Source organism: Hymenobacter radiodurans (assembly GCF_004355185.1).
Lineage (GTDB): Bacteria > Bacteroidota > Bacteroidia > Cytophagales > Hymenobacteraceae > Hymenobacter > Hymenobacter radiodurans.
Genome location: NZ_CP037922.1, coordinates 343,357 through 399,846 on the forward strand (window position 1 = coordinate 343,357; position 56,490 = coordinate 399,846).

57 protein-coding genes and 1 pseudogene (2 of these 58 cut by a window edge) are annotated in these 56,490 nt (G+C 54.5%); 34 read left to right on the plus strand and 24 right to left on the minus strand.

The annotated features are described in order from the left end of the window. Both EPD59_RS02525 and ytxJ read left to right on the plus strand, forming a co-directional pair. Positions 1-229, plus strand: partial view of a hypothetical protein gene (locus EPD59_RS02525; RefSeq protein ID WP_133271414.1) — the 3' portion only. Its footprint begins 107 nt before the window's first position; the window shows 229 of its 336 coding nt (coding positions 108-336); its start codon lies off the left edge, out of view; it ends in the stop codon at positions 227-229. Continuing rightward, the gene (gene ytxJ / locus EPD59_RS02530) at positions 226-570 is read left to right on the plus strand and encodes a bacillithiol system redox-active protein YtxJ (RefSeq protein ID WP_205703467.1); all 345 of its coding nucleotides are present in this window, start codon (positions 226-228) and stop codon (positions 568-570) included. Before EPD59_RS02525 ends, ytxJ begins: the two co-directional genes overlap by 4 nt. 77 nt (positions 571-647) lie before the next feature. Here ytxJ and EPD59_RS02535 read toward each other — a convergent pair whose 3' ends face one another. Continuing rightward, on the minus strand, positions 648-1,052 hold the full coding sequence (locus EPD59_RS02535) for an OsmC family protein (protein ID WP_133271415.1): 405 nt from the start codon (positions 1,050-1,052) through the stop codon (positions 648-650). A gap of 107 nt (positions 1,053-1,159) precedes the next feature. On the opposite strand from EPD59_RS02535, the gene EPD59_RS02540 reads away from it, so the two are divergent. The 3 genes from EPD59_RS02540 (at position 1,160) to EPD59_RS02550 (ending at position 3,554) form a co-directional block, all read left to right on the plus strand. Continuing rightward, the gene (locus EPD59_RS02540; protein WP_133271416.1) at positions 1,160-1,954 is read left to right on the plus strand and encodes a hypothetical protein; all 795 of its coding nucleotides are present in this window, start codon (positions 1,160-1,162) and stop codon (positions 1,952-1,954) included. 172 nt (positions 1,955-2,126) lie between these two features. Continuing rightward, complete coding sequence (gene lipA, locus EPD59_RS02545) at positions 2,127-3,020, plus strand: lipoyl synthase (protein ID WP_394347235.1); 894 nt, start codon at positions 2,127-2,129, stop codon at positions 3,018-3,020. 156 nt (positions 3,021-3,176) lie between these two features. Beyond that, on the plus strand, positions 3,177-3,554 hold the full coding sequence (locus EPD59_RS02550; RefSeq protein ID WP_133271417.1) for a DUF805 domain-containing protein: 378 nt from the start codon (positions 3,177-3,179) through the stop codon (positions 3,552-3,554). A 60-nt stretch (positions 3,555-3,614) separates the two neighbouring features. On the opposite strand, the gene EPD59_RS02555 is transcribed toward EPD59_RS02550, so the two are convergent. Continuing rightward, complete coding sequence (locus EPD59_RS02555) at positions 3,615-4,220, minus strand: DUF4136 domain-containing protein (RefSeq protein WP_133271418.1); 606 nt, start codon at positions 4,218-4,220, stop codon at positions 3,615-3,617. Positions 4,221-4,440: 220 nt separating this feature from the next. Between EPD59_RS02555 and EPD59_RS02560 the strand changes: the two genes are divergently transcribed. Then, positions 4,441-4,740 carry a hypothetical protein gene (locus EPD59_RS02560; protein WP_133271419.1) on the plus strand — a complete coding sequence of 100 codons (300 nt, stop codon included), beginning with the start codon at positions 4,441-4,443 and terminating at the stop codon, positions 4,738-4,740. 72 nt (positions 4,741-4,812) lie between these two features. On the opposite strand, the pseudogene gcvP reads toward EPD59_RS02560, so the two are convergent. After that, positions 4,813-7,730, minus strand: a pseudogene (gene gcvP, locus EPD59_RS02565) (aminomethyl-transferring glycine dehydrogenase). A 177-nt stretch (positions 7,731-7,907) separates the two neighbouring features. On the opposite strand from gcvP, the gene EPD59_RS02570 reads away from it, so the two are divergent. Further along, positions 7,908-9,122 (plus strand): NAD(P)-dependent oxidoreductase, encoded by a 1,215-nt coding sequence (locus tag EPD59_RS02570; RefSeq protein ID WP_133271420.1) that lies wholly within the window; start codon positions 7,908-7,910, stop codon positions 9,120-9,122. 117 nt (positions 9,123-9,239) lie between these two features. On the opposite strand, the gene EPD59_RS02575 is transcribed toward EPD59_RS02570, so the two are convergent. From EPD59_RS02575 to EPD59_RS22145, 7 genes are all read right to left on the minus strand, one after another. Beyond that, positions 9,240-10,124, minus strand: a complete 885-nt coding sequence (locus EPD59_RS02575; RefSeq protein WP_205703468.1) for a DUF1206 domain-containing protein — start codon at positions 10,122-10,124, stop codon at positions 9,240-9,242. 2 nt (positions 10,125-10,126) lie between these two features. Next, entirely contained in the window at positions 10,127-10,708 is a 582-nt protein-coding gene (locus tag EPD59_RS02580; RefSeq protein ID WP_133271421.1) for a DNA-binding protein, read from the minus strand. A 144-nt stretch (positions 10,709-10,852) separates the two neighbouring features. Beyond that, the gene (locus tag EPD59_RS02585; RefSeq protein WP_133271422.1) at positions 10,853-11,056 is read right to left on the minus strand and encodes a CsbD family protein; all 204 of its coding nucleotides are present in this window, start codon (positions 11,054-11,056) and stop codon (positions 10,853-10,855) included. 80 nt (positions 11,057-11,136) lie between these two features. Next, positions 11,137-11,745, minus strand: coding sequence for a hypothetical protein (locus tag EPD59_RS02590; RefSeq protein WP_133271423.1), 609 nt, complete (start codon positions 11,743-11,745; stop codon positions 11,137-11,139). A gap of 45 nt (positions 11,746-11,790) precedes the next feature. Further along, positions 11,791-12,354 (minus strand): hypothetical protein, encoded by a 564-nt coding sequence (locus tag EPD59_RS02595; protein ID WP_133271424.1) that lies wholly within the window; start codon positions 12,352-12,354, stop codon positions 11,791-11,793. 89 nt (positions 12,355-12,443) lie between these two features. After that, positions 12,444-12,905 carry a hypothetical protein gene (locus EPD59_RS22140; RefSeq protein ID WP_240731588.1) on the minus strand — a complete coding sequence of 154 codons (462 nt, stop codon included), beginning with the start codon at positions 12,903-12,905 and terminating at the stop codon, positions 12,444-12,446. Continuing rightward, positions 12,905-13,195 (minus strand): hypothetical protein, encoded by a 291-nt coding sequence (locus EPD59_RS22145; RefSeq protein WP_240731589.1) that lies wholly within the window; start codon positions 13,193-13,195, stop codon positions 12,905-12,907. Before EPD59_RS22145 ends, EPD59_RS22140 begins: the two co-directional genes overlap by 1 nt. A 200-nt stretch (positions 13,196-13,395) precedes the next feature. Here EPD59_RS22145 and EPD59_RS02605 point away from each other — a divergent pair, with 200 nt between their 5' ends. Further along, positions 13,396-14,949 (plus strand): hypothetical protein, encoded by a 1,554-nt coding sequence (locus tag EPD59_RS02605; protein WP_133271425.1) that lies wholly within the window; start codon positions 13,396-13,398, stop codon positions 14,947-14,949. A gap of 59 nt (positions 14,950-15,008) precedes the next feature. Here EPD59_RS02605 and EPD59_RS02610 read toward each other — a convergent pair whose 3' ends face one another. Next, positions 15,009-15,293: a hypothetical protein gene (locus EPD59_RS02610; protein WP_205703469.1), complete on the minus strand. Its 285-nt coding sequence runs from the start codon at positions 15,291-15,293 to the stop codon at positions 15,009-15,011. A gap of 228 nt (positions 15,294-15,521) precedes the next feature. On the opposite strand from EPD59_RS02610, the gene EPD59_RS02615 reads away from it, so the two are divergent. After that, positions 15,522-15,923, plus strand: a complete 402-nt coding sequence (locus tag EPD59_RS02615; protein WP_133271426.1) for a hypothetical protein — start codon at positions 15,522-15,524, stop codon at positions 15,921-15,923. Positions 15,924-16,076: 153 nt separating this feature from the next. Next, the gene (locus EPD59_RS02620; RefSeq protein ID WP_133271427.1) at positions 16,077-17,093 is read left to right on the plus strand and encodes a hypothetical protein; all 1,017 of its coding nucleotides are present in this window, start codon (positions 16,077-16,079) and stop codon (positions 17,091-17,093) included. A gap of 34 nt (positions 17,094-17,127) precedes the next feature. On the opposite strand, the gene EPD59_RS02625 is transcribed toward EPD59_RS02620, so the two are convergent. Then, positions 17,128-17,646, minus strand: coding sequence for an RlpA-like double-psi beta-barrel domain-containing protein (locus EPD59_RS02625; RefSeq protein ID WP_133271428.1), 519 nt, complete (start codon positions 17,644-17,646; stop codon positions 17,128-17,130). A 406-nt stretch (positions 17,647-18,052) separates the two neighbouring features. On the opposite strand from EPD59_RS02625, the gene EPD59_RS02630 reads away from it, so the two are divergent. From EPD59_RS02630 to odhB, 3 genes are all read left to right on the plus strand, one after another. Then, positions 18,053-19,243, plus strand: coding sequence for an L-dopachrome tautomerase-related protein (locus EPD59_RS02630; RefSeq protein WP_133271429.1), 1,191 nt, complete (start codon positions 18,053-18,055; stop codon positions 19,241-19,243). A 217-nt stretch (positions 19,244-19,460) separates the two neighbouring features. Next, positions 19,461-22,316 (plus strand): 2-oxoglutarate dehydrogenase E1 component, encoded by a 2,856-nt coding sequence (locus tag EPD59_RS02635; protein ID WP_133271430.1) that lies wholly within the window; start codon positions 19,461-19,463, stop codon positions 22,314-22,316. Between the two features lie 165 nt (positions 22,317-22,481). After that, on the plus strand, positions 22,482-24,269 hold the full coding sequence (odhB, locus tag EPD59_RS02640) for a 2-oxoglutarate dehydrogenase complex dihydrolipoyllysine-residue succinyltransferase (protein WP_133271431.1): 1,788 nt from the start codon (positions 22,482-22,484) through the stop codon (positions 24,267-24,269). A 102-nt stretch (positions 24,270-24,371) separates the two neighbouring features. On the opposite strand, the gene EPD59_RS02645 is transcribed toward odhB, so the two are convergent. Together EPD59_RS02645 and EPD59_RS02650 are read right to left on the minus strand one after the other, a co-directional pair. After that, positions 24,372-24,725 (minus strand): group III truncated hemoglobin, encoded by a 354-nt coding sequence (locus EPD59_RS02645; protein WP_133271432.1) that lies wholly within the window; start codon positions 24,723-24,725, stop codon positions 24,372-24,374. 193 nt (positions 24,726-24,918) lie between these two features. After that, entirely contained in the window at positions 24,919-25,998 is a 1,080-nt protein-coding gene (locus EPD59_RS02650; RefSeq protein WP_133271433.1) for an EamA family transporter, read from the minus strand. Positions 25,999-26,017: 19 nt separating this feature from the next. On the opposite strand from EPD59_RS02650, the gene EPD59_RS02655 reads away from it, so the two are divergent. The 4 genes from EPD59_RS02655 (at position 26,018) to EPD59_RS02670 (ending at position 30,575) form a co-directional block, all read left to right on the plus strand. Beyond that, entirely contained in the window at positions 26,018-27,679 is a 1,662-nt protein-coding gene (locus EPD59_RS02655; RefSeq protein ID WP_133271434.1) for a M1 family metallopeptidase, read from the plus strand. A 141-nt stretch (positions 27,680-27,820) separates the two neighbouring features. Next, the gene (locus tag EPD59_RS02660) at positions 27,821-28,171 is read left to right on the plus strand and encodes a GIY-YIG nuclease family protein (RefSeq protein WP_317128443.1); all 351 of its coding nucleotides are present in this window, start codon (positions 27,821-27,823) and stop codon (positions 28,169-28,171) included. 103 nt (positions 28,172-28,274) lie between these two features. Continuing rightward, positions 28,275-29,681, plus strand: coding sequence for a dihydrolipoyl dehydrogenase (gene lpdA / locus EPD59_RS02665; protein WP_133271436.1), 1,407 nt, complete (start codon positions 28,275-28,277; stop codon positions 29,679-29,681). 246 nt (positions 29,682-29,927) lie between these two features. Beyond that, positions 29,928-30,575, plus strand: a complete 648-nt coding sequence (locus tag EPD59_RS02670; RefSeq protein ID WP_165963455.1) for a hypothetical protein — start codon at positions 29,928-29,930, stop codon at positions 30,573-30,575. A gap of 87 nt (positions 30,576-30,662) precedes the next feature. Here EPD59_RS02670 and uraH read toward each other — a convergent pair whose 3' ends face one another. Continuing rightward, complete coding sequence (gene uraH / locus EPD59_RS02675; RefSeq protein WP_133271438.1) at positions 30,663-31,079, minus strand: hydroxyisourate hydrolase; 417 nt, start codon at positions 31,077-31,079, stop codon at positions 30,663-30,665. 163 nt (positions 31,080-31,242) lie between these two features. On the opposite strand from uraH, the gene EPD59_RS02680 reads away from it, so the two are divergent. Further along, positions 31,243-31,782: a DUF1697 domain-containing protein gene (locus EPD59_RS02680; RefSeq protein WP_133271439.1), complete on the plus strand. Its 540-nt coding sequence runs from the start codon at positions 31,243-31,245 to the stop codon at positions 31,780-31,782. Between the two features lie 147 nt (positions 31,783-31,929). Next, the gene (locus tag EPD59_RS02685; RefSeq protein WP_133271440.1) at positions 31,930-33,060 is read left to right on the plus strand and encodes a putative sensor domain DACNV-containing protein; all 1,131 of its coding nucleotides are present in this window, start codon (positions 31,930-31,932) and stop codon (positions 33,058-33,060) included. Between the two features lie 76 nt (positions 33,061-33,136). On the opposite strand, the gene EPD59_RS02690 is transcribed toward EPD59_RS02685, so the two are convergent. After that, the gene (locus EPD59_RS02690; RefSeq protein ID WP_133271441.1) at positions 33,137-33,988 is read right to left on the minus strand and encodes a hypothetical protein; all 852 of its coding nucleotides are present in this window, start codon (positions 33,986-33,988) and stop codon (positions 33,137-33,139) included. A gap of 439 nt (positions 33,989-34,427) precedes the next feature. Between EPD59_RS02690 and EPD59_RS23105 the strand changes: the two genes are divergently transcribed. Both EPD59_RS23105 and EPD59_RS23110 read left to right on the plus strand, forming a co-directional pair. Continuing rightward, positions 34,428-35,126 carry a PQQ-dependent sugar dehydrogenase gene (locus tag EPD59_RS23105; RefSeq protein ID WP_133271442.1) on the plus strand — a complete coding sequence of 233 codons (699 nt, stop codon included), beginning with the start codon at positions 34,428-34,430 and terminating at the stop codon, positions 35,124-35,126. A gap of 8 nt (positions 35,127-35,134) precedes the next feature. Further along, on the plus strand, positions 35,135-35,713 hold the full coding sequence (locus EPD59_RS23110) for a PQQ-dependent sugar dehydrogenase (RefSeq protein WP_262712925.1): 579 nt from the start codon (positions 35,135-35,137) through the stop codon (positions 35,711-35,713). A 124-nt stretch (positions 35,714-35,837) separates the two neighbouring features. Here EPD59_RS23110 and EPD59_RS02705 read toward each other — a convergent pair whose 3' ends face one another. The 4 genes from EPD59_RS02705 to EPD59_RS02720 form a co-directional block, all read right to left on the minus strand. After that, the gene (locus EPD59_RS02705) at positions 35,838-36,407 is read right to left on the minus strand and encodes a hypothetical protein (RefSeq protein WP_133271444.1); all 570 of its coding nucleotides are present in this window, start codon (positions 36,405-36,407) and stop codon (positions 35,838-35,840) included. Between the two features lie 122 nt (positions 36,408-36,529). After that, positions 36,530-37,612 (minus strand): 23S rRNA (adenine(1618)-N(6))-methyltransferase RlmF, encoded by a 1,083-nt coding sequence (gene rlmF / locus EPD59_RS02710; RefSeq protein ID WP_133271445.1) that lies wholly within the window; start codon positions 37,610-37,612, stop codon positions 36,530-36,532. 248 nt (positions 37,613-37,860) lie between these two features. Continuing rightward, on the minus strand, positions 37,861-38,319 hold the full coding sequence (locus EPD59_RS02715; protein ID WP_133271446.1) for a cold-shock protein: 459 nt from the start codon (positions 38,317-38,319) through the stop codon (positions 37,861-37,863). Between the two features lie 190 nt (positions 38,320-38,509). Beyond that, positions 38,510-39,106 carry a pseudouridine synthase gene (locus EPD59_RS02720; protein ID WP_133271447.1) on the minus strand — a complete coding sequence of 199 codons (597 nt, stop codon included), beginning with the start codon at positions 39,104-39,106 and terminating at the stop codon, positions 38,510-38,512. A gap of 288 nt (positions 39,107-39,394) precedes the next feature. Here EPD59_RS02720 and EPD59_RS02725 point away from each other — a divergent pair, with 288 nt between their 5' ends. Further along, positions 39,395-40,057, plus strand: a complete 663-nt coding sequence (locus tag EPD59_RS02725; protein WP_133271448.1) for a T-complex 10 C-terminal domain-containing protein — start codon at positions 39,395-39,397, stop codon at positions 40,055-40,057. 67 nt (positions 40,058-40,124) lie between these two features. Here EPD59_RS02725 and EPD59_RS02730 read toward each other — a convergent pair whose 3' ends face one another. Next, entirely contained in the window at positions 40,125-40,445 is a 321-nt protein-coding gene (locus tag EPD59_RS02730) for a hypothetical protein (protein ID WP_165963456.1), read from the minus strand. After that, positions 40,442-41,248: a hypothetical protein gene (locus tag EPD59_RS02735; protein ID WP_133271450.1), complete on the minus strand. Its 807-nt coding sequence runs from the start codon at positions 41,246-41,248 to the stop codon at positions 40,442-40,444. The genes EPD59_RS02730 and EPD59_RS02735 overlap by 4 nt, the downstream gene beginning before the upstream one ends. A 174-nt stretch (positions 41,249-41,422) precedes the next feature. Here EPD59_RS02735 and EPD59_RS02740 point away from each other — a divergent pair, with 174 nt between their 5' ends. The 12 genes from EPD59_RS02740 to EPD59_RS02795 all read left to right on the plus strand — a co-directional run bounded on the left by EPD59_RS02740 (position 41,423) and on the right by EPD59_RS02795 (position 55,214). Then, the gene (locus EPD59_RS02740) at positions 41,423-42,286 is read left to right on the plus strand and encodes an SDR family oxidoreductase (protein WP_133271451.1); all 864 of its coding nucleotides are present in this window, start codon (positions 41,423-41,425) and stop codon (positions 42,284-42,286) included. Positions 42,287-42,578: 292 nt separating this feature from the next. After that, positions 42,579-44,033: an aldehyde dehydrogenase family protein gene (locus EPD59_RS02745; protein ID WP_133271452.1), complete on the plus strand. Its 1,455-nt coding sequence runs from the start codon at positions 42,579-42,581 to the stop codon at positions 44,031-44,033. 360 nt (positions 44,034-44,393) lie between these two features. Next, positions 44,394-46,439: an FAD-dependent oxidoreductase gene (locus EPD59_RS02750; protein ID WP_133271453.1), complete on the plus strand. Its 2,046-nt coding sequence runs from the start codon at positions 44,394-44,396 to the stop codon at positions 46,437-46,439. A 102-nt stretch (positions 46,440-46,541) separates the two neighbouring features. Continuing rightward, positions 46,542-46,979, plus strand: a complete 438-nt coding sequence (locus EPD59_RS02755) for a hypothetical protein (protein WP_133271454.1) — start codon at positions 46,542-46,544, stop codon at positions 46,977-46,979. A 410-nt stretch (positions 46,980-47,389) separates the two neighbouring features. Beyond that, positions 47,390-48,106 carry an ABC transporter ATP-binding protein gene (locus EPD59_RS02760; RefSeq protein WP_133271455.1) on the plus strand — a complete coding sequence of 239 codons (717 nt, stop codon included), beginning with the start codon at positions 47,390-47,392 and terminating at the stop codon, positions 48,104-48,106. Between the two features lie 97 nt (positions 48,107-48,203). Further along, positions 48,204-48,725, plus strand: coding sequence for a hypothetical protein (locus EPD59_RS02765; RefSeq protein WP_133271456.1), 522 nt, complete (start codon positions 48,204-48,206; stop codon positions 48,723-48,725). 93 nt (positions 48,726-48,818) lie between these two features. Next, positions 48,819-50,060 carry an ABC transporter permease gene (locus tag EPD59_RS02770; RefSeq protein ID WP_133271457.1) on the plus strand — a complete coding sequence of 414 codons (1,242 nt, stop codon included), beginning with the start codon at positions 48,819-48,821 and terminating at the stop codon, positions 50,058-50,060. Positions 50,061-50,318: 258 nt separating this feature from the next. Beyond that, a complete protein-coding gene (locus EPD59_RS02775) occupies positions 50,319-51,560 on the plus strand; it encodes an ABC transporter permease (RefSeq protein WP_133271458.1) in 1,242 nt (413 codons plus the stop codon). A 43-nt stretch (positions 51,561-51,603) separates the two neighbouring features. Next, positions 51,604-52,719 (plus strand): efflux RND transporter periplasmic adaptor subunit, encoded by a 1,116-nt coding sequence (locus tag EPD59_RS02780; protein WP_133271459.1) that lies wholly within the window; start codon positions 51,604-51,606, stop codon positions 52,717-52,719. A gap of 102 nt (positions 52,720-52,821) precedes the next feature. Further along, positions 52,822-53,958 (plus strand): DUF3616 domain-containing protein, encoded by a 1,137-nt coding sequence (locus tag EPD59_RS02785; protein WP_133271460.1) that lies wholly within the window; start codon positions 52,822-52,824, stop codon positions 53,956-53,958. Positions 53,959-54,014: 56 nt separating this feature from the next. After that, on the plus strand, positions 54,015-54,548 hold the full coding sequence (locus tag EPD59_RS02790) for an acyl-CoA thioesterase (RefSeq protein ID WP_133271461.1): 534 nt from the start codon (positions 54,015-54,017) through the stop codon (positions 54,546-54,548). A 96-nt stretch (positions 54,549-54,644) separates the two neighbouring features. Next, positions 54,645-55,214 (plus strand): type 1 glutamine amidotransferase domain-containing protein, encoded by a 570-nt coding sequence (locus EPD59_RS02795; protein ID WP_133274576.1) that lies wholly within the window; start codon positions 54,645-54,647, stop codon positions 55,212-55,214. A gap of 72 nt (positions 55,215-55,286) precedes the next feature. Here EPD59_RS02795 and EPD59_RS02800 read toward each other — a convergent pair whose 3' ends face one another. Together EPD59_RS02800 and EPD59_RS02805 are read right to left on the minus strand one after the other, a co-directional pair. Next, on the minus strand, positions 55,287-55,841 hold the full coding sequence (locus EPD59_RS02800) for a DUF6992 family protein (RefSeq protein ID WP_133271462.1): 555 nt from the start codon (positions 55,839-55,841) through the stop codon (positions 55,287-55,289). A gap of 53 nt (positions 55,842-55,894) precedes the next feature. After that, positions 55,895-56,490: the 3' portion of a porin family protein gene (locus EPD59_RS02805; protein WP_133271463.1), read on the minus strand. It continues 85 nt past the right edge of the window; the window shows 596 of its 681 coding nt (coding positions 86-681); its start codon lies off the right edge, out of view; its stop codon occupies positions 55,895-55,897.

Below are 56,490 nucleotides of genomic sequence, written 5' to 3' on the forward strand. Positions count from 1 at the left end.
TCGCAAAGCTTTACGTGAAGCCCGCAAGTATAAGTCCGAGTATAAAGAGTCGCATCTGGCCGTGAATCGGGACGACTTGCACCGCAGTCAGCCCCGGGCACTTCCGCAGGATGGCCGGGGCCGATTGCAATTCGATCATACCGGTACGGCGAAAGTAAGCGAACCATCCCGCGTGAATCTGCGTCTAGGAAAGAAGAAAAAACTCATTCAACCTTCCTCCGAATTATGATTCCTTGGCAACAGCTCACCCAAGCAGACCAACTGACTGACATTGCCCGCGAGTCGCACGAGCAGCCAGTTCTCATTTTCAAGCACAGTACTACCTGCTCTATCAGCGCGGCAGCGAAAAGCAAGCTAGAGCGTCAATGGGCCGATGCTGGCCTGGGTGATGCTAAAATTTATTACTTGGACTTGTTGCGCTTTCGCCCCATTTCCGGCGCCATCGCCGAAACGTTTGGTGTACGCCACGAGTCTCCTCAACTCCTGCTTATTCAGGATGGCGAGTGTAGCTACAATGCATCCCACATGGGTATTCGCCTCAGCGAGGTGAAAAGCCTACTCAGCGCCTAAGTTTACGAACCTAGTAACACAGTGCAGCCCGGCCGAAGCATTGCTTCGGCCGGGCTGCACTGTTTTGGGGGGCTTTTCTACTCGTAAGAGAAGTGAACCTGCTGGCGAATTTCCGGGTTCAGACTGAGCGCCACGGGGCAAGTACGCGCTGCGTTTTCGAGCACTGCACGGTCTTTCGCCGAAAGCGTAGCGGGCATCTGAAAATGAACATCGATCTGAGCTATACGGCGGGGCTCGCTCGCCATGTGCTTGGTTACGGAGAAGGTTGTGGAAGTGAGGTCGAGGCCGCTGCGGTCAGCCACAATTCCCATGATGGTCATCATGCAGCTGCCAAGCGCCGTGCTTACCAAATCGGTGGGTGAAAACCCCTCGCCCCGACCGTGGTTATCTAGGGGAGCATCAGTGAAAATAACGTTGCTGGAAGCACTGTGCGTGGCTTCGGTGCGTAATTGACCCGTATAGCGGGCGGTGGCGGTGCTCATAGTCAGATAGTAAGAAAGAGTGCAATACTTTGAGCGCAAATTTACGTACTTTCGGTGGGGCCGCTGTCAGGAGGCCAATTTCGTTTGAATTTCTCAGTTGTATAGCTGTGTTGCTACCCATACGACCTCTGTTTTTTTTCGGCATTGCCCTGCTGCTGTTGGGAGCTGGATCGGCTGCCCAGGCCCAGGATGCCACCCCCAACGAGACGCCTTCCTATCGGAAGGAGTTTACGTATGGTGTAAACTTTAACACCAGAGGCGGCCTGATTGGGGGCGTTAACGTGCGCTCTACCCGCGTGCTGAACGACAAATGGTCGCGCTTCTGGAGTATTGAGGGCGTAGAGGTAAAGCACCCCAAAGAGCAGCGCGTCGGCAACCAGTTTACGGGCGGAACTTATGTGCTGAACAAGTCGAACTACATGTTCGTGCTGCGGCCATCCTTTGGTGCTCAGCGCGTTATCTTTCGTAAAGCACCGGAGTCGGGTGTGCAGGTAAATGCGCTGGTTGGGGGCGGCCCATCGGTGGCTTTGCTGATGCCGTACAATATTTACTACGACTACACCGAGCGCGTTGGCGGCCGGCCCGCTGGGGCCGAGGACATTCGGACCGAGCAGTTTGACCCGGCCATACACGGTGAGTCCCAGTTCATTGTAGACAGAGCCCCACTATTCAGTGGCGCCAACAACGTGAAGCCATCTGCCGGTGTTCACTTGCGCGGCGCCCTCAGCTTTGAGTATGGCCGCTACCGCGACGCCGTGGCGGGTATCGAAACCGGATTTTTGTTTGAGTATTTCCCCAGCCGCCCTACTATCCTGCGCGCTACAGGCATCTCCGACGCGAAGCTCAACGAAACCTTCTTCCCATCTGTGTACCTCACTATCTATCTGGGGACTCGCGGCTAGAATTGGGTGTAAAAGCCCCCAGTATACCTGCCCTGTAGCGGCAACCACCGCGGTGGTCCGTTGCAGGGCATCTTTATTCCCTTCTCGTTTGTTATAGCGTCAGCTGCGCGGGCTGAGCCCAACATGCGGCTAACTCCTGCCTGACTCTTACCTTTGTAGTATGGACGAACTGTTGCTGACCTTACCTATTATTCAGCCCGAGCCGGCGGCCCCGGCCCGGCCACGCAAGCCTGACTGGCTGCGCGTAAAACTCCCCGTCGGCCCCGAGTATGCTAAAGTTCGTCGGCTTGTAGATGAGCATAAGCTGCATACCATTTGCGAAAGCGGCAATTGCCCCAATATGGGCGAGTGCTGGGGCGCTGGTACGGCCACCTTTATGATTCTGGGCAATGTGTGCACACGCTCTTGCTCGTTCTGCGCCGTGGCCACCGGTCGCCCCAATGAATATGACACCGACGAGCCCCGTCGCGTAGCCGAAGCCATTCAACTGATGGGCGTGAAGCATGCCGTAATCACCTCCGTGAACCGCGATGAGCTGAAAGACCGTGGAGCCAGCATTTGGCTGGAAACGGTGGTGCGCATAAAGCAGCTGTCGCCTACTACCACCATCGAAACGTTGATTCCGGACGTGAAAGCCAACTGGGAAGCATTGGATACCATGATTGCTGGCGGTCAGGAGGTAGTATCACACAATGTCGAAACTGTGGGCAGCTTGTACCGTTTGGTGCGCCCGCAGGCCAAATACGACCGCTCACTGGAGCAGATTCGTCGGACCAAGGCCGCTGGTAAGCGCACGAAATCGGGCATTATGCTGGGTTTGGGCGAAAAGAAGGAGGAGATGTATAAGGCCATGGACGACCTCGCCGCCAATGGTCTCGACATCCTGACCCTGGGCCAGTACCTCCAGCCTACAAAGCGCCACTTAGAAGTGGCCGAGTTTATTCACCCCGATCTGTTTGCTCACTACCGCGAGGAAGGTCTTGCGCGTGGCCTAAAGTATGTCGAGTCGGGGCCGCTGGTGCGCAGCAGCTACCACGCAGAACGCCATGTAAACGTGCCGATTTAAGTTTACCTGAGCAGCATCAAAGTAAAGGACTCGTCTATCAGAAATGGAGACGAGTCCTTTACTTTATCCCCATTTTGTAGCCGAGATATATTTAATAGTTTTGAATGTTAAGAATCTTATAAATCAATCCAGTACTGCAGCTTGAAGGAATTTTTTATGTTTCGTGGACGGCTGCGCCGTCGGGCTTTCTGGGGCAGAGTCGCTGCCCTCTACACTGGATTCCTGCTGACTTACGCCGGCCTTGATTGGTGGGTATATCACCAATCGGATAAGAAAGATTATGCGATGTTGGCGCTGGTATTTCTGCTTGTTGTAACTACGGCCTTGGTTGTTGTCCAGACTGTCAAACGCCTGCATGATACCAACCTGATAGGATGGTGGTGGCTGCTGGTAGTACCAATAATAGGAAATCTGTTTGGGGCTGGAATCCCGCTGGTAGACGGCACAGCCGGACCTAACCGCTTCGGCCCCGATCCTAAAAAGCGCCTTGCTTACAGCCCACCTGCCAACGCTGAAAATTTGCCCATTATATAAAAGCAAAAAGCCCCCCAGTAGTATACTGGGGGGCTTTTTTATAAAGAATAAAGAGGGAAATTAACGACGGGCGTTAGAATTGGTCCCTTCCTGGGGAGGATAATTCTCTAAAATGCCCCCCACAATGCGGTACACTTCCTCCTCAGAGATGGTGTTCTTATCTATCTGCGCTTGGCCCTGGCCGCGCCACGCCAATTCCTTGCGCTTAGCATCTACAAGGTCGATGATGACGGTGCCAGCTTTGTACTGAGTTACAGGCGAATATGGACCGCGGCCGTACATGCCATAGCCATAGTAAGGATAGCCATAGCCACCATAATAAGGCGAAACCTGTTGCTTATCCTCTACTTTGGCGTTGTAAGCAACGTACAAATCGGGGCTTTGCTCGGCGTAGGTAAGGCCTTTTTTCTTCATTTCGGTTTCTACCGCGGCCCGCATACGCTTGTCGAGGAAGGACTCGTAGCCACGGGCCGGACCGCCCTCAGCATCAGCGGTTTGCTGCGGATACCACGACCACGTTTTGAAGGTGCGGAAATTAACTGAGTGGTCGTAGTCGGAAGTGACGCCTACCCGAGCAGAAGAGCAACTGGTAGCGCCCAATAACAGTGATAAGCCTACGGCTACCAAAGTAACCGGACGGCGGAATAAACTTGTGAATGCGTTCATATACGTTGGCGAAGAGTTGAGTGAAAGAGCTACGCGCACTGCGGGACTAACGTAAAGTGAGCCCCTCAAAGTACGTGCTTAACTCTGGCTATACAACGCCGCGGTGGGGGGCAATGTTCCAAATATGGAGGTCTGCAAAATGAGTAAAAGCAAATTTTTTCAGGGAAAAAACCTTGATCAACTTGAAATTTCTATATCTTCCCAAACTTAAACCTGACCTATGCACAAACTCTACCCTTGCCTGTTTGGCCTCGCTTTACTTGCTTCCTGCAGCGCCGTCCGCGACGATTCCTTTAGCTCTTCGCGGAGCAACAAAAAACCAGTAGCTCATAACACGGTCGTGGAATGCATTCTCTACGATGGCATGACCAAAGAATCCACTCAGCTCACCAATCTCGGCGTAAACACCCAAGTACAAGTGCTCGACACGGTTGACGCATACTTTGTCCGGGCCCGCGTGACGGAGAATGGGAAGGTGCTCAATGGCTACCTCTACCGTACCTGCTTTTCCCAGCGCTAGCAAGTAGCCAACTAGTCACAAAAAAGCCCCCACGCCGAGCGTGGGGGGCTTTTTCTTTAATTATGAGACTGCTTAGTACGAAGGACCACGGTCGGTTTCAACCAACTTCTCCTCAGCATCTACATACTCCTCAATGGGCGTGCAGGCGCAGATAAGATTCCGGTCGCCAAACGCGGAGTCGATGCGGCTGACGGCAGGCCAGAACTTGGCGGCGCGTACATACTCGATAGGGTAAGCCGCCTGCTCGCGGGTGTAAGGGCGCGTCCACTCATTGGCCATGATGGTAGCGGCGGTGTGCGGTGCGTGCTTGAGCAGGTTGTCCTTGGCATCAGCGCGACCTTCTTCCACTGCCCGAATCTCATGACGAATCTTAATCATGGCGTCGCAGAAGCGGTCGAGCTCCTCTTTGCTTTCGCTTTCGGTGGGCTCCACCATCAGCGTGCCAGCCACGGGGAACGACACGGTAGGCGCGTGGTAGCCATAGTCCATCAAGCGCTTGGCAATGTCTTCTACCTCAATACCAGCCTTCTTGAAGTGGCGGCACTCCAGAATCATCTCGTGGGCGCAACGGCCTTTCTCCCCCACGTACAGCACTGGGTAGTGCTCTTCCAGGCGAGCCTTGATATAGTTGGCGTTCAGAATAGCGATGCGCGTAGCCTGCGTCAACCCTTCACCGCCCATCATAGAGATGTAAGCATAGGAAATAGGCAGAATGCTGGCTGAGCCCCACGGAGCAGAAGAAACGGCGCCCGTAGCTTTCTCGTGGCCAACTTCTATCACCACGTGACCGGGCAGGTAAGGCGCCAGATCAGCAACTACGCCAATCGGACCCACGCCAGGACCACCGCCACCGTGAGGAATGCAGAAGGTCTTGTGTAAGTTGAGGTGGCATACATCGGCGCCAATGGTGGCAGGCGACGTGAGGCCTACTTGGGCGTTCATGTTGGCGCCGTCCATGTACACACGGCCACCGTGCTGATGAATAGTGCGGCAGATGTCGATGATGGTTTCCTCATACACGCCGTGCGTACTCGGGTAGGTCACCATCAGGCAGGAAAGATTGGCAGCGTGCTGCTCCGCTTTCTGCTTCAAGTCAGCTACATCGATGCTGCCATGGTCGTCGCTTTTTACCACCACTACCTGCATGCCAGCCATTACGGCCGAAGCGGGGTTGGTGCCGTGGGCCGAAGCCGGAATCAACGCAATGTTGCGGTGGCCTTCGCCCCGACCTTCGTGGTAAGCGCGAATAACCAGCAGGCCAGCGTACTCGCCCTGTGCGCCGGAGTTAGGCTGCAAGCTAACGGCGGCAAAGCCAGTTACCTCGCACAGCCACGCTTCTAGCTCTTCGAAAATCTGCTTGTAGCCTTGCGCTTGCTCGCGGGGAGCAAAAGGGTGAAGGCTACCGATTTCGGGCCACGTCACCGGAATCATTTCAGCGGTAGCGTTGAGCTTCATGGTGCACGAACCCAGCGGAATCATGGAGTGAGCTAGGCTCAAATCCTTGTTCTCAAGCTGCTTCATGTAGCGCAGCATCTCGTGCTCGGAGTGGTGCGTGTTGAAGATGGGGTGAGTGAGGTAGTCGCTGGTGCGCACCAAACCTTCGGGCCAAGTCAGCTCTACGTCGGCAGGCATTTCAACTGCGCCGGCTTCTTTGCCCAGCACTTTAGCGAATACGCTTACGATATCGGCTACGTCTGACGCTTCGGTGTTTTGGTGCAGCGAAATACCTACGCGTACTTCATCGAAGTAGCGGAAGTTCAGGCCAGCGGCTTCAGCTTCGCGCTTCACGGCTTGCTGTAGTTCCTTGCTTTCCAAACGCAGGTTGAGCGCATCAAAGTAGAACTCATTGCTTTGCTCCACGCCCAAAGCTGTCAGCGCTTTCTCCAATGTTTGGGTTAAGGCGTGAATGTTCGTGGCAAACTGACGAATGCGCTCCGGCCCGTGATATACAGCGTACATACCAGCCAATACCGACAGCAGTACCTGCGCCGTGCAGATGTTACTCGTGGCTTTCTCACGGCGAATGTGCTGCTCGCGAGTTTGCAGCGCCATGCGCAGCGCTTTGTTGCCGGCCGCGTCGATGCTTTGACCGATCAGGCGACCCGGAATAACGCGCTTAAACTGGTCTTTGGTAGCGAAGAAACCAGCGTGCGGGCCGCCGTAGCCCATCGGTACACCGAAGCGCTGGGAGTTACCCACGCACACATCGGCGCCCATTTCGCCGGGCGACTTCAGCAGCGTCAGCGCCATCAGATCGGCTGCTACGGTTACGAAGAGGCCGCTGGCGTGGGCTTGGGTGATGAAATCGGTGTAGTCGAATACCTGGCCGTCGGCGGCTGGGTACTGAAGCATAGCGCCAAACAGCGCCTCATCGGAAAGATCGGCGGTACGGTGGTCACCAATTACCAACTCAATGTTGAGCGGCGTAGCGCGGGTACGCAATACATCGATGGTCTGAGGTAATACCAGCTCCGAGACGAAGAACTTCGTGGTGTTCTTTTTCTTGGTCTGGCTATGAAACATGTTCATGGCCTCGGCGGCAGCCGTGCCTTCGTCGAGCAAGCTGGCGTTGGCAATTTCGAGGCCGGTGAGGTCAATTATCATCGTCTGATAATTGAGCAAAGCTTCTAAACGACCTTGGGCAATTTCCGCTTGGTAGGGCGTATAGGCGGTGTACCAGCCGGGGTTTTCGAGAATATTGCGCTGGATAACGGGGGCAGCTGGGTATCGTGGTAGCCCAGGCCGATGTAGTTTTTATAGATTTTATTCTGACCAGCTATCTGCTTAAACTTCGCCAGAAAAGCCCGCTCGGTGAGGGCGGCCGGCAAGTTCAGAGGCCGCGGGAGGCGGATGGCCGCCGGCACGGTTTCGTCGATAAGCTGATCGAGGGATTCCACGCCAATGGTGCGCAGCATTTGGGCTACAGCAACTTCGTCGGGGCCGTTGTGACGGTCCACAAACACATCAGCGGGCTTGGTTTTCAGCAACATAAAGAGAAGATAGAGGTGACGAGAAGATGTGGCTGCACAGGCAGCCGAACCTTTAACAAAGGTAAGGCGAAAACCTCTCCGGACGATAGGATTATTAGGCTGATGGCGGTGGTAGCGCCTATACGCCAAAATATTTAACCAGATTTGCCCCCCAACCCACCCAATCCGTTTTCTCAAATGCGCCCCTTAACCATTGGTATCATTCGCGAAGGAAAAACGCTCCCCGACCTGCGCGTGACGCTCACCCCCAAAAAATGCGTGGAGGCCGAAACGCTATTTCCCGGCCTACGCATTGTGGTGCAAGAATCCTCCGTGCGCAGCTTTAAAGACCAGGAGTACCGCGACTTAGGTATTGAAGTTCGCCCGGAAGTGTCGGACTGCGACATACTGCTAGGGGTGAAAGAGGTGCCACCCGACAAGCTCATTCCGAACAAAACCTATATGTTTTTCTCGCACACCGTGAAGAAGCAGCCGGCCAACCGGGAGCTGTTGCAGCAGGTCTTAAAGAAGAATATCACGCTGATTGACTATGAGTTACTGACCAATGAGCAAGGTGAGCGAATCGTGGCTTTTGGGCGCTGGGCCGGTATTGTGGGCGCTTATAACGGACTGCTGACGTATGGGCGCAAGCACAACTTGTATGAACTGAAACCGGCCTACCAATGCATCGACATGGAGGATATGCAGGAGGAGTTCTTCAAAGTCAAAAAATTGCCCCCCATCAAGATGGCCGTGACGGGGTCGGGGCGGGTGGCGCAGGGCGCGGTGGAGGTGCTCGACAAAATGGGGATCCGACGGGTGAGTGTTTACGATTATCTGTACCTGGATTTCCACGAGCCCGTGTATACCCAGCTTAGAAGCAGCGACTACAACCGCCGCCGCGACGGCCGCGTGTGGGATACGCCCGATTTTCACCGCAATCCGCAGGAGTACGAATCTACGTTTGGGGCTTTTCTGCATGTTACTGATTTGCTGCTAGCCTGTGCCTACTGGCACCCAGCGGCGCCTAAGCTGTTCAGCGAAGCGGACACGCAACGACCAGATTTTCGCATCAATACCATCGCCGATATCACTTGCGACGTGAATGGCTCCGTTCCTACTACCAAGCGGAGCACCAGCATTCAGGATCCGGCCTTTGACTACAATCCGCAGACCGGCGAGTTGGAGTCGCCCTACTCCAGTCCTACCAATATCACGGTGATGGCCGTGGATAACCTTCCCTGCGAGCTACCCCGCAACGCCAGCCGCGACTTCGGCCGGCAGCTGCTAGACAATGTGTTTCCGTATTTAGTGAGCGACAAACCCGAGCCGATTATCGAGCGGGCTACCATCGCGGCGGGGGGCAAATTGACGGAACGCTACGCGTATCTGGCTGATTACGTGGCCGACTAGAAAAGTCATTATCAATCTGCCATAAAAAGGCCCTTCTCCCATTCAATAACATGCTTCAATGGGAGAAGGGCCTTTTTATGGCAGATTGATAATCAGAAAAGCGCTTACAGGGATGAGTTATACGCCGCGCAGCACGGGGTATTTAGCCTGCACCAGCATATACACACCATAGGCCATCAGACCCAAGGCGACAATGGCGAGTACAACGGGGCCCATGCTGGCCAGCAAGTCGAAGGCGCCTTCAGTACCCTGAGCTTTGCCTGAGTTAGACTGCATGGCGGCCTGCAGGAGGAAATAGCCGATAATTGCCATTACAATACCCCGAGCCGTGTAGCCAATCTGGCCCGTGCGAAATACGATCTTCTGTTGGTCGGCGGGAAGGCTGCTGCTATTCACATGCTTGGCAAACTTGCCCGAGTAGGCCCGGTAAATCTGGTACAGGCCTGCCCCAATAACACCTAGCGCAACGGCGCCGACCAGCCACTGACCATACGGCTGGTCCAATATTTTTGCCACTATCGACTGTTGGGTGCTGCCTCCACCATTGTCGGCGGCCCCGCCGCTGAATGCAGCCCGGCCCGCCGTATAGGCAATACCGGTATAAAGCAATCCACTGCCTGCATAGCCTAATCTGCGAGCCAGACCCTTGGCGTCGGAGCCCTTATCTTCCGTATCGCGAAAGGCCTGCACTAAGCGCCAGATAACGTAGCCTAGCAAGCCGAAAGCAACCAAGCCTAGGAGAAACCGACCAAAGGGCAGATCCTGAATGGTTTGCAGGGCCTGCTCCTTATCAGCTGTTTTGCCCCCCTGCGTACCCGTAGCGGCCATTACCGCAAGGGTACCCAACACAATATACACGACGCCTTTGGCTGCAAAGCCAAATCGGGCCAATGCTTTGATGCCCGACGAGGGGAGTGAGGTAGAGAAGAAGTGAGTGAGGAAGTTGACATAGCTGGAAAGTAGAAAAAGAGCGGAAAGAAAGAACCAGGTGGAAACGGGCAACCCTAAGCACTCATCGAGTATATCGTGGGCCCTCCCAGCAAACCTTCAGGTTGGTACAACTCGGCTCCGGCACGAAACAGGGGTTCGTTTTCGGCTAAGTCGAGGGTGAAGATTGGCTTGCCATCCAGGGCGCCGCTAAGAAATAAGCGCTCCAAATTGCCCCCCGCTGCCATGTACGGAATAAAGAATTGATCGGCCAATTCTGCAATCAGCAAATTGCGGATGTCAGCGGTTTCCTGAGTTATAGTAGTCAGTTCTTCTTCGAAGGGAGTGAGAAACAGCAGCCGGTCTGCCGCTAGCTCTGCTTCATATTCCAGCCCCATATTCGTCCGCATACCTCGGCCGAGGGCATACACGATGGGTTGCTGCTCACCTTGCAGCAGATAGCGAAATACAGTTTGCTCCAGCAAGGAGTGAAAGCCGGACAGTACACAATGACTGTTCGTTCGTTGCTCCACAGCCCACAGACAAGTGGGATGCTCAATGTAGCCGGGATAGTTGCGGGAGCAAAGAAAAGCGGTCTTTGGAAGGGTCAGCAGGTCGAGGTTTCCCAAGGTGTGCAACTCTTCCGGGGCAATATTCATACGCGGAAGACTAGAGAAAACTGGCGGCTAAAAGCCTTACAGTCAAAATGAAAGCACTGCGTAGCTGCGGAGAATAACAAAAGCTCCGCACTAGCTAGCTACAGCTGGTACGGAGCTTTTGTTATTAAAGGTCAACCGTGGGGGTTAAAAATTACGGCTAAACCAAGATTTTATTTCGTCGGCTGTCTTGCCCGCTTTCTGCTGCAGCTCGCCCAGCCATTCATCTTGCTTGCCTTCCTGATACTCCATATCATCGTCGGTGAGGTTGGCGTGCTCCTGCCGAAACTTACCTTTTACTTCATTCCAGTTGCCGCGGGCACGCCATTCGGTGCTTTTGTCAATATCCATTGTCGTAGGGCTTAAGGGTGGAAATGAACTACTTACCATCTAGCTTACGCCTACTGCGCTGTAAAGTTGAGCTTAGGCCATTAGAAATGGGTGGTATTGGCCAGCGCAATGGTAATCCATATGGCCGCCCCGCTTATTAGCCCAACTCCAAAGCCAGCTGCTGCATTACCCAGCTTTTTTCGTTGCGCTTGCTTCTCGTAGCCACGTGCATAGTTTGGGTCATTCAGCAGAGTCTTGTCTGGCACGATAAGATTCTTGTCGTTGGGTGGTGAAGCAGCAATAGCAGCTCCAGCAGCCACACCTCCAAGCCCGCCGAGTACCGGAATGCTTACGGCAGTGGCACCGAAAGTACCCCAAAAAGCGCCTGGGGCTTTAAAATGCTTCCGGGCGTCTTCACGGCCCTGCGTGGTCATCTCTTCTGGTGTGCGCCCCAACACCGACGCCGACTCTGGTTTGCTTATAAGCTCTTTAGTGCCATTAGCATACCGAATCAAGAAAACCTCGGCAGCCGGCATAAACAACGTGTCCGAACTTGGTGGCTCAGTGCTAGGGACATAAGATATCTCGGTAGGCGTAATGGCCAGCACGTGCGCCTTTATTTCATCGCCATTGCGACGCAGGATTGTGTCTTGGGCTTGCGCGCACAATGCGCTGCAGAGTAGTAAGTACGTGAGTAGAAAAAGACGCATATGAATAGCACGCTATAAGATGAGAGAAGTTGATAAGTGTTGAAATCAATACGCGTTAAACAGGGCAGCTATAATGGCAACGGTTGCTACCGCTCCCGCAGCTATTCCTACGCCAAAGCCACCGGCTGCTTTGCCTAGCTTCTGCCGTTGGGCTTGCTTTTGATACCCACTCACATAGTTTGGGTCATTCAGTAATGCCTGATCAGGTACAATCATATTGTGGCGTTTGGGTGGGGTAGCAGCAATGGCGGCGCCCGTCGCTATACCGCCTAGCCCATACGCTGGCGTACTTAAGAACGTAGCTCCGGCAGTACCCCAGAAAACGCCTGTGGCTTTAAAATACCTTCGCGCATCTTCTCTTCCTAAGTCATTCATTTGCTGCGGAGTGCGTTCCACTCCAGACGAAGGGGTAGTAGTTGCGGCAGTCACAATTTCCTTAGTACCGTTGGCATAGCGAATCAGAAATACCTCGGTTGCAAGCAGATGTAGCGTGTCGGTGATAGGGGGCTCGGTGGTGGGTACGTAGGCTATTTGAGTAGGCGTGATAGCCAGCACTCGAGCCTTCACCTCGTCGCCGTTGGTGCGGAGAATAGTGTCTTGGGCATGCACGCTTACTGTGACGCAAAAGAGAACGCAGCTAAGTAGAAAACAGCGCATGTTGGTAGTTATCAAGTGGTGAGGTAGAAAGAAGCATGCGCTTAGCGCCGACGTGAATTAAAGCCGACCAGCAAGCTAAACCGGGCCCCTCCATTGCCGGGTACCACCGCGAAGTTCACCGGGAAGTTGATGCCATTTGAGCGAAAAGAGGTGCCGATAGCCAGCGCTACATTGGCGCTCACCGGTGTCAGATTTGGGCCCAATCCAAACTCAAACCCTTTTGGCCCCCTGATACCAACCAACGCATTGATACTCGGAATAAACTTGCCTTGCTCTAAGCCACCTATCAACGGCACTATTTCCAGCAGGCCCGCCGTGCCGTTGGGCATCCGGAAGATGCGGGTTTCAAACTGCCAGCCAAATTGGGTAATAAAAGGGTTCAAATTGCGCAGATAACTGCCCTCGCGTGCTTTATCCAGCACGCCTTGCGATAGGATGGTAAACCCAATACGCGGGCCATTCAAATGCACTTCCTCGTAGGCCGACGCTTCATCGCCGGGCACTACGGGGCCGGGCGCTGGGGGCGAGCCAGCAATAATCCGGGGGCATTTTGGTTGGGTCCCAGTACTTCTTTGGTGCCGTTGGCGTAGCGAATCATGAATACATCGGAGCGACGCACGGTGATAAGCGGACCGTCGGGGTTGTCGGTGCGCTTGTAGCGCACTTCGGTAGGGGTTAGCTCCAGAACTTTGACCTGAAGCTCCTCACCATTTTGCTTAGTCAGTAGGTCTTGGGCCTGCCCCGAAATGACCGTCATAGCCAGCACCAACAGAGAAAGTAGAAAGCGTTTCATATAAATAGGCGGTGAAGTGAAATCCTGTCCGAAGGTGCCTACTTACCAGCTGAAAACACGAACCAATTTTTGCGATTATCAGACTTTTGAAACACTTGTTTTATGTCATAAAAATCTGATTAACAGTAATTATACACGTTAGAAAATTAGACTTTACAAAAAGCCCCCAACCACTATATTTAGTTTTTCTATCTGCCTCTATGGATGACTTACGCACGACGCTGGTCACTTTCTCGCCCGAAGACCGCAAAGAGTTTGGCCGCTTCGTGCAGCGCCAGCGCAAAAAAGTGAATGGTCGCATGGACTCGCGCCTCTACGAGCTGCTGCTGCATGCTAAAGCATACTCAACTGAGGACCTACTCGCCAAGCTCTATCCCGATGAGCCTAATGCAGTAGCTTACTATGCCTTGCGCAAGCGCCTGATGCGCCACCTCACCGATTTTTTGCTGCTGCGCCAGCGTCAGCTCGACCCCACGGCGGCATCGTCGGTGCGCGGTCAACTCACGCTGGCGCAGTACCTTTTTGACGTAGGCGTACCCCGCCTAGCCTGGAATATTCTGCGCAAAGCCGAAAAGCTGGCTCACCAGAACGAGCAGTATGAACTGCTAAACACTATTTATAATCTTCAGATTGCCCAGGCCAGCAGCGAGTATGCCGATGAACTGGCAGACATCATTCGCCGGCGGAACCACAATAAAAAGGCGGCCGACGAAGAGGAGCGCGCCGGTATTGCCGATAGCCTCATTCGGGAGCGGCTGCGCCAAGCCCGCAGCCGGGGCCGAGCCGGCGAGGCATTCGATGGAATTATGCGCGAGGTGCTACGCGAGTATGATTTGCAGGAAGCGTTTGCGCGCAGCCCGTCGTTGCTGTACCGACTCATGTCCATTGCCCGCAGCTCCATGCTGGTGCGCCGCGACTTTGTGTCATTTGCGCCGTTTGTGCGCCGCTGCTACACGCTTATGGAAAAGCGTCACGGCTTTCGGCCCGCCCACCGCTACTACCAACTGGGTCTGCTTTATATGATTGCGCACGCCCTGTACCGCTCGCGCCGCTTCACCGAGTCGGTGGCTTACCTAGAGCAATTGCGGGCGGCGCTCTACGCTGGCTCGCGCAGCTACATGGCCGATTTTTATCCGAAATACATCTTCCTGCTGGCTGCTAACTACTCCTTTCTGCGCCGTAATGCCGAGAGTATCAGCTTGCTGGAAAACTTGTTGGAGGGCCGCGAAGTAGCCTTGTCGGCTTCCGACCAGCTCACGGCGCGGCTAGGATTAGGCTTTCACTACTTCGCCGAAAACCAGTTTGCCAAAACCAATCAGGTGCTCATCGGCATTGGTCGCTCCGATCATTGGTGCGAGCAGAAAATGGGCGTGGAATGGGTGTTCAACAAAAACATGGGCGAGATGCTGGTGCAACTCGAACTCGGCAACTCCGACCTCGCCCTGAACCGCCTGCGCGCCATTGAGCGGGGCTTCCGAGAACGATTTGGCGAGGGCGGCCCATATCAATATGTGCTTTGCTATCTAAATTTAGTGCGCGAAATTCTGGACGACCCCACTGCTTGCCGTCACCCTGGCTTTCTGGAGCGAGTTAGCCAGATGGCGGATGCCGTGCCCCTGGATAGCGAGCGGGAAGACCTACATGCCATGAGCTTCTACGCCTGGCTCAAGGCTCGCGCCTTGGGTCGACCTTACTACGACGTGCTGATGGAACTGTCCGGCGCTGGTCAGGCGCAGAAAAAAGAAATAGCATGAGTAATAAAAAAGCCCCCCAGACCGGGTCTGGGGGCTTTTTTGTGAGCTAAAAGGCAGAACTAGTCTTTCTTAGCAGGAACTTCTTCTACAAGCTTGTCAGCTTCTTTGTTCTGAACAACGGCAGTATCGCCAGCCTCAGGAGCAACTTCAGCTTTCACGTCAGCAGCAGCGTTGTCGGTTGCGTTTTCAACGGCGTCGCCAGCGTTTTCAACATTGTTAGCAGCATCGGTAGCAGCACCTTCGGCAGTAGCTTCGGCGCTTTTCTCAGTGCTCTCGGAGCAAGAAGCAAGAGCGAAAGGAGCGAAAGCGGCTAAAACGAGCAGAGATTTGAAAGAGAATTTCATGGCTAAAAGGAGTATGTCGTGTGAATAGATACAGGCTTCATACCCTCACCCACTAGAAAGTAACCCGCTGCCGCGCTAAAATTTCTAAAAAGGGAACATAGGCAGCGTAGGGGATGCTCCTTGGCTATGGTGAGGCCTGCACCGCAACCAACACGAGTTTAAGCTTAACTTTTAGGTGCTGATGCCAGTATAGCAAGAACGTTCTTTCCTGACTTGCCTTTCTGACCTATGGATTCCACCGCCCAAACCCCCCAAACTCCTCCCACGCCTACCATTCCGCTCGGCGTAACCGATCAGCAGAACGCCGCGCTCCTCGATGATACGCTGAAGCTGCTCAACGGCGGTGTTCCCGACCAAGCCGACAAGCATGGGTTGGCTGAAATTGACCGTTGGATAGAAGTACTCAGCGCTTCAGAGCGCACCGGTCTGGCCAAAATACTCCAGGAGATGAAAACCCTGCGCGAGCAGTTGATTGATGGCGATACCGAGAACCACGCCATTGCCGAAACGCTGGCGACATTGGGCGCCGAAGCCAATAAAGTGGCCGATGAAAGCAACAATCACTTCACCGCTTCTCTCAATCATTTAGGGAAAGTACTCATTAAGCTGGGCTCGTCGCTGTCGCGCTAGTCATTGCTTTACTCACATAAAAAAGCCCCCCAACAGTAGTCTGGGGGGCTTTTTTATGTGAGTAACTCTGCAAAAACCAGGTATGCGTTGGCACTAGAGGCAGCAACACGCGAGCCAGCGCCTATTTTTGCAGCCTCCATTTCCTTGTACTCTATGTCAACCACTGCACCACCCGACCTCACGCTTTACGATCCTTTTGCCCGGATGCAGTTTGGCGACCAACACTGCTTTTTGTGCGGTTCGCCTACCGATCCGGCCACCCATTCGGTACCGGTATTTGCGGACTGGCTACAGGAGCGTTACGGTTTGGCGGAGCGGCAGATTTTGCTGCTCGACCAGAGTATCCGCTTCTACAAAGAGCTGCGTATTCCGTGCTGTCTGCGGTGTCGTACCCAATACGTTGAGCCCCTGGAGGCGCAAATGCAGGAAACGGCCAAATTAGGCATAGCTGGATGGCAGGCGCTGCCTGAAAAAACGCTGTTTCTGTGGTTAGGCAAAATGTTCTACGGCATTCTGACCACCGAGCTTCTCACCGAACTCGACCCGTTGGTAAAGCCGCGGTATCCGCTCGCCGAGAACGCGCAGATGTTCCGCCGATTTCAAGCGTTCTTTCAAACGTTTCAGGCCTTGCGCGTACCCATCGAGTTCGAAGACTTCACGCCAGCTTCCATCTTTATTCTGGAAACCGCTCCGCACGAAGACACCATCGCCTTTGAATACGACGATGATCTGACTACAATGGTGTTCAGTATCAAACTCGATAATGTGGTACTGATGGCTTGCCTGATGGATAATGGCATCATTCGGCAGGCCATGCGCCAAGTGTACGCCGACGCACAACGTCCGCTACACCCTATTCAGGTGGCCGAGTACAAAGCCCGCGTATACTATGCGGCCTATCTGTTTGGCGTGATACCCGACTATTTTGTGCGGCCGCAGCGGCCCGGCGACCAGCACCTGACCTACGATACGCTCATCGACGACGTGACGGGGGGCATTTTTGCACCTTGGCTAAACTCCGCCTACGCACAGTCATTGCAGGAAATGTGGAAGCGTTGGCAAATCCCCTATACCGCTATTCTAAGCGACCAGGATGAGCCGTTAAGCTTTCTGTATCAGCCCGATGGGAAGCCCCGCGAGATGATAATCTATACACCTGATTCAGAATAAAAACAGGTAAGTCGGGGATTTTTGGGCGGGTAGCTTAGCTAGCCTGCCACTGTAACTCGGGCTTGGCCACGCGACTGATGCGTACGTTGTCCCACTTGCCGTAAAGCTTTTCGTCTTTATGCACCAGCAAATCGATGGTACGGCGCAGACGGCGATTCATTGTATCGTGTAGCACATACACGCCATCGAGCTTAGGAGAAATACCGGTAACGTGCACTAAGTCACCGTATTCGAATTTGCCACCATTCTGCTTAAGCATGTCGCGCGATAAGGCTATCCAGCGGTCTTTGCTGGAATGATTGCGCTTGATGCGAGAATTATCAGCTGTAATTAGTGGATCAGAGTCGGTTTGTCCGGGCTCGGCCCAATACACGGTGGCCGTTACTTTATAACCGGGTAAGCGACGGGGTAAAACAGCAGCTACGGGCGCTGGTGAGTCAAATATAATGTGCCGGGGTGTCAGGTTGGCAACCGCGGGGGTAAGCGGAAGGGGAGCGGAGGTACTGGTTTGGGGAGGAAAAAGGAAGGTTAAGATGAATAACGCAATAGACATGACAGTTGATCTGGTGACTCTTCTACTCGCCCGAAGAGGATGGGCCGCCCGCGCATTTATGCGGACGAAAAGTTTTAACCCTCACTTATCGCAAAAGGTTGCAACCCCTTCTAGTTAGTAGACGAGTAGTGGCTTGAAGGGGATGAAATGGCTGTTTTTAGCAGTAAATAAATTTATAATTGACTCAATCTAATATTTATTGATTGGTTTAGCGCTATTGTCCCCAAATCTTATAAGTGACAGGAGAAGGCGTTGCCCAGATTGGTTCAAGCCTGATACGCTGGCAGTGAAGGACAGAACTAGGGAAAAACCTGGCCTCTTTGGAGCCGTAAGCAAGCTTAGCCCGACGACAAGGTACCGGGTACTTACTCACCAAAGCATCCTGCACATTTCTACTCTTATCACTATGGATATTACTGCTTCGTCTGCGCTGTGGCGTACCGCTGCCTCACTCTGCACCTCATTGTTATTAATAGGTGGAGCTAGTTGTTCATCGCCTTCGGGTGAAACGGCCTCTACTGAAACCAACTCAGACTCTACGGCTACTAGCCAAGCCGTTGCCCCGGCCAACTCGCCGCTTCAAGTAGTAACTGAGTTTCGCGAGCCTCAGATTGTAGGAGTGGCCGTCGCGCCTGATGGGCGAGTATTTGGCGTTTTTCCGCGGTGGGACAATAATCCCGTTAATCCCATTGCAGTCGTTGGAACTGATGGCTCCGTGAAGCCTTATCCCGATGCCAGTTGGTGTATGTGGAATGACTCGGTGCGCAATGAGCCTCAAAAGCATTGGATCTGTCCGCAGAGTGTATACGTCGATCAAACTGGTATGCTATGGGTACTCGATCCGGCCGCGCCCGGTCTGAAAGCTACTGTACCCGGCGGCCCCAAACTGGTTAAGATTGATCCTAAAACCAATAAGGTTGTACAAAACATCAGTTTTCCGGCATCAGTAGCACCCCGTAAGTCTTATCTGAATGACGTGCGCATTGACACCCAGCGCAACTTCGCTTACATCACCGAGTCAGGGATGGGTGCCATTGTAGTAGTCGACCTGAAAAATGGTAGCTCCCGTCGACTGTTGGCCGATCACCCGTCTGTGCATCCAGAGCCGGGCCTAACCTTGAAAGCAGACGGCCACCCCATGATTGATCCGATGGGTAAGCCCATGGCTCTGCACGCCGATGGTATTGCCCTAAGCCGAGATGGTGAATACTTATACTGGTCGCCACTCACCAGCCATTCACTTTATCGCATCAAAACCGAGGCGCTTCGCAACGCCGCGCTATCCTCAGCTCAACTGGGCAACCAAGTAGAGAAAGTTGGCACTATTCCCGCCACCGACGGTATGGAGATCGATGCCAAAAACAACGTTTATCTAACGTCTTTTGAAAATAACGCCATCGTGCGGCGTACGCCGGCTGGTAAGCTGGAAACAATAGCAAAGGAGCCGCGCTTGCAGTGGCCCGACACTTATGCAATTACGGCTAATGGTGACTTGTATTTTACAACTTCAGCCATTCACAAAACACCTACCTGGAACAAAGGAGTAGGCAAGCAGGATCAGCCTTACCGCATTTTTAAGACAGTTCTTCCGCAATAATTGCTGGGTTGTATTAGCTTATTTATTAAAGCCTTTCCTCACTTTGAGGAAGGGCTTTCCTTTTATTTTGAATAGATTGGCTTCACCGCAAAACGTAACGATTGCGGTCTAAAAAGTAATCGGTTGAATTACAGGCGTATTTGTGGAACCGAATATGGGTTTTTAGCTTTGTGCTAAGCTGTATACATTTGCCCTGACTCACTTAGCTCCTTTACAGATGGACGCTTACTCTTACATCGCCAATGCCCATGGCGACTACATAGATCAGCTTTACAAAACGTATCAGCAAGATCCAGAATCGGTTGATTTTGGCTGGCGTAAGTTTTTTGAAGGCTTCGATTTTTCCCAACAGTTTGCCGACGGCAACAGCCAAGTCGCTCAGCCTGCGGGCTCTGGGGTGCTAAACGCGTCTGCTTCTACTACTGAAGCAGAAGCAGTCCGTGCTGTGGACACAGTAGCCGCCGATAAGGAAACGCAGGTTCGTAACCTGATTCACGCTTTCCGTAGCCGGGGGCATCTGCGGGCACGTACCAACCCGGTGCGCGAGCGCAAAGACCGCAAAGCCCGTCTCGACATCGCTGATTTTGGCCTAAGCGAAGCCGACCTTGATACTTCGTTCAAGAATGGAGAGCTATTAGGGCTGGGGACTAGCGCAAAACTGCGCGACATCGTAGCGGCGCTGGAGAAGATATATACCCGCACGATCGGCTTCGAGTATATGTACATCCGTGACCCCCAAATTCTGGACTGGTTCCGGGATAAGGTGGAAAAGGATTCATTGAGCTTTAACCCTGGCATTGAGTACAAGAAGCGCATCCTGCGGAAGCTCAATGAGGCGGTAGTATTCGAGAACTTTCTGCATACCAAGTTCTTAGGGCAGAAGCGCTTCTCGCTGGAAGGTGGCGAAACTACTATTCCTGCTCTGGATGCCATCATCAATAAGGCTGCCGGTTTAGGGGTGCGCGAAGTGATGATCGGTATGGCCCACCGGGGTCGTCTGAACGTGCTGGCCAACATCATGGGCAAGACCTATGAGCAAATCTTCTCGGAGTTCGAGGGCACTGCCGTACCCGACCTGACCATGGGCGACGGGGACGTGAAGTACCACATGGGTTACTCATCGGAGGTAGACACGGAAGCCGGGCACAAAGTGAACCTGAAATTGGCCCCCAATCCATCTCACTTGGAGGCAGTTAATCCAGTGGTTGAAGGTTTTGTGCGGGCTAAAATTGAGCATCAATACAGCGACGATTATCATCAGATTCTGCCTATTTTAATTCATGGTGACGCCGCTTTGGCTGGCCAGGGAATAGGCTATGAGCTAACCCAGATGTCGCTGCTGGAAGGCTACAAGACTGGTGGCACTATTCACTTCGTTATTAATAACCAAGTTGGTTTCACCACCGACTTTGAGGATGCGCGCTCTAGCATTTACAGCACGGACTTAGCTAAGATTATTGATGCGCCAGTGCTGCACGTGAATGGCGACGATCCGGAAGCTGTGGTATTTGCCGTGCGCTTAGCCACCGAGTATCGTCAGCAGTTTCACGCCGATATCTTTATTGATATGGTGTGCTACCGCCGTCATGGCCACAATGAGTCGGACGAGCCCAAGTTTACCCAGCCTACGCTCTACAACATCATCAGCAAGCATCAAAACCCGCGTGAGGTGTACAACACCATGCTCGTGCAGCGCGGTGACGTAGATGCGGAGCTAGCTAATCAGATGGACCGCGAGTTCCGGGAGATGCTGCAGGCTCGCCTGGATATGGTGAAGCAGAAGCCATTGCCTTACAACTATCAGGCTCTCGAAAATGAGTGGCGCAATTTGCGTCGGGCGAAAAACGAAGACTTTGAGCAGTCGCCCGAAACGGGCATCAACGAGGAAGCCATTGCCAAAGTCGGCAGGGCACTGACTACGCTTCCCGAAGGATTTCGCCCCCTGAAGCAGATTGAGAAGCTGATGGAAGAACGTCGTAAGATGTTCTTTGAAACGCGAATTCTGAACTGGGCCGCGGCCGAGCTGCTGGCATATGGTTCCTTGCTGCAGGAGCAGCATATTGTGCGGGTAAGCGGCCAGGATTGCCAACGCGGCACTTTCTCGCACCGCCATGCCGTATTGCACGACGCGGAGACTTCGGCGCCTTATAACTCATTGAACCACATTGGGGAAGGACAGGAGAAGCTTCGGATCTTCAACTCCTTGCTGAGTGAATACGCTGTATTAGGCTTCGAATTCGGCTACGCTATGGCCAACCCCACGGCTCTTGTAGTGTGGGAAGCACAGTTTGGTGATTTCGCTAACGGCGCCCAGACGATGATTGACCAATTCATTGTGTCGTCGGAGAGTAAGTGGCAGCGGATGAATGGAGTGGTGATGCTGTTGCCCCACGGCTACGAAGGTCAAGGGCCAGAGCACTCCAACGCCCGCCCGGAGCGCTTCCTGCAGCTTGCTGCTGAGAATAATATTGTGGTGGCCAACATTACCACACCGGCCAACTTCTTCCACGCCCTGCGTCGGCAGTTAACGTGGAGCTTCCGCAAGCCGCTGGTAGTGATGTCGCCCAAGTCGATGCTGCGCCATCCGCTGTGCGTGTCGCCGGTAGAAGAGTTTACGGGGGGCAATTTCCGCGAAGTTCTTGGTGACGTATATGCTGATGCTAAGAAGGTAAAGCGCGTATTGCTGTGCTCCGGCAAAGTATACTTCGACTTGCTGGAAGAGCAGCAAAAGTCTCAGCACAAAGACGTTGCTATCGTGCGTTTGGAGCAGTTGCATCCTTTCCCCCAGAAGCAACTGAACGTAGAGCTAGCCAAGTATCCGAAGGCTAAAGTGTATTGGGTTCAGGAAGAGCCCGAAAACATGGGTTACTGGAACTACATGCTCCGCTTTATGCGCCGCGAGTTGGAAGACGTAATTGCCCGCAAGCCTTCAGCTTCGCCAGCTACCGGCTACAACAAGGTGCACGTAAAAGAGCAGAAGGATATTGTGGCCCGCGCTTTCGGCATCGCATCTGCTGAGGTAGACGCCGAAAATATCAAAGGCACCGTAGAAGTAGCAAAGAAGCAGGACTAATGGAGTGCGCGAGCTATCCGTTCGCGCACTCAGCAAGTGCGTTGAAAAGCCCCCCAGCCGTGAATTTTCAACGTAATTGGCTTTTTGTTTCAGCAGTAATGGTGGCAGCGAGTACGTCAGTCACCTAGATTATCACTCTCCCGAAACTCTTCAATCGTTCCACCTATGGGTCTGGAAATTAAAATCCCCGCCGTCGGCGAATCTATCACCGAAGTGACCATTGCCAAATGGCTCAAAAGCGACGGCGCGGCCGTGAAGCGCGACGAAGTTATTGCCGAGCTGGAATCAGACAAGGCTACCTTTGAGCTGCCTGCCGAAGCGGATGGCACACTGCAAATTTTGGTAGCCGAGGGCGAAACGATTGGTATCGGCACCGTCATCGCCAACATTGGCGGCGAAGGCAATGGTGCGGCACCCGCCGCTGGTAGCGCAACTCCAAGCAAGGAAGCCACGCTGGCTCAGCCTCAGGCTGACCCCGTAGCGCCGGGCCAAAAGGAGACGGGCAACAACGGCAGCCAAGGCTCAGCGGCTGAAAAAGCCCCCCAGACTGCCAAAGATCCGATTACCCAAGGCGAGCAAAATCCTCAGGCGAGTGACCAATCAGGTTATGGCGGTTCAACGGCTGGCTCAGCCGATAAGCCGACTGCACCGGCCGCGGGCGGTGGCGCTCCAGCTACTGGCGGTGGCGAGGTGAAAGAGATGAAGATTCCGGCCGTGGGCGAGTCCATCACGGAGGTAACGGTAGCCAAGTGGCTGAAAGCCGATGGCGCCCAAGTAGAGCGCGACGAGGTAATTGCCGAGCTGGAATCAGATAAAGCGACGTTTGAGCTGCCTGCCGAAGCCGCTGGCACCTTGCGCCACGCGGCTCAAGAAGGCCAGACAATTGCCATCGGGACGGTTATCGCCCGCATCGAAGGCGGGAGCGGCGCCACTGCGGGAGCAACTCCGGCTGCCCCAACACCAGCGGCCGCTCAGTCCGCAAGTTCAGCGCCGGCACAGCCTGCCGCTACCGCCGCTTCGGGTAGCGCTACGTACGCAACGGGCACCCCTTCGCCGGCTGCTGGCAAAATTCTCGGTGAGAAAGGTATTGCCGCCACCGACGTACAAGGTACCGGCCGCGACGGACGCATAACCAAGGAAGACGCGCAAAATGCCCAGGCTCGGCCGGCTGCTCCGGCTCCTCAAGCGCCGGCGGCTACGCCTGCAACCAGTGCACAGCCAGCCGCTTCTGCCAGCGCTCAACCAGCCGGAGAACGGAATCAGCGCCGCGAGCGAATGAGCAACCTGCGCAAGACCGTAGCGCGCCGCTTGGTAGCAGTGAAAAATGAAACGGCTATGCTCACCACTTTCAATGAGGTGGATATGCAGCCCATCATGGATCTGCGCACGAAGTACAAAGACAAGTTCAAGGAGAAGCATCAGGTTGGCCTGGGCTTCATGTCTTTCTTCACGAAAGCCTGCTGCGTAGCGCTGAAAGAATTTCCTTCGGTAAATGCTCAGATCGACGGAACCGACATCGTATTCAACGACTTCTGCGACGTAAGCATCGCGGTATCAGCGCCGAAGGGCTTGGTGGTGCCAGTAATTCGCAACGCGGAACAGCTGTCATTCGAAGGCATTGAGCGCGAAGTGGTACGCTTGGCCGGTAAGGCTCGCGATAATAAGCTCACCATTGAGGAAATGACCGGCGGCACATTTACTATCACCAACGGCGGCATTTTTGGCTCAATGATGAGTACGCCCATTATAAATGCCCCCCAGTCGGCTATTCTGGGTATGCACAACATTGTGCAGCGCCCTGTAGCCGTGAACGGGCAAGTGGTGATTCGGCCCATGATGTACCTAGCCCTGAGCTACGACCACCGCATCATCGACGGCCGCGAGTCGGTGTCGTTCCTGGTGCGCGTGAAAGAGTTGCTGGAAGACCCAACGCGTCTGCTTTTAGGCGTTTAAATCATTCTGTGCAAACGTAAAAAAGCCCCCCAACAATGTGTTGGGGGGGCTTTTTTTGTACTGATTGAATTACAAAAATATGGTTGTGGAAAGGGCGGAAAGCTACTCGACGGTGACGGCAATAGTTTGAGCTTTCACCTTGGCTTCTTCGGCCTTAGCACCCGCAAAATTCTCTTCCACGGCCTTATTGAACAAGCCAATCCACTGGCGCTGGTAAGGGCCGCGGGCTGGCATAGCTAGTTGTTGGGGAATGGGCTGACCCGTGCGGTTGGCCCGGCCAAACAGGGTGCTGCTCCAATAGTCGTAGAGCGACGTAAGATGGTTGGGCCAATGCACCGCGGCCACCGCGCTAAAGATGGGTGAGAGCAACGCATCTTGGTTTACCTTTTGGCAGAAGCAATCCACCAAAACCTTGATGTCACCTTCGGTACGGATGTCGGGAAGAGCAGTTGGCATAAGTAGCTAGATAGCAGTGGGGTGATACATACGACAAGATTCCGACACCGTTGCCCCGCTACTTTAAGCGTGACGAGTGCCCATGGTAAACATACATAATCTGAGATTATTAATTCAATTTAATGTTAAATAAATGATACTGTTGAGCCTTAAAAGTGAGCTAGTAGCCTGATACAAGGACTTTATTGGCCTATCACTTTTTTTCAAGCTCCAGAGCTTCGTTTTCCACTTCTTTGGGTTGCGCTTTCCGGCCGCCGAGCACTACTAGCATCACTGCTATTACAATCAGCGCCGCGCCGCCGAGCATATTTATATTGAGCACTTCCCCTCCAAAAGCCCAGCCTAGCAGCACCGCTACTACCGGGTTCACGAAGGCATACGTACCGGCCAGCGCAGGCTCTACTGCTCGCAACAGCCAGATGTAAGCGGTGAAGCCCACAATGGAGCCGAACGTAACCAGATACACATAGGCGCCCCACGATTTGGCTGTCACTTGGGCCAAGTCGAAGCCATTGGCTTCACCTCGTATCAGGCCCACTACCAGCATAACTAAGCCTCCACAAATCATCTGCATTCCGCCTGCTACAAACGGGGAGGGAGCCGCCTGTTTTTTCTTGGAATACAACGAGCCAATAGCCCATAGCAGGGCCGCTGTGAGCACCATAGCAATGCCGATTCCCTGCCGCCCCGGCAAAGCAACGTGGGAAGCGCCCGGGTGGCTCGCCAACAAATAAACGCCCCCCAGACCAATCACCAAGCCCAAGGATACCAGCGCGGTAGGTCGCTGCGATACGCCGCTCAGCCAACCTAATAAAGCCAGAAACATGGGCACGGTAGCTACCAGCAGGGAAGCCATACCCGTCGGGATATACTGCTCGCCCAGGGTCACGCCGCCGTTGCCAAAGCCCAGCAAGCATATCCCGATAATAAAGGCGGTAAGCCAACCCTGAGCGCTCGGGCGCGGAGCTCCGCGCAGGCGCATAAAACCGTACAGCAGCGCCCCAGCCAGCGCGTAGCGCGTACCCGCCATCAGCAAAGGTGGTATGGAGTCGATAGCGAAGCGGATACCCAAGTAAGTGGAGCCCCAGATGATATATACCGCCGCAAAAGCAAGCACCAGTGCTAAACGGGTAGGGGAAGTAGTAGAAGTCGACATGAAACGAAGCGAGAATGAGGCTGCAAACCTACGCCGGTTTTGGCGGGGCTGCCAGCTAAACCCTACTACGAAGTTCCCGGCTTGCAGCGTTTCGGCCAGGATGGCGTTCTTTGCCACGTACTCCAACTACTCTGCTGTGCGTTCTATCTTTCTGCTCCTTCTCGCGGCCTTGCTGAGCTGTTCGCTCGGGGCCTCGGCCCAACTGCTGCAACCCAAGCCAGCTTTTACCCGCGCCGACTCCCTGCGCGGCGCCCTCACGCCCCTGCGCACCTGCTACGATATCAACTATTACCACCTCGATGTAAAGCTGGATGTAGCTAACAAGTCTATCAGCGGCTCCAACCTGTTTTACTTCACTGCCACTCAGGATTTTACGCGTCTGCAATTTGATTTGTTTGCCAATCTGAAGGTGGAGAAGGTGGAGTATCAAGGCAAGTCAGTGCCCTACACGCGGGAGGCCAATGCTGTGTTTGTCACTTTTCCGGCTCCTATTCAAAAAGGAAGTCGGGCCGAGTTTCGGGTGTTTTATTCGGGGAAGCCTACAGTGGCCAAAAATGCCCCCTGGGATGGCGGCTTCGTGTTTACCCAGGATAGCAAAGGCAAGCCGTGGGTGGCCACCGCCTGCCAGGGCGTAGGCGCCAGCATCTGGTGGCCTACGAAAGACCACCAAGCCGACGAGGTAGACAGCATGCTGATCAGTGTGACGGTACCCAAAGGCCTCAAGGATATCTCAAATGGGCGGCTGCGCAAAACCACCAAGCTCAAGGGTGGCGCTACCCGCTTCGACTGGTTTGTAAACAACCCCATCAACAACTACGACGTGGCTCTCAACGTGGCCGATTACACCCATTTTGCGGATGAGTACACCGGCGAAAAAGGTAAGCTAACCCTCGATTATTGGGTGCTGCCCGAGAATCTGGCCAAAGCCAAAACGCAGTTCGCAGCCAACGTAAAGCCTATGCTCAAGGCCATGGAAAACTGGTTTGGTCCCTATCCATTTTATGAGGATGGCTTTAAGCTGATTGAAACCCCCCACCTGGGTATGGAGCACCAAAGCGCCGTGGCGTATGGCAACAAGTACCAGAACGGCTACCTCGGCGCCGACCGCTCGGCTACGGGCTGGGGGCTGAAGTGGGACTTCATCATTATTCACGAAAGCGGCCACGAGTGGTTTGGCAACAACATCACCAGCAAGGACATTGCGGATATGTGGATTCACGAAAGTTTCACCACATACTCCGAAGCCTTGTTCGTGGAAACCCAGTTTGGCAAGCCGGCCGGTCAGCAATACATCCACGGACAGCGGCGCAACATCCGCAACGATAGCCCTATTATCGGGCCCTACGAGGTAAATCGGGAGGGCTCGTCGGATATGTATGACAAGGGCAGCAACCTGCTCAATATGATCCGCACGGCCTACTTCCCCGACGACGCCAAATGGCGCGAGCTGCTGCGTGGCCTGTCCAGCACCTTCTACCACCAAACCGTGACGACCGACCAGATCATTGCTTACTTCAACAAGCAAACCGGCCAGGATCTCACACCTGTTTTCGACCAATACCTCCGCCATTCGGCCCTGCCTACGCTTGAAGTACGCTTTGAGGAAGGCAAAGCCCTAGCCCGCTGGATTGCCAACGTGCCCGGCTTCGTGCTGCCTGTTCGGGTGCGCTTGAAAGGTGGTGAATACAGTACAGTACCGCTCACTACTTCCTTCCAGCCTCTAAACCTGCCGGGCCTCACCAAAGACAACCTCGAAGTGGACACCGAGAATTACTACATCGGAGTTCTAGTCGAGTAGTGAAAAGAACGTCATGCTGTTGCTCCCTACTTTTGCTCTTCCACGTCCTCTCTCCGCCTGTCATCCTGACGAAGGAAGGACCTTATCACCCTAGAACTATAACGCAGAACCATTTCCACCCAAACACTTATGCCGTACTACGTGTACATCACCACTAACCCGGCCAAGACGGTTTTGTACATCGGCATAACCAATAGCCTTTCTCAGCGAATGGCGCAGCATTACAGTAATCGTGGTAGTAACCAGACTTTCGCTGGGCGCTATTTCTGTTACAACCTGCTGTATTTTGAAGAATATGCTGCAAGCAAAGCAGCTATTGAGCGCGAAAAGGAATTGAAAGGCTGGACGCGAGCGAAGAAGGAATCGCTGATTGCTGTGGACAATCCTGACTGGCTTTTTTGCAGCCGTAGAAAACGCAAGCGTACATCGGCGATAAGGTCCTTCCTTCGTCAGGATGACAGATGGTTGGGGGGCAAAAGTGGGAGGATATAATAGCAGGAGAGGATAAATGCACAAACCCACAATTTCAGCTCTTCACAAATTCGCCTTGCGTACCTTCGTGGCCGTTGATTTCCATTGAATTCACCTGCTGAATATGAACCAATACGACGTTACCGTTATCGGCTCGGGTCCGGGCGGTTATGTGGCGGCCATCCGCTGCGCCCAGCTTGGCCTCAAAACCGCCATCATCGAGAAATACCCCACGCTGGGCGGCACCTGCCTCAACGTGGGCTGCATTCCCAGCAAGGCCCTGCTAGACAGCACCGAGCACTACCACAATGCTCACACCACCTTTGAGGAGCACGGCATTGAGCTGAGTGATTTGCAGGTGAATATGAATCAGATGATTGACCGCAAAAACGGCGTGGTGAAAGCCAACGTGGACGGCATTCAGTACCTGATGAAGAAAAATAAGATCGACGTGATTCAGGGCCTCGGTTCTTTCGTCGATAAGACCCATATCAAAATCACGCCCACCGGCGGGGGCGAGGAGCAGCAGATCGAGACCAAAAACGTCATCATCGCGACGGGCTCCAAGCCGACTGTTTTGCCCTTTATTCAGCAGGACAAGCAGCGCATCATTACCAGCACCGAGGCCCTGAACATCCGGGAGGTGCCGAAGCACATGGTAGTGATTGGTGGCGGCGTTATCGGGCTGGAAATGGCTTCCGTATATGCTCGCCTCGGCGCCAAGGTGTCGGTGGTGGAGTTCATGGACACCATCATCCCAACCATGGACCGCGCCCTGGGCAAGGAGCTGAAGCGCGTGCTGGGCAAAATCGGCATCGAGTTCTTCTTCAGCCACAAAGTAACCGGCGCCACCCGCGAGGGCGACACCGTAACCGTGACCGCTACCAACCCCAAGGGCGAGGAAGTGAAGTTTGAGGGCGACTACTGCCTCGTAGCCGTGGGCCGCTCGGCCTACACCCAGGGCCTGAACCTGGAAGCGGCTGGCATTGAGCTAGAAGAGCGCGGCCGCATCAAGGTCGATGAGCACCTGCAAACCAACGTGGGGGGCATTTATGCCATCGGCGACGTGGTGCGGGGGGCAATGTTGGCCCACAAAGCCGAAGAGGAAGGCGTATTCGTGGCCGAAACTATTGCCGGCCAGAAGCCCCACGTCAACTACCTGCTCATCCCCGGCGTGGTGTACACCTGGCCCGAGGTGGCGGGAGTAGGCTACACCGAAGAGCAGCTCAAGGAAACTGGCCGCGCCTACAAAACCGGCTCCTTCCCCTTCCGCGCCTCCGGCCGCGCCCGCGCCTCCATGGACCTCGACGGTTTCGTGAAAGTGCTGGCCGATAAGGAAACCGACGAAATCCTGGGCGTGCACATGATCGGTCCGCGCATCGCCGACCTCATCGCCGAAGCCGTAACCGCGATGGAGTTCCGCGCCTCCGCCGAGGACGTAGCCCGCATGAGCCACGCCCACCCAACGTATGCGGAAGCTATGAAGGAAGCATGCTTAGCCGCTACCGAGAACCGCGCGATTCATATGTAATAACTGGTTAGCAAGAGGTAAAAAGGTGCTTGGAGCTGCTTAGCTTTGAGCACCTTTTTCGTTTCTATGCACGCTGCTACTCTATTCTTGTTTACTGCGGTACTAATGACCACGTGTAATTCTCAGACACAGGAAGCTGCTAAGGCGGAAAAAGAAATTCCTCGCAACAGGCAGCCCGTGGCCGCTGGTTGTCAAATTTTTCACTGGGCGCCTCCATACGATGATTCCGGTCCTTTGCCAGACTCCTTGTGTGCTCGCTTGGGTCCGTGCCCGATGAAGTTCCGGTACCTCAGCGAGGCTGATTTGCAGCGCATACTGGCTAGTGATTCCGAAGAGGTAACAACCGTGTTTGAAAACTATTTTCTGGTAGGATATAACCCCATACGAATCATTTATCAGCCACCAGGCGAAACGAAACGGTGGGTAGAAACTTATGTGGGCGTAACTGGTAACCGTTTAGGAGACCGTTTACAGAGTTCGGTTGGCTTGGACACTGCGCGGCTAGGTAAATCAAGTGTGCCGGTAGTTGTAATTAGAATGGAAGAGACGCGCTCTGGACATCTCAACGGTGGGGCCACACGTTGTGTATCTATTATTAGCGTAGCCAAGGAGCCAGTGTTGTTGCTCAAAGCAGAGAACTACGACGAGAATTGGCGAGTTACAATTAACGAGGCGGACACGAAGGATAGCTCATCGAGCAGCACCGAGGATGTTGAAGCCGGAGAGGATAAGGAGCATTACATCTGCCAGCAGTCCATTGAGGTGCGTGATAGACAAATCGTGATAGGTCAGGTTAGAGACGAGAACGATAAGGTGGTTAAACCAACCATAGCTGCATTGCCCGCTGGCAAGTATCAGTACCAAAATGGTCAGCTGCTGCGCGCGAATAGGTAAGCTGTTGGAGGCAGCAAAAACGACAAAAGCGGCTGAAACTCTCCGGAGCTTCAGCCGCTTTTGCGTTTGTTAAGAAACCGGGTGGCCTCAGCTGCCGCGGTAGGTGGAGTAGCCGTAGGGCGAGAGGGTGATGGGCACGTGGTAGTGCGCGCCGTCCTTAATCTCGAATACTACCTCAATGAAGGGGTAGAACGATTGTTGCTTCTTGCTCTCGAAATAGGGCTGCGTCACGAAGGTGAGCTTGTAGGTGCCCGGCGTGCCGGCGGCGCTGGCCGAGGGCAGAAAATCGGGGATGCGGCCGGCGGCGTCGGTTTTCTTCTCGGCCACGGTGGTCCACGTTTTTTGCGTGGCGTTGTACTGGTGCAGGCGTACCGTTACGCCGGAGGCTGGCTGGCCCGTGCTGATGTCGAGGATGTGGGTGCTGAGTTGGTTTTTAGACGAGGGAGCCTGCGCCAGACCCAGCAGGGGCAGCAAACTCAGCAGGCAAATTAGGAGGGGTTTCAACGTGCAAAAGGTAGTATGTGAGAAAAGAGCCGCTGCCAGTCGGGAGCGGCTTGATGGGGAAAAATAGCCCCACTATCTAAACGTTAAGCGGCGCGACATAGGTTGGGTTTTTTAACCTTGATGAAGTCATCTTTGCCATTGTAAAAAAAGCCCCCCAGATCATATGACGTACATCGCCTTACTACGCGGCATCAATGTGGGTGGCCACCGCGTGACAATGGAAGCTTTGCGCCGCCTCTTCACGGAGCTGGGACTGACCGACGTGCGTACTTACATCCAAACCGGTAATGTGTTTTTCGACGCTCCGGAGCAAGACAGAGCCTTGCTGAGCGTGCGTATTGAGCAACACTTGCAGCAGGCGTTGGGCTACGCAGTGCCGGTATTTCTGCGCACCGTAGAGGAGCTGGAGCAACTGCTGGCGCTCAATCCATTCAGCCACCTCACGGTCACGGACGAGGTGCGGCTGTGCCTGATGTTTCTGGCTGAGCCTGCGCCGACTGGTCTGGTACTGCCGCTTCGCTCGCCCAAGGCGGATATGGAAATTGTGCACCTCACCAATCGGGAAGCATTCGTCGTCTGGCACATTATCGAAGGCCGCCCGCCGGCTTCTACGAGCTTTGTGGATAAGCTACTCGGGCGGCAAACTACAACTCGGTTCTTCCACACCACCGCCAAAATTCTGGAGGCGGCCAGGAAAGGATGAGTCAGTCGGCGTTACGATATTTTCCCGCGCAATGATTGGCTGCCTTCTACGGAGCAGTTGAAGTACTCTCCAAAAAAGCCCCCCGGCGTTGATTGGCCGGCGCACGTATAGTAGCTTCCTGTTTCCAAAGCCCTGTACCTGCCCTGTATGCTATCTGAACCCACCTACCTGGCGGCCCGCGTGGTAGCCCCGATGATTGAAGCGCACTTTGCCCGGCATCGAGCGGCGGCTAGTGCGCAGCAGGCAGTCAACCTGGGGCCACCGCCGTCGGCGCATCTGGTGGAGGTTATGATTGATGTGGCTTTTTGGGCCAGCTTGAGGCGGGAGGAAGGGCACCCACCCAAGATTTCGCTGGCCCTGCTGGAGCCTGGGCAGGCAACCCAGGCCGTGGAGTTTACCAAGCGGCGGCTTATTCCGTATAACCTCCTCAAGCTGGCGCCTGCTGTGGAGCAGCCCGGGATTCACCTCGGCGTGTGGCACGATGCGGAGGGCCTTTACGTGTGGGGCACCGCCACGGGCACGCCGCCGCTGAGTCTGGTGCTGGAAGTAGTGGAGCCCGGCCTGCTGGTAGCCAAGCACCGCCGCGCCGATGGCTTCGGCAAGTTTGTGAACGTGGCCATCCTGCGCGGCGAGCAGCTCCAGCTGGTCGATATTGAAAATACGGCCGTCGATGACTGTCCGGCGCTGCAGAAGTTTCTGCCCGACCCAGGACTACCGGATGCTGCCGGTGAGCTAGATAACGTGCTGGTGGAGCTGGCCGCCGTGATGCGCGCCCACGGTCGGGGCGGGCTGGTACTCGTGGTGCCCACTGAGTCGCAGAAGTGGCAAGAGTCGATTGTGCATCCTATGACGTACCCCGTGATGCCCGTGTACACAGGTATTGCCGAAATCCGGCAGCAGGAGCAAGCCAAATGGCAGTGGCGGGAAGAGGTACAACGGGCCATCGGGATTGTAGGGGGCTTTACGGCCGTCGATGGGGCCACCATCATCACCCGCGACTATCATCTGCTGGCTTTTGGGGCAAAAGTAGCTCGCGCCAGATCCAGCGCGCTGGTCGATAAAATGGTGCTCACGGAGCCGGTAGTAGAAAGCGAGGCTAAGTATATGCACCCGGCCCAGAACGGCGGCACCCGCCATCTTGCCGCGGCCCAGTTTGTATTTGATCAGCGCGATGCCGTTGCGCTGGTAGCCTCGCAGGATGGCTTTTTCACCGTCTTTGCTTGGTCAACTTCCCTGGAAATGGTGCATGCTCACCGCATCGACGTGCTGTTGCTGTAGGGGGCTTTTTTTATCTTCTCATGCAAGAAGAGGCTAACACTTTCAAAGTATCAGCCTCTTCTTGTTTTACCCTGCCTTACAGTCGGACTTTAATGGCTACTTGCTTGTCAGCGAAGGGCTGCAAGTCATTCAGTTGCTGCTCAATTTGTTGTAGCCAGGCTGCCTGTTTGCTGTGGTCGGGATAAATTTCGCTGTCGTACTTATCATGCATGCGTTGGGCCTCCGAGATGATTTGCCGATAGATAGTCTCGTGCTTGATCTCCAGCTCTTTTGTGTCGGCTACCTGCTCTTTAATAGCTTTAACGAAGCGGCGCGCCTGTATTTCGGTTATATCAAAATGCCCCTGCTCGTGCTCTAAGGTGTGGGCTACATCCTGAGTGCCTTTGAAATAAGATTCTTGGCAGTTAAAAAAAGTCTCGACAGTTAGCTGGATGTTATCCTGAAATACCCGGCCCATGTACTTGTAGCGAATATTGCTGCTGGTAGCGGCCTCGAAAGGGCGGCTTTCGGTACTGCCTTTAAAGTCAGCCTGCTTCAGCCGCCGCGACGGGTGCCATACAATCTCTTTTTCGTAGCGCGACAGATCGGGCACCCGGAGCGCCTTGGCTCTAATGCGGTGGCAGGTGCTCCGCATGTCAGGCACTTGGTGCTCATAAATCTGCAACATGTTGGCACCTAGTTGCCTGGCTTCATTCGTGGCCAGTGCTAGTACTTTCTCATAAGAACAATTTACCGCTAAGCCGGCGTCTTTGATGTAGATGTCGCCTAACTCTTTGGCTTGCTCATCTACTATTTCAGTCTCTTTAATAACCAAAAAGCCCTCGTTGGCTGGCAATGGGCTCGCATGCTGGAAGGAGCTAACGACGGCCGTAGGAGCACAAGCAGTAAGACATAAGAATAGGAAAGCAGCCGTGAAAACGCGTCTCATGTAAGATTTCGCCAGAAAGGATGGGTTTGTGTATAAGAAGAAGCTGGACTCGACTGGTGCACATATCTAGCCAAATCAAGGGCTGATTCATCGTAAAAATGAGTGCGTAGGAGCAGCAGGCAAGGGTGTTAGGGTGCCGCTTGCTATTCTGCTCGCTTGTGCTTGTTGTAGTCAGCTTACTACTTTTTATTCTGATGATGAGAAACCTACAGCCGTTTTTGCGTAAGCCCTACGAAGGAGGTACAAGCAGGGCTGTTGAGATAAATAAGCTCAATGGGTACATCCCGCGTGTCGCCACTTCAAGGTATCAGGCAAAAGCTTTGATGCCAAGCCCTGCTTACCTCGCTTTCATCTGAGAAAACAATAGCACAGCGAGAGTTGTGCTTACAGAATAAGTCACGCACTGAAACTAACTTTTATACTTCTAAACCAACGCCTAATGAACAGACACCACCTACTGAGTGCTTGCGCTATTCTTCTGGCTGGCTTCACTGCTGCCTGCAAACAATCTGGCCAGGAGCAGCGCGCGCAGGCCCAGGATAACACGGAAGCTACGTCGTCGATCTCCGACCAAATCAACCGTCTGCCGCTCGAAACCCGGGAGGCCAATGTACCTGAGCAGCGCCCCACTTTTCCTGAGCAAACCCGCGCCAAGGAAATCAAATCGACGGTGGCCTTCGACGTAACAGTAGTAGCCAAAGGGCTCAAAAACCCCTGGGCTGTGGAGCCGCTGCCTAACGGCGACCTGCTGATAACGGAGAAACCCGGTTTGCTGCGCATTGTATCGGCGAAGGGGCAGATAGGCGACCCTATTAAGGGTTTGCCCGCAGTGTATGCCAGCGGCCAAGGCGGTTTGCTCGATGTGGCGCTGAGCCCAAATTTCAGCACAGATCAGACTATTTATTGGTCATTTTCTGAACCTCGGGGAGATAAAGGCAATGCCACCAGCGTAGCGAAAGGCGTACTCTCCACCGACCGTCGCAGCCTGAGCCAGGTGCGGGTGATATTCCGGGCGTTGCCGGCTTACGATGGCGACAAGCACTTTGGCTCCCGCTTGGCGTTTGGGTCAGATGGTTTGCTATTCGTGACCCTTGGTGAACGCTCCGACAAGGAAATACGGCCCAGGCTCAGCAGATGAATAGCCATATGGGCAAAACCTTACGCATCACCTCCGACGGTAAGCCGGCCCCAAACAACCCGTTTGCCAAGCAAGCCGGCGCCCTGCCCGAAATCTGGACGGTGGGCCAGCGCAACGTGCAGTCTATGGCCTTCGACGAGCAAGGACAGCTCTGGACGGTGGATATGGGCCCGCAGGGCGGCGACGAAGTGAACCGGATTGAGGGAGGCAAAAACTACGGCTGGCCTGTGGTGACCTTTGGCGAAGAGTACTCAGGTGAGCCCGTTCCCAACTCCGTTACCACCAAACAAGGATTCGTGGACCCCGTGTATTATTGGGATCCGGTCATTGCGCCGTCCGGAGCCCAGTTCTACACCGGCGACGCCTTTCCGGCGTGGCGCGGCAACTTATTTGTGGGTGCGCTTAAAGACCGTGAGCTGGTGCGCCTACAAATCGAGAATGGCCGCGTAACGGGCGAAGAGCGTCTGCTATCCGACCGCAAGCAGCGCGTGCGCGACGTGCGGCAAGGACCAGACGGCGCGCTGTACGTAGTGACCGATGAAGCCGACGGCGAGCTGTGGAAAATTGCCCCCCAGTCTGGCACATAGGCAAGAATGCAGACCTGTGGGAGCAAATTGCTGCTATTTGTGTGCTCTTCAAACTAAAAAGCCCGCTGAGAAGCTTGTTCTCAGCGGGCTTTTTAGTGCCATTGCTTTCCGGAAATCGAGATGATTATTCCTCGAAACCTAGATTAGTTGGCATAGCAGACATTTGCCGCAGATCGGTGGTGGGTACGCTTGTGTCAACTACCTCGAAGCTAAGATTGTCGAACCAAATCTGGCCGGTTGAGCTCAACAGGGCGCCATAGGCAATGTTGGAGGCCTGGGCCGGTACATCCAGTACAATGTCGTACTTCTTCCAGTCGGTGGTACCCTTCACGGGGCGGTTGCTCATGTTGTCGAAGGCCAAGGACTTTGTGCCGCCCGCCTGATCGACGCGCATCCAGAGTCCGGCCCAGCTTTTCACATCCTTCGACTTTACGTAGCCCGAGAGGCGTACGCGCTTGCCTAAGTACTGCCGCGCGGAGCTACCCTGCATCAGCGTACCGAAGCCGTCAATCTCAGCTTCGATAGACTTGATGGTAGCGGCCTTTTTACCGGTTTGGCCCGCACCCTCATCGATGCCCATTACGTACTTTTTGGGCTGGCTGCCGGCTATGTGCCAACCGGCCGGGACATCAAACGAAAATAAGCTCACGACCGCGCCCACTAAAAGGCAGTTTCTAAGGATGGCGATGTTCATAAGGATAATGGTTAAAGTGAATAGGGTTTAATTAAGCCTAAGATAAGCATTTGAGCGAGAGCGCCCTAGCAGTACTTGGCGTTGCTGGCCGAAACAAGAATATGATATAATAGCAAGGGGTTTTATCTAACGAATAGAGTGCTTATCAATAGCTGAAAGCTGGCAGCATTGGGTGGAAATCGATGCGCCAGAACAGCAAAAAGCATGGCCGAAAACTTATTTCTGCGCTGGTTTTGCCCCCAGCGCTTCTCCCGCCACGCCAGCTGCTGCTGAGGGTCCAGAAACGTCCAAGCGACGATGCGGCTGCTTTTCTGGCCCTGCGCCATATTGATGGTGCGCACCTCGGTAGCACCCGCTTTTTCCAGCGACTTATACAGGCCGGGCAATGTTTCTTTTTTGGATACCAGCGTCGTAAACCAGAAGATATTACTCTTACTCAGGGTGCTTTCCTGGGCCATGCGCCACAGAAACGTAGCCTCGCCGCCGGGATACCACAACTCAGTAGCTTGGCCGCCGAAGTTCTGGGTTGGCGGGGTCTGGGGGGCTTTTTGAGTGCCCAGGTTGTGCTCCTTACGCCGGCTGCTGGCCTCAGCTTCCTCTTGCGAGCCATGAAACGGTGGATTGCACATCGTCAGGTCGAAGAACTCCTTAGGCTCGACGATATCGTTGAAAATCTGGGTGGAGGAAGTCTGGCGGCGTATGTCCACATTGCCGGCCAGGGTGCTATTGCTGGCCACAATCTGCTTGGCCATGCGTAGAGCTACTACATCTACGTCGGTGCCCACGAAGCGCCAGCCGTATTCCTTATGTCCGATGATAGGGTAAATGCAATTGGCCCCCACGCCCACATCGAGCACCCGAATGCTTTTGCCCCGCGGAATCACATCACCATTTACGGAGGCGAGCAAATCGGCGAGGTAGTGAATGTAGTCGGCGCGTCCGGGAATGGGCGGGCATAAATAGCCGGCCGGAATATCCCAGTTCTGAATCCCATAAAACTGCTTCAACAGCGCCCGATTCAGGGCTTTTACCGCCTCGGGGTTGGCGAAATCAATGCTGGTGTCGTCGTACTTGTTCACTGCCACAAATGGCGCCAGCTCCGGCGAAGCCTTGATCAGCTGAGGAAAGTCGTAACGGCCGCGGTGGCGGTTGCGGGGGTGGAGTGGGTCTTTCTCGGCGGAATCCTGGGGCGGTTGGGTGGTCATCGGTAGAACGTAAGTGCGGTAGCGGTAAGGCTACCTATTCAAGTATCAATGAAAAATAGAACGTCATGCGCGGAATGCTCGGCATGACCGCCTACTTAAGCTACTATATGTACGCGTATGACAGGCAATCAAAGTCAGTACAGCGCTATTCAGGCGCTAGCAAACGCAAAAGCGGCCGCAGCTCCTTAGAGCTGCGGCCGCTTTTATGCCGAAGGTTAGTACGCTGGCGTAGATCGTTTTATCAAAAGCTAAGCCTCGGCCAATTTAACAGAAACGGCGGTTGGTCCTTTCTGGCCCATGGCCACTTCAAAGGTCACCTTGTCGTTTTCTTTGATCTGGTTGATCAACCCGTTGGCGTGCACAAAAATGCTTTCCTGGGTCTGCTGATCCTTGATAAAGCCGTAGCCTTTCGAGTCATTGAAGAAAGACACAATACCCTTCCGAATAACGTCGGGCTGCTCCATGTCTTCCTGCTTCATGGTCGTAATCTGGATGTCCTCCTGATTAATAACCTTTTTCTTTTTTGGATCCGGAGGAGAATCAACGATGTTGCCGTTTTCGTCAACGTAAGCAAGCATATCCTCTAGGCTCTGGCCTTTCACCGCGTTTGCTTGGCGCTCCTCCTTTTTCTCGGCCTTATCGGTACGCTTCTTTAATCGTTTTTTCTCATTCTCTTTTTTACCAAACGTTGCTTGTGATCTAGCCATTTTTATTTTTTGATTTTAAGTAATACACACTGTAATGCGAGGCAGAGCTGGAAGCTCAAAGCAGGGCATCATCTTAAGACAGATGGCGAAAAACTAAAGTTCAGCACAAAGCATAAACGTCTTAGTACAAAGCTGAACCGCGGGAGCACCTGCCTGAGGAAAGGATAAACGGGGCAGGGAATCATCAAAGTTACAGCAATTCAACTTCTTCCTGTTGTTGCGGCAAGTAAAAGCTATCAAGTTCTATTACGGCACCGGGGGGCAAATCGTGCAAATAGATAGCGCCGATCCGCACCCGGAACAGGCGCAAGGTCGGAAAACCGACTGCTGCTGTCATTTTGCGCACCTGCCGGTTCTTGCCTTCGGTGAGCGTGATGGATACCCAACTGGTGGGGCCGTGGCGGTCGTCGCGGATTTTGCGGGTGCGGGGGGCAAATTCCGGCGCCGTTTCTAATTTAAATGCGGTGCAGGGCGTGGTCTGGTATTTTACGTCGCGAATACCAATTTCGACGCCTTGCTGTAATTGCGCAATGGCCTCGTCCGTAATTATTCCGTCGACCTGGGCGTAATATTCTTTCTCTATTTTTTTGCTGCGCACCAATTCGCTCATTTTTCCGTCGGTGGTAAGCAATAATAGCCCTTCGCTTTCTTCATCCAAGCGCCCAATGGCCATCGTTCCTTCCGGAAAATCGTGTAAGTCGCCGAGCAATTTCTTCTTTTTTAATTCACAGACGAACTGACTTAAATAGCCATACGGCTTGTGAATTATAAAATGCTGATGCGACATGTACGGGACGAATTAAATTAACTGGATGCGTAAGCGCCGGATACTATAATTGTTTTGGCGGAAAATAGATGAATATGCAAATATGCGGTATCTTATTGTTAATCAATAATTAACCAGATAGCAAGCTCAGCGACTTCTACCGTAGCGTACGTGCTAATCGCTCCAATAAACAGCCATAAGTGGCGCCGCTTCGGCTCGCTCGGCCCAACCTCGGCCCAACAGTCATCGTACAGCGGCCGATGGCAATGTATTAGCTAATGCCTATTTTTCATTTTCTGTTCCCCGACCATGAAATCCGCTCTGTTTCTTCTCGCTGGTGCCGCCGCTCTGTCGCTGGCCGCCTGCAATACCGACAAAAAAGCCGCCGTGGATGCGGCCACAACACCTTCAGCCGATACGGCCGTGGTAGCCGATAACGACGTAGTGATGCTCTACCGTGAGCAAGGCAACCGCGTGGCCAACCGCGTCACCACCGACTTAGGCATCACCGATACCGCCCAAGTGCGCGAGGTGCGCCGCGTATACGACACCCGCGCCACCCGACTGGGCGAAGTAGATACCCGCTACGCCGCCGATACCAGCGGCCGTACCACGGCCCTACGCGAGATTGACCGCGAAACCGACTCCAAAATCAAGGATATTGTGAAGGACGATGACCGCTACATGACCTACGAGGAAAAGCGCGCCACTTATTACACTGGCGAAGAATACGCCGCCGAAGCGGAAGACGATAAGTCGACCACCACTACGGCCGCCGCTCCGGCGCCAGCTCGCCGCCAGGGCCCGACCATCGTGAAGGTGGAAAAGAAGAAAAACGGTGAATCCAAAACCGTGTACTCCGATGGTCGCACCGTGAAAGTAGACAAGGACGGCGACCGCAAAACCGAATACCCGAACGGCACCAAAGTAAAGCGCGACGCCGATGACGGTGAGCGCAAAGTGAAAGACTAGTTTTAGCCAAACGCATATCCAGCAAAAAGCCCGCACCGTGACTGATGCGGGCTTTTTGCTGCCTAGCCTACTGCACTACACCTAGTGCTTGTAACTCTTTAGTAATGCGTTCGTTCCAGCGCGTCTGAGCGGCGGCGTTGGTGCCGTTGCCCGTTTCGCCATCGTACTGTTCCTGCAGGCGGTTCATTTCCTGATAAGATTTCAGGTACTGATGCTGCAGGTGGCCGGCGTAGTAATCGACGGATAGTGTGTCTTGCCGAATCCGTTGCTTAAAGCGCTCCACTACCAGCTTCACCACATCGAAGTGGCGCTGCTCGTGGTTGAGGGTGTAGGGCGTGCGGGCGTGGTCGGCAACCCAGGAGGAGCTGCGCACCACGAAGGTTTTCATCGTAATGCGGAGCTGCATTTTGCCCCCCACCACCTTCGTGGAGCCTTGGTAGGCGAAGTTGGGAAACACCACGGCCGCCGTATTCCCCCCGAGCGGCGAGGGCCTGTGAAATCCGAAAAATCGAGGGGGCGCTTGGGGTCATAGAAAAGCGTATCCGTGTCCTGATTCTCCGTGTAATCGGTGAAGAAAACCTGCACGCCGGTAGCCAATTTGGCGTTGTGGGGGGCATTTTGCTTTACCCACGTGTGCAGGTACCGCATGGCTTCGGTCAGCGCTTGGCGCAGAGTGGGCTCTACGACGCCAAGTTGGCCGGCGGGGCGCCCGTAGCGGGCCGCGCCCTGATACTCGGTTAGCGCTATGGTTTGGCCATCGCGCTGCCAGTCGAAGGCCATTTTTATCGTAATGCGGCCGTCCACGCGGCCGGGCGCTTTCGGGTCAGCTGTTTCCGTGACTTTGCACTCGCGCAAACGGATGGTAAGAGGGCGTAGCTGCTTATTGGCCGGAAGGGTTTGTTGAATAAACTTTTGCATAGCGCTGGCTCCTCCGCCCTGCAAATCAACCGTTTGTGCTTTGGGAGCTAGTGTGGCAGCGGTAGCCGGCGGGATTAACAAGGCTACGGCGCGGCGGTCGGGGCGCTCATCTACCACCTGGGCTATGTAGAACTCCTGGGGGGCAAATGTTTGGGTAGGCGCCAGCAACCGGATGGGCGGCACTGTGCCCGCCGACTGCGCCGCCAGCAAGAGCACCACGGAAAGAAGGGCTGCTACCCAACGCATTGCCGGGCGCACAAATGTCAGCAGCATAGAGGAGTAAATGGGTGAAGCCAGAAGCCAGTAGTTAAGGCTTCTACATTGGAAACTTGGCAAAACGTTCCCGCCCAGCAACCGACAAAAAGCCCCCCAGCTTTCTGCCACCTGAACAATAACCCTTCGTAGCAGGCCGCGTTGTTAGTTTTTTATCCTAATCAACCATATGCTATGGAAACTAAACCCACGACATTACCTCCTCAAAAGCAGAATCAGCAGCCCGGCAAGGAGCAGGAAATGACGCCTCAGCCCGAATACATTCGACCCAACTATAAAGGCAGCGAAAAGCTGCAAGGGAAAGCAGCCCTCATCACGGGTGGCGACTCCGGTATCGGCCGCTCCGTGGCGGTGCATTTCGCCCGCGAGGGCGCCGATGTAGCTATTACCTACCTGCCTGCCGAGGAAGAAGATGCTTATAAAACGCGCCAGTTGGTAGAGGAAGCTGGCCAGCGCTGCCTCACCCTGCCCGGCGACCTGCGCGACCGGCAGTACTGCGAACAAATTGTGCAACGCACCATCGATGAGCTGGGCGGCCTGAATATCTTGGTAAACAACGCGGCTGAGCAGTTTCCCAGCCAGGATATGAAGGAAGTATCGGATGAACAGTGGGAAGACACGTTCCAGGTTAATTTCTTCTCCTTCGTGCGCGTAACGCGGGCCGCCTTGAAGCACCTCAAAGAAGGCGATTCCATCATCTGCACCTCGTCGATCAACGCGTATCGCGGCAATCAGCAGCTTATTGATTATTCGTCCACGAGGGGCGCTATTACGGTCTTTGTCAGGTCGTTGGCTCAGCAATTGGCGGACAAGAAAATCCGTGTTAACTCCGTAGCTCCCGGCCCCATCTGGACGCCGCTTATTCCCGCCAGCTTCCCCCCGGATAAGGTAGCCTCCTTCGGTAAAGACACCACGATGAAGCGCCCCGGCCAGCCCTCCGAAGTAGGCCCCGCTTACGTATTCTTAGCCTCCGACGACTCCACGTATTTCACGGGCCAAACCTTGCACCCCAACGGCGGCGAAACAGTGAATACGTAAGCTAATTAAGCTTTAAGAGACAGTTAGCTATACCAAAAGGCCGTCATGCAGAGCACAGCGAAGCATCTCGCTCGCTTCGTTAAAACTACCACTGCAACGACCGCGAGCAAGATGCTTCGCGCTGCGCTGCATGACCGTCAAATTAGGTGCAACAATGGTAAAAAGCCCCCAGGAAATTTCTGGGGGGCTTTTTCGTGAATAACTATAGCCTGACTAGCATCTCCTGCCTACCTAGCTTGAGCGACAAATTTCCGTACCTTAGAAGACGCACTTCATCGCCTCATTCTCTCGCATGGAAACTCTTGATACTCCGATTGCTGCTGCCTCCGCACCCTTCGACCCTGCGCTGCTGCCGGAGCTGTTTGGGCGGCTCAAAACCCGCAGCGAAGTACTGCGTCGGGAAGGAGCCAGCGAGCGGATTGCGCGCTTGCGCCGGCTGAGCCAGTGGATAGAAAACAACCGCACGCGCATTCAGCAAGCCATGTACGCCGACTTCCGCAAGCCCGCGGAGGAAGTGGACATGTCAGAAATCTACGTGTCGCAGGTGGAGCTGAAGCACACTATACAGCACGTGGCCAAGTGGATGCGCACCCGCCGCGTGGGCACGCCCCTGGCCATGATGGGCACAAAAGGCTGGGTGCAGCCTGAGCCCAAAGGGGTGGTGCTCATCATTGCCCCCTGGAATTACCCCTTCTACCTAGCCGTCGACCCCCTGACCTCAGCCCTAGCCGCCGGCAATTGCTGTATCCTGAAGCCTTCCGAAATGACGCCCGCCACCAGTGCCCTCATCCGGCAGATGGTAGAAGAAGTATTCGACCCCAGCGAAGTAGTTGTGTGCGAAGGTGACAAAGACGTGTCGACGGCTTTACTGAAGCTGCCGTTCGATCATATTTTCTTCACGGGTAGTCCGCAGGTAGGCAAAGTAGTCATGCGGGCCGCCGCCGAGCACCTTACCTCGGTCACGCTGGAGCTGGGGGGCAAATCGCCGGTGCTGGTAGACGAAACCGCCCACCTTCGCGATGCCGCCGAGAAAATCGTGTGGGGCAAATTCCTCAACGCCGGCCAAACCTGCGTCGCCCCCGATTACCTGCTGGTGCACGAGAAAGTTCGCGACAAGCTAATCGACGAAATCAGGGCTGCCACCCGCCGCCTTCACGACCCCACCGGCGAAGGCGTGCAACAGTCCAATACCTTCGCCCGCATTGTAAATAAGCATCATTTTCAGCGCGTTAGTAAGCTGTTGGAGGAGGGCCAGCGCCTGGGGGGCGTTTTGGAGATGGGCGGGATTGTCGATTCGTCGGAGAATTTCATTGAGCCCACGCTGCTGGCCGAAGTGCCACCGGAAGCGGGACTTTGGAAAGAAGAAATTTTCGGTCCTGTACTGCCCCTGCGTACTTATAGCACCCTCATGGAAGCCGTGGACTTTATCAACGACCGGCCCCGTCCGTTGGCGCTTTACCTATTCAGCCGCAGCGCCGAAAACCGCCGCTACGTGCTCAAGCGCGCTCCCGCCGGTGGCGTTGCCCTCAACGATACTATCATCCACCTTATGCACCCCGAATTGCCCTTCGGCGGACTCGGCAATAGCGGCATGGGTCGCGCCCACGGCCGCTACGGCTTCGACTCGTTCTCCAATCTGAAATCAGTGTTGAAGCAGCGTATCGGGCAAACCTCGATCAAATTGCTGTACCCGCCCTATACGCCCAAGGTGAAGCAGATGATGGAGATGGTAATGAAGTGGTTTTAGCGAGTCTAGGTTTCCAAAAGAAACGCAATAGCCTGGGCCTTAAACAGTAACCATCTGTCGCCCTGATGCAGGAAGGACCTTTTCACGCCCGCACGAGTCGTTGTTACGATGGTCGTTCAGGCGTGAGAAGGTCCTTTCTGCGTCAGGATGGCAAGTTGAGTAATAGTAGAAGTCGAAAGATGAAGTAGAGAATGATGAGGTTTCAACACATGCGTTTCGGCATTTTAAAGCCGGCATAAACCCTATTGCTGAATGGTTTTTTGTGCTTCAAACTACGCGGCATGCCGAGTATATCAGAAAAAATGCCGATATTTTCAGACCCGCATTCAGCGAGATTAACCGTTTGCTTCTGAATTGATTATGAATCCCACTCCTGCCCACCGCGCTCTTCTTAATGCCCTCGCCGATACATTCATCCCAAGCATTGAAGGCAAAACTGAGAAGGCAGAGTTCTGGGCCCAGCGTGGTTCCCAGGGCATAGATGTCGACAAAGCTTTTGCTGCTATTTCGGCTCAACCGGAAGGCGCTCAGCAGGAGTTTAAGCAACTGTTGAAGCTGCTGGAAAACCCAGCTTTAGGACTCACTTGGTTTGGGCCGCTCAAACCCTTTGTGCGTCTGGATGCGGCCCAGCGCCAGCAGATGCTGCAAAGCTGGGCGGGAAGTAATGTACCACAGCTGCGCAAAGGCTTTCATGCGCTGCGCAAGCTGCTCACATTCCTTTTTTACGGTTCGTCATCGGCGGAAAAAGGCAATGCCACTTGGGCGGCGCTGGGCTACCCCGGCCCACTCCCCGATGCCGTGGTAGACTCCTCGAAACCTCTCAAAACCCTGCGCCCCACCACCGACGTCACCTACGACTGCGACGTGCTGGTGATAGGCAGTGGAGCCGGCGGCGGGGTGGTGGCGGCGGAGCTGGCTGCGGCTGGCCACGACGTGTTGGTACTCGAAAAAGGCCCCTACTGCCACGGCTGCGACTTTACCCAGCGCGAAGTAGACATGATGGGCCAACTCTACGATGCTCGCGGCGCACTCAGCACTCAGGATGGCGGCGTAGCACTGTTGGCTGGTAGCTGCCTGGGCGGCGGCACTACCGTCAACTGGGCCGGTTCGTTTCGCACCCCCGATTATGTGCTGGAAGAATGGGCCAAGGAGCACCAGGCACCTCACTTTACGTCTGCTGAATTCAAAAACAGCCTCGACGCTGTGAGCCGCGCCCTGAGTGTAAACACTGACTACACTCGGCACAATGGTCAGAACCATGCTTTACTGGACGGCTCGGCCAAATTGGGGCAGAGCACAAAGCTGATTCCAAGGAATGAAAAAGGCCTGACCGATTCAGAGGAGCACTTTCAAGGCCTTGGCTATACCACTCTCGGGGACCGTTACGGCATCAAGCAAGGCACTTTAAACACCTACTTACCCCGAGCTTTCGCCCATGGTGCCCGCTTACTAGCTGATACCCGCGTGGAGCGCGTGACGGTGCAAGCTGGCCAGGCTACTGGCGCCGAAGCTGTGCATACCACCTCCGACGGCCAGCAAGTACGCGTGACAGTGCGGGCGCGGCGCGTGGTGGTAGCAGGCGGCGCCATCCAGACGCCGGCGCTGCTTTTGCGCAGCGGTTTGCGGCACCCGCACCTTGGTCAGCATCTGCATCTGCACCCCACGGTGGCTGTTTCAGGTCTGTATCCACAGCTGATGAACCCGTGGCATGGGCCGAGCATGTCAGTAGTAAACGACTGCTTTACCCGCCTCGATGGCACCAACTTCGGAGTGAAGCTGGAAACGCCCCCCGCCCACGCGGGCCTGATGGCGATGGTGCTACCTTGGCAATCGGGTGAGCAGCATAAGCAGCTAATGCTCAACGCCGCTCATCTCGGCAACTTCATCGTGCTGACCCGCGACCGGGATGGCGGCCGCGTGACAATTGATCAGCACGGGGCTCCGCTGGTCGACTACGTACTTAGCGCTTTCGACCGCAACACGATGCTGCGAGGCGTGCGTGCCGCCGCTGAAATTCACGTAGCGGCCGGGGCGCATACCGTGTATTTGCCTCACGGAACTTTGCCTACGCTCCATGCGCAGAATGGCGTGGTTCAAAACCCCGAAGTGCTGGAAAAACTGCCGCACTTAGGCTGGAAACCGAATCAATTTAGCCTGTACAGTGCCCACCAGATGAGTACCTGCCGTATGGGCGGCGTGCGCGCAACGCATCCGTTGTCACCCAGCGGCGAAACGTACGAGGTCAGTAACCTGTACGTGGCCGATGGCTCGGCATTTCCCGCCTGTAGCGGCGTCAATCCAATGCTGACTATTATGGCGCTGGCTCACTACACGGCCCAGGAAATTAAGGCTGGTTTGGTAGCTAATGGTGCCAAAACGAGGCAGCAGCTGGCCGTTAGTGAGTAGATTCTGGTAAGTAGCGCAGGGGCAAATACCCGTAGTAGGAGGGAGGAGATGGCCATTTGCCGGATTTTCGCGTATGCAGGGCACACTCCTACCTTTTGTCCCATGCGTTCCGCTCCCTTTTTACTTGCTCTGGCCCTGCTGATGGCCACTACGTTTAGCTGTGCCCGTCGCAAAAAGGCGAACATTCCTAACGCCCCCACGACGACCACCGCTGCCCCAACTCCTGCTCCGGCCGCGCCCGTTGAGCGCCGTGCTGCCCGCGACCTGACCGACGTAATGACCGATGAGCTAAAACTGCTCCCCGATCAGCAAGTAAAAGTACGCGCCATCCTGACTTCCACGGTAGAGCAGGTGAATGACGCCCAGAAAAAGCACGGTGCCGACCGCACAGCCCTGATGACTGACCTGAAAGCCATTAATGCTCGCTCCGAAGGCCAACTCAAACAAGTACTCACGCCGACTCAATATCAACAGTACCAAACCAAAAAGCGGGCAATGCAAGCCGAAATGCAGTCTCGCAAGTCGGGCGGTGGACGCTAGATAAGATGCGCAAAACAAGAAAATGAGGTTGTCATGCTGAGCCTGTCGAAGCATTTCTACTGCTTCGACAGGCTCAGCATGACAACCTATCTAAAAAAGCCCCCAGCGTGATGCTGGGGGGCTTTTTTGGCTTATTCATTTTATGAGGCGAGATAAATGTGAGATGAAGACTCAGAGAAATAGAAAATATAGTTGCTCTCGTCGGTGCTTCTTTTTTTCTGAGGCAACCGTTGGTCCATTACCTGCATCTTTCAAGCTACTCGGCACGCATTAGAAAAGCAAAGGCGCTGGTTATCAGAGCTTATTCATAAATTAATATGAAAGTGTCTTTGAAATCTGAAGAAAAGTATTCTACTTTGTATTGCCCACTACTAGGTTAGGCACTTAACCCGGTTTTTGCTCTCCCTGCTATGATTGAGTTGCGCGATATCCGTAAAAGCTACGAAGTAGGTCCCAACCGACTGACCGTCCTCAAAGGCATTGATCTGCACATTCGGGAAGGCGAGCTGGTGAGTATTATGGGCTCGTCGGGGTCGGGGAAAAGCACGTTGCTCAACATTCTGGGCATTCTCGACGACTACGACAGTGGGGAATATCGGCTGGCGGGCAACCGCATCGACCGCAACCTCTCGCAGACGCGGGCGGCGCAGTATCGCAATCAGTTTTTGGGGTTCGTGTTTCAGTCGTTTAACCTGCTGAGCTTCAAAAATGCCATGGAAAACGTGGCCCTACCGCTCTACTATCAGAAAATAGGGCGCAAGGAGCGTAACCGCATGGCTCTCGAATACCTCGACCGCGTGGGCCTGCTCGACCGCGCCGACCACTTGCCCAGCGAACTGTCTGGGGGGCAAAAACAGCGCGTGGCTATTGCTCGCGCCCTTATCAGCCAACCCAAACTCATTCTAGCCGACGAACCCACGGGCGCCCTCGATACCCACACCACCCAGGAGGTGATGGACATTTTTAAGCAGGTGAATCGCGAGGGCATGACGGTCATCATTGTAACCCACGAAAACGACATTGCCGCCCAAACCAGCCGCGTAATCCGGGTGCGCGACGGGCTGGTGATAGATGATGAACAAGGCACGGATGAGGAGATGCTGGCAGCTCAGCGCTTCATCAGCTAGCATACAAACCCCGCGACTAGAGCGAGTTCGTTAAACCAAGCAACTCTAGCCACTCACATCCTACCCTACAGAACAAACGCGCTAACCTTTCTGAGCTATGAAAAAGAACTTACTGATTTGGGTAATGCTACTGCTGGCTGGCACCACCCAGGCGCAGGTTACGACCAACGTTGCGAAGAACGTAGCTGGCACTGTAGACAAGCAGGCGTTGTCCAAGCAGATAACTCAGCTAATGCGCAACCCGAAGAAGCCGCATCAGGACTTGCGGTTTGCGCTCAGTGGCTGCCACGCCCAGCAGATAATTCGTGATAACAAAGCCGATGTGGAGATGTCGCAGCCGGTGTCGGTGAGCTACAGCAAGGGTGACTCGGGCTGGGGCGTGAAGCTTAAGGACGGCGTGTTTGAAATGAAGCTCGACTTTGAATGGGCCAACGTAACAGGCCTGAGCTACGAGCGGGAAACGGATGACGACGATCAGAGCTACTACGAGCTGAAAATCAAAAGTCAGAAAAAAGGCGGCGATAGTATCACCTTCGACCTGCCCCTATACACTACTAACGAAACGGTAGTTAAGAACGTGATGCAGCGTTTAGAAAAAGTGCGTCAGGGCTGCAAGTAGGGCTAAAAAAGCCCCCCAGCAAACTATACGTCGGCTCATCAGGCGCCTCAGCAATTTAACGTCATACTATTTCATAAAGCAGCCTCAAAAGCCGTGTTTGACATCGACAAATGGCAGGAAATTCTGGGCACGATGCGCCGCAACAAGCTGCGCACCTTCCTGACTGCGTTTGGGGTGTTTTGGGGCATTTTTATGTTGGTGCTGTTGCTGGGTGCGGGCAAAGGAATGGAGAACGGTATCTTCAAGGAGTTTGGCTCCGGCGCCCGCAACAGCCTGTATATCAGCGGTGGCAAAACGTCCATTCCGTACAATGGTCTGAAGCCCGGGCGCGAGATCAAGCTCACCAACGTTGACCAGGATGCTATTCGCCGCCAGATAGATGGCGTGGAGCTGCTGGCCACCCGCAACCGGCTTTTTGGCGAGTACACCATTATGCGGGGCACCAAAAACGGCTCGTACCAAGTGTTTGGAGCCAGCGCCGACTTCTTTGACCTGAACGGTGAAGTGCTCCATTCGGGCCGCTTGCTGAACCCGATGGACGTGATTGAGCGGCGCAAAGTGATGATTCTGGGCGAGAAGGTGCGCAAGGTGCTTTTTGGTGATGAGTCGGCTTTGGGCCAGTACGTGCAGGTAAAAGGCGTTTTCTTCAAAATTGTGGGCACGTTTACCAACACTCAAAACCAAGGCCGCAACGAGGAACGGGCATACACGCCATTCAGCACCTTCCAAACGACATTCAATCAATACAATCAGGTGCAGCTTATGGGCCTGACGACGCACGCGGGTATTCCGGTAAAACAGGTCGAAGATCAGGTGCGCGTGCTGCTGGCTACCCGCCACAAGTTTGACCCTACCGATAAGGAAGCGCTTAACCTAGAGAACAACGAAGAGGAAGTACAGCGTTTTCAGGGGTTATTCACTGGTATTAAGCTGTTTGTGTCCATTATTGGCGTGCTTACGCTGGTAGCGGGCGTGGTTGGCGTGAGCAACATTATGCTCATTATTGTGCAGGAGCGCACCCGCGAAATTGGGGTGCGCAAGGCCTTGGGTGCTACGCCCTGGAGCATTATCAGCATGATTCTGCAAGAGTCGGTGGTCATTACGGGCTTATCGGGCTACTTGGGGCTGCTGGCCGGCGTGGCCGTGCTGGATGCGGTGCGCTACGCGCTGGACCAAGCCGGCGGCACTACCTCCTACTTCGACCGGCCGGAGGTCGATGTGACGGTGGCCATCGGTGCTATTCTGCTGCTTGTAATTGCCGGGGCCATAGCCGGTTTGGTACCCGCTATGAAAGCAGCTAATGTGAAACCTATTGAAGCTTTAAGAGCCGAATAAGATAATGGCAGAACATTCAACTCCCCTCCTCAGCTGAGGAGGGGATGTATCAGCGAAGCTGAGACGGGGGTGGTTGACCGACGTTGCTGATGTTGTTTGGTAAGGCGTTACAAAAAAGCCCCCCAAGCACATCGTTCAACTAAACAACGATCCAATCACCCCAGCCGTGCCTTTGGCCCGGCGTCCCCTCCTCAGCTGAGGAGGGGAGTTTCGTTCTGATTTACTCTTTGCTCACTATAACCAAATCCCCAAGGCCCCATGTTCGACCTAGATAAATGGAGCGAAATCTGGAGTACCATACGGCGGCACAAGCTGCGTACGGGGCTCACGGCGTTCGGTGTGTTCTGGGGAATCTTTATGCTGGTAGTGCTGCTGGGCGCGGGCAAGGGCTTCCGCAACGGAGTAGAGCAGGAGTTCGACGTAGCCAAAAACGCCGTCTTTGTTTGGACCCAGCGCACCAGTGTGCCCTACATGGGTCTCAAGGCAGGCCGATTTATTCAGCTCACCAACGACGACGTGCGGGCTATTGAGCGCCAGGTGCCCGAAGCCGCGTTCATTTTGCCGCGCTGTGAGCTGCACGGCACCTTTACGGTGCAAGTGCCACCAAAAAGTGGAGCCTTCGCGGTGAAAGGCGAGTACCCAGGCTACCCCGCTATTCAGGCTCTGGATTTGCAGCGAGGCCGCTTTGTAAACGAAACGGACATCAGGGAGCGGCGCAAAGTGGCCATCATCGGCGACCGGGTGGTGGATGTGCTCTTTATGGGAGCCAACCCGATGGGTAAGTATATCAACATCAAGGGGATCTACTTTCGCGTGGTGGGCGTGTTTAAGGGCAGTGGCCGGCCCGAAGAAGCTCAGGAGAATGCGCAGACCATCTTTGTGCCGCTTACCACGCTGCAGCTTGCTTTTAACCAAGTAAATAAGGTAGACTACTTCGCTTTTATCCCAAAGCCCGGCATTCCGGCGGCCATCGTGGAAACGAAGGTGAAAGAGGTACTGCGGCGCCAACACAAAGTAGCGCCCACCGACGACCGCGCCTTCGGGTCAGCCAATGTGGAGGAGGAATATGCCCGCGTGCAGGGCCTGTTCACGGGCATATCAGGTTTTAGCTGGCTGGTGAGTATCGGGACTATTTTGGCCGGTATTATCGGCGTAAGCAACATCATGCTAATTGTGGTGAAGGAGCGCACCAAGGAAATCGGGATTCGGAAAGCGCTGGGCGCCACGCCCTGGAGTATTGTGAGTTTGATTGTGCAGGAAAGCATCGTGCTGACAGCCGCTGCCGGAATGGTGGGACTGCTGGCCGGTACCGCGCTGATGGCTGGTATCAACAAAATGATTGCGGGTGAGCAGATGAGCTTTTTTGCCAATCCGCAGGTAGATGTCGGCGTCGCGCTGACGGCTATTGCGCTGCTGGTTTCGGCTGGTGCCCTGGCCGGATTGGTGCCCGCCAGTATTGCCGCCCGCGTGCAGCCGGTGGTGGCTTTAAAGGATGAGTAAGGCAGAAATTGCCCCCTAGAATAACTAATTCAAACTTTTACCCATGAAACGCTTCTTCCTCGCTCTCGTCGTGTTACTGCTGTTGACTGGTTTCGGCTGGCTGGGCTACTACTTCTATCGCCAAGCCAACGTGGACCCCATCGTGTACAAAACGGAGCAACCGTTCGTCGCTGATATCGTGAAGAAAACGGTGGCCACGGGCAGTATAGTGCCGCGCCGGGAAGTGCTGATTAAGCCGCAGGTGTCGGGGATTGTGGAGGAGCTGTATGTGGAGGCAGGGCAGCCCGTGAAAGAAGGCCAGCTCATTGCCCGTATCCGTACGGTGGCCAACGCCGCCAGCGTCAACAGCGCCCAAACCGGTATCCAGGCCGCGCGTATTGCGTTGGAAACCAGCAAAACGGAGCTGGATCGGCAGCAAAAACTTTATGACCAAAAAGTAATTGCCCAGCAGGAATACCTACGCTTCCTCAATGATTATCGGGCGAAGAAACAGGCTTTGGACGCGGCCGAAAGTAACCTCCAAATTGCTCAGCGCGGCGCCTCCCGCAACACCGGCGGCTCCTTGAACCTGGTTCGTTCGACCATCACCGGCTTGCTGCTAGATGTGCCCATTAAAGTGGGTGCATCGGTGGTAGAGCGTAATAACTTCAACGAAGGCACCACCATCGCCTCCGTGGCCGACATGAAAAGCCTCGTGTTTGAGGGCAAAATTGACGAGAGCGAAGTAGGCAAAGTACGCGAAGGCATGGACCTGAACCTGACTATCGGTGCGCTGGAGAACCAAGCGTTTCCGGCCACGCTCGAATACATTGCGCCGAAAGGTGTGTTGGAAGAAGGCGCCATCAAGTTTCAAGTGCGCGCTCGTCTTAACCTCAAGCCGGGACAGTTTCTGCGGGCTAATTATTCGGCCAACGGCGATATTGTGCTAGGCCGTCGCGACGACGTACTGGCTATTCGCGAAAGCCTGTTGCAGTTTGGCAAAGTGAACAAGGATAGCGTGTTTGTGGAGATCGAAAATGCCCCCCAGCAGTTCCAGAAGCGCATGATTAAGACGGGCTTATCGGATGGTATCAACGTCGAAATTGTGTCGGGCCTGAGCAAGGAGGACAAGGTGAAAGTGCTGGGCCCACCGGCTGAGGACGAGAAGAAAAAGTCGTAGGGCACGCTCAAGGGTAGGCGAGTTGGTAGGGGCTAAGCTTGGGGGGCAAAACTCTTATCGGGGCGGCACCGTTTGTGCAGCACCACTTACTTCCCCCTCGCCGTGCGCCGTCAATCCTACACCCTCCATTTCAATCCGAAGCTCAGCTACAACGCCGACAAAAAGCACGTGCGCGACGGCCTCTCCACGGTGCTGCGCACGGGCGATAACCTCTGGTTAAGCTGCGACGAGCGCACCACCATCGAGCGCCTGCGTCTTGTTGGCCCCCACGAGTTTGGCGAGCATTGCTCGTATGAGCTTACGGACCTACTTGACCTGCCTTCCGATGAGGACGAAGAGATTGATATTGAAGGCATGGGCGAGGCCGATAACTACCTCTGGCTGATCGGCTCACATAGCCTGAAGCGCAAAAAGCCCGACCACAAAGACACGGATACGGCCAAGCAAATCGCCCGGCTGGCCAAGATCGAAGAAGAGCCGAACCGGTACTTGCTGGCACGTATTCCGCTGGTGCTAAATGCCAAAACCGGCAACTACGAGCTGCACAAAGAAGCGCCGCACCCAAGCGACCCGTCCAAAATGCTGACAGTATCGCAGCTGCACAGCAACAGCGACAGCGACGCCAACGAGTTGTTCGACTTTCTGTCGGAAGACCCGCATCTGAAGCCATTCATTAAGATTCCGGGTAAGGACAACGGCTTTGATATTGAAGGCTTGGCTGCTGCTCCCGATGGGCGGCTGTTTGTGGGCCTGCGCGGGCCAGTGCTCCGGGGCTGGGCGATAGTGCTAGAGCTGCTACCGAAGGAAGACAAAAAAGGGCGCTTGCGCCTCGATAAAATCGATGGTGCCGAGCAAGTCTATTACAAAAAGCACTTTTTGGCCTTGGGCGGAATGGGGCTGCGCGAGTTGCGCCAAGTTGGCCCGGATATTCTGATGCTGGCCGGCCCTACGATGGATCTCGACGGCACCATTGCCGTGTACCGCTGGCCCAATGCATTGGTGCATCCCCAGGACAGTCTCATCGGCCCTGATAAGGTGGAGCGCCTTTTCGATGTACCGCACGGCCACGGGCCTACCTCGGGTCAGGATAAGGCTGAGGGTATGGCCGTGCTCGACGATAAGCACGTACTTATCGTGTTTGACAGCCCTACCGAAGCGCGCAAAAAAGCCCCCCACCAAGTCGTGGCCGACTCTTTTTTGCTGCCTAGCCCCGGTAGCTCACCCCAGCCGCAAGGGTAGGGGCACCGTACTTTTCTTTCACTCAATACCTGATAAGCACTCAGCCCGCCTCGTTTATGGCTTCTAATTCGCCTTTGGTTCGCACGCCCGAAACCACGCATCGCATTCACTTTCAAGATTGCGATATGCTGGGCCACCTCAACAATGCCCGCTACCTCGACTATTTCCTTAATGCCCGCGAGGAACACACCACCCAGCACTACGCCCTGAACCTGGGCGAATTGGCTCGCGAGTCGCAGGCCGGGTGGGTGATTACCAAGCATCATATTGCCTATCTGCGTCCCGCCAACCACGGCGAAGTAGTGCTTATTCGCACCCAGCTTATTCATTTCGATAACTCCAACTTGGTGGTTGAAATGCAGATGTTGAGCGAGGATGGGGCTCGCTTGAAAGCATTGCTTTGGTCGGAAATGGCCTTTGTCAATGTGCGAACCGCCACCCGCACCGATCACGCCGACGCCCTAATGGACATGCTCGATGCCCTGGACATTGAAGATGTGGAATACGACCCCGACGGCTTCGATGAGCGCGTGCGCTACGTGCGCAAGCAGCTCAAGCGCGAGCGGGGCGAAAAGGAAAGCGCTGAATAACCTGTTGAGCTTTTTCTTCGTTAAACCTAAACCGGAGCCGCTCTGCGCGGCCCGGTTTTTTGTTTGCGTATTGTGTACTCTAAAGATCTAGAAACCATGTCATTATTTGGAAGTGATAAACTAAAAGGAAAGAAAATAGCCATCGTCGCCACCGACGGTTTCGAGCAATCGGAGCTGGAGGAGCCGAAGAAATATCTGGAGAATGAGGGAGCCGAAACCCACGTTATTTCGCTGAAAAGCGGCTCTATCAAGGGATGGGACAAAGACGATTGGGGCGACAAGGTGAGCGTAGACAAGCTCATCGGCGAGGCCCGCGTAGAAGACTACGATGCACTAGTACTGCCTGGGGGACAAATTAACCCCGACAAGCTGCGCGTTGAGCAAAAAGTAGTCGATTTCGTGACCGAGTTCATGCATTCGGGCAAGGTAGTAGCCGCCATCTGCCACGGCCCCTGGACCCTCATTGAAACGGGCCTCGTACGCGGTAAGAAAATGACCAGCTACCCCAGCATCAAAACCGACCTCAAAAACGCCGGCGCTCTATGGGAAGACAGCGAAGTAGTGGTTGATAAAGGCCTCATCACCAGCCGAAACCCTAGCGATATTCCGGCTTTCAACAAAAAGATTGTCGAGGAGATATTAGAAGGCGTACACGCCACGCGCTAACCACTTAGAATTGGTTGATAAGTAAAAAGCCCCCCAGAGTGTTTCTGGGGGCTTTTTTGTGGGCTGTTCCGGCTATCCGAGAAGCGCCAGCAGCTGCGACGCAAATTGGTGGTAGATGAAATAGAAACACACATCAAAACCCAGCAAAAAAGCCCCCTGCACCCACAACGAGCGCCCAAAGCCAACTAGTCGCTCGGGGCGGCGGTCGGTGGAAAGGGCGCGGGCTCGAAGCCAGCTGCCGGTAGCTACATATGCCACATCGAGGCCGGCATTGAAGAGCAGAATCTTTTCGAAGTTGAACTGAGCCGTGAGGCTATCGGCCAGCGTCATGCCAGCAACTTGGTTGGGATGGGCATTAAGTATCCCGTATACCGCTAGCGCCACATTCACCATATTCCAGCCTACGTTCATCTGATGGAAGTAGTGCCACTCAGTGCGCTTATCGGTGTGCATTACGAAGTAGCCGCTCACCACCAAGTTTAGCAGGGCCCAGGCTCCTAACACACCCATGCCACGCTCGGCCAGCATTTCTCGGCTACGGTTGAGCAGGGGCAGGGCGTCGGCAGGATCGGGGAGGGCGAGGAGCAGGGTAGCAAACAGCATAGCGAACGACAAGGAAAACGACACAAAAAAAGGAAGCCACAACGGGCTTCCTTTTTGGAAAGAGTGATTGGGGCAGATTAGTTAGAAATGCCGATGCCGAGATACACCTGGAACACGCCATTCTTTACATTGTCGTAGGCATCGGCACCAGCGTCTTGCGGGTCGTTGTAGATGTCGGCCAAGCCCAGATCGTAGCGGGCACCAAGGCGGGCCGGACCAACGCGAGCTTCCACGCCACCTACCACGCCGTACTCCAGGCTGTTGAGGCCAACATCTGAAATGCTGCGCTCACGACCAGCGTACTTGGCGTTTACAAGCAATGAAACCTGCGGACCAACGTGGAGGCTGACGTTATCGACGATATTGTAAACGAGTAGCACAGGCACTTGCAGGTAGTCGAGGCGAGTTTCCTCTTTGCTACCGGCTGGCCGGCCAGTTACTAAGTCAAACGCCTGGGCATCAAATCCTTTGCGCGAAAACAAGAACTCTGGTTGAATTGAGAATTTTTCGTTCAAAGCAAACTGGGCATATATGCCGGCGTGGTACGACTTGAGGCTTTCCAGATCTTGGTAAGCGTCTTTGTCCTGACCGCGCAAATCGGCCAGGTTGAAGCCTGCTTTTATGCCGAAACCATTGTTGCGCGAGTCGCTGCTGCCAACGCCATAGTCGGTAG

What these genes read in the sequence shown, in the direction of transcription:
- EPD59_RS02535 (WP_133271415.1), bottom strand. Translation starts at nt 1,052, where the DNA reads ATGAGCACCGCCACCGCCCGCTATACGGGTCAATTACGCACCGAAGCC.
- EPD59_RS02680 (WP_133271439.1), top strand. Translation starts at nt 31,243, where the DNA reads ATGACGTACATCGCCTTACTACGCGGCATCAATGTGGGTGGCCACCGC.
- EPD59_RS02620 (WP_133271427.1), top strand. Translation starts at nt 16,077, where the DNA reads ATGTCAACCACTGCACCACCCGACCTCACGCTTTACGATCCTTTTGCC.
- EPD59_RS02690 (WP_133271441.1), bottom strand. Translation starts at nt 33,988, where the DNA reads ATGAGACGCGTTTTCACGGCTGCTTTCCTATTCTTATGTCTTACTGCT.
- EPD59_RS02645 (WP_133271432.1), bottom strand. Translation starts at nt 24,725, where the DNA reads ATGCCAACTGCTCTTCCCGACATCCGTACCGAAGGTGACATCAAGGTT.
- ytxJ (WP_205703467.1), top strand. Translation starts at nt 226, where the DNA reads ATGATTCCTTGGCAACAGCTCACCCAAGCAGACCAACTGACTGACATT.
- EPD59_RS02725 (WP_133271448.1), top strand. Translation starts at nt 39,395, where the DNA reads ATGAAATCCGCTCTGTTTCTTCTCGCTGGTGCCGCCGCTCTGTCGCTG.
- EPD59_RS02585 (WP_133271422.1), bottom strand. Translation starts at nt 11,056, where the DNA reads ATGGATATTGACAAAAGCACCGAATGGCGTGCCCGCGGCAACTGGAAT.
- EPD59_RS02635 (WP_133271430.1), top strand. Translation starts at nt 19,461, where the DNA reads ATGGACGCTTACTCTTACATCGCCAATGCCCATGGCGACTACATAGAT.
- EPD59_RS02555 (WP_133271418.1), bottom strand. Translation starts at nt 4,220, where the DNA reads ATGAACGCATTCACAAGTTTATTCCGCCGTCCGGTTACTTTGGTAGCC.
- EPD59_RS02625 (WP_133271428.1), bottom strand. Translation starts at nt 17,646, where the DNA reads ATGTCTATTGCGTTATTCATCTTAACCTTCCTTTTTCCTCCCCAAACC.
- EPD59_RS02755 (WP_133271454.1), top strand. Translation starts at nt 46,542, where the DNA reads ATGCGTTCCGCTCCCTTTTTACTTGCTCTGGCCCTGCTGATGGCCACT.
- EPD59_RS02745 (WP_133271452.1), top strand. Translation starts at nt 42,579, where the DNA reads ATGGAAACTCTTGATACTCCGATTGCTGCTGCCTCCGCACCCTTCGAC.
- EPD59_RS02730 (WP_165963456.1), bottom strand. Translation starts at nt 40,445, where the DNA reads ATGAAAACCTTCGTGGTGCGCAGCTCCTCCTGGGTTGCCGACCACGCC.
- EPD59_RS02570 (WP_133271420.1), top strand. Translation starts at nt 7,908, where the DNA reads ATGCGCCCCTTAACCATTGGTATCATTCGCGAAGGAAAAACGCTCCCC.
- EPD59_RS02715 (WP_133271446.1), bottom strand. Translation starts at nt 38,319, where the DNA reads ATGGCTAGATCACAAGCAACGTTTGGTAAAAAAGAGAATGAGAAAAAA.
- EPD59_RS02775 (WP_133271458.1), top strand. Translation starts at nt 50,319, where the DNA reads ATGTTCGACCTAGATAAATGGAGCGAAATCTGGAGTACCATACGGCGG.
- EPD59_RS02610 (WP_205703469.1), bottom strand. Translation starts at nt 15,293, where the DNA reads ATGAAATTCTCTTTCAAATCTCTGCTCGTTTTAGCCGCTTTCGCTCCT.
- EPD59_RS02780 (WP_133271459.1), top strand. Translation starts at nt 51,604, where the DNA reads ATGAAACGCTTCTTCCTCGCTCTCGTCGTGTTACTGCTGTTGACTGGT.
- EPD59_RS02760 (WP_133271455.1), top strand. Translation starts at nt 47,390, where the DNA reads ATGATTGAGTTGCGCGATATCCGTAAAAGCTACGAAGTAGGTCCCAAC.
- EPD59_RS23110 (WP_262712925.1), top strand. Translation starts at nt 35,135, where the DNA reads ATGGGCAAAACCTTACGCATCACCTCCGACGGTAAGCCGGCCCCAAAC.
- EPD59_RS22145 (WP_240731589.1), bottom strand. Translation starts at nt 13,195, where the DNA reads ATGAAACGCTTTCTACTTTCTCTGTTGGTGCTGGCTATGACGGTCATT.
- EPD59_RS02550 (WP_133271417.1), top strand. Translation starts at nt 3,177, where the DNA reads ATGTTTCGTGGACGGCTGCGCCGTCGGGCTTTCTGGGGCAGAGTCGCT.
- EPD59_RS02750 (WP_133271453.1), top strand. Translation starts at nt 44,394, where the DNA reads ATGAATCCCACTCCTGCCCACCGCGCTCTTCTTAATGCCCTCGCCGAT.
- EPD59_RS02740 (WP_133271451.1), top strand. Translation starts at nt 41,423, where the DNA reads ATGGAAACTAAACCCACGACATTACCTCCTCAAAAGCAGAATCAGCAG.
- EPD59_RS02580 (WP_133271421.1), bottom strand. Translation starts at nt 10,708, where the DNA reads ATGAATATTGCCCCGGAAGAGTTGCACACCTTGGGAAACCTCGACCTG.
- EPD59_RS23105 (WP_133271442.1), top strand. Translation starts at nt 34,428, where the DNA reads ATGAACAGACACCACCTACTGAGTGCTTGCGCTATTCTTCTGGCTGGC.
- EPD59_RS02795 (WP_133274576.1), top strand. Translation starts at nt 54,645, where the DNA reads ATGTCATTATTTGGAAGTGATAAACTAAAAGGAAAGAAAATAGCCATC.
- lpdA (WP_133271436.1), top strand. Translation starts at nt 28,275, where the DNA reads ATGAACCAATACGACGTTACCGTTATCGGCTCGGGTCCGGGCGGTTAT.
- EPD59_RS02765 (WP_133271456.1), top strand. Translation starts at nt 48,204, where the DNA reads ATGAAAAAGAACTTACTGATTTGGGTAATGCTACTGCTGGCTGGCACC.
- EPD59_RS02735 (WP_133271450.1), bottom strand. Translation starts at nt 41,248, where the DNA reads ATGCTGCTGACATTTGTGCGCCCGGCAATGCGTTGGGTAGCAGCCCTT.
- EPD59_RS02560 (WP_133271419.1), top strand. Translation starts at nt 4,441, where the DNA reads ATGCACAAACTCTACCCTTGCCTGTTTGGCCTCGCTTTACTTGCTTCC.
- EPD59_RS02605 (WP_133271425.1), top strand. Translation starts at nt 13,396, where the DNA reads ATGGATGACTTACGCACGACGCTGGTCACTTTCTCGCCCGAAGACCGC.
- EPD59_RS02790 (WP_133271461.1), top strand. Translation starts at nt 54,015, where the DNA reads ATGGCTTCTAATTCGCCTTTGGTTCGCACGCCCGAAACCACGCATCGC.
- EPD59_RS02685 (WP_133271440.1), top strand. Translation starts at nt 31,930, where the DNA reads ATGCTATCTGAACCCACCTACCTGGCGGCCCGCGTGGTAGCCCCGATG.
- EPD59_RS02615 (WP_133271426.1), top strand. Translation starts at nt 15,522, where the DNA reads ATGGATTCCACCGCCCAAACCCCCCAAACTCCTCCCACGCCTACCATT.
- EPD59_RS02590 (WP_133271423.1), bottom strand. Translation starts at nt 11,745, where the DNA reads ATGCGTCTTTTTCTACTCACGTACTTACTACTCTGCAGCGCATTGTGC.
- EPD59_RS02720 (WP_133271447.1), bottom strand. Translation starts at nt 39,106, where the DNA reads ATGTCGCATCAGCATTTTATAATTCACAAGCCGTATGGCTATTTAAGT.
- rlmF (WP_133271445.1), bottom strand. Translation starts at nt 37,612, where the DNA reads ATGACCACCCAACCGCCCCAGGATTCCGCCGAGAAAGACCCACTCCAC.
- odhB (WP_133271431.1), top strand. Translation starts at nt 22,482, where the DNA reads ATGGGTCTGGAAATTAAAATCCCCGCCGTCGGCGAATCTATCACCGAA.
- EPD59_RS02630 (WP_133271429.1), top strand. Translation starts at nt 18,053, where the DNA reads ATGGATATTACTGCTTCGTCTGCGCTGTGGCGTACCGCTGCCTCACTC.
- EPD59_RS02705 (WP_133271444.1), bottom strand. Translation starts at nt 36,407, where the DNA reads ATGAACATCGCCATCCTTAGAAACTGCCTTTTAGTGGGCGCGGTCGTG.